This is a genomic window from Jeotgalibacillus soli (genome assembly GCF_000829435.1).
Classification (GTDB): Bacteria; Bacillota; Bacilli; order Bacillales; family Jeotgalibacillaceae; genus Jeotgalibacillus; species Jeotgalibacillus soli.
Genome location: NZ_JXRP01000009.1, coordinates 288,356 through 346,026, shown reverse-complemented (window position 1 = coordinate 346,026; position 57,671 = coordinate 288,356). Strand labels below are relative to the sequence as shown.

Annotated in this window: 60 protein-coding genes (2 of these 60 running past the window's edge); 14 read left to right on the top strand and 46 right to left on the bottom strand. The window is 41.3% G+C overall.

Annotated features, from left to right (window positions below; all coding sequences use genetic code 11):
* Positions 1–1,304, top strand: the 3' portion of a protein-coding gene (locus KP78_RS04695; protein WP_041086739.1) for a methyl-accepting chemotaxis protein. Its footprint begins 397 nt before the window's first position; only the last 1,304 of its 1,701 coding nucleotides appear in the window; its start codon lies beyond the left edge, outside the window; the stop codon is at positions 1,302–1,304.
* Between the two features lie 64 nt (positions 1,305–1,368).
* Here the strand turns inward: KP78_RS04695 and KP78_RS04690 are convergent, their stop codons facing one another.
* The 4 genes from KP78_RS04690 to KP78_RS20545 form a co-directional block, all read right to left on the bottom strand.
* Positions 1,369–1,587, bottom strand: coding sequence for a hypothetical protein (locus tag KP78_RS04690; RefSeq protein ID WP_041086738.1), 219 nt, complete (start codon positions 1,585–1,587; stop codon positions 1,369–1,371).
* Between the two features lie 255 nt (positions 1,588–1,842).
* Positions 1,843–2,181 (bottom strand): RNA polymerase sigma factor, encoded by a 339-nt coding sequence (locus KP78_RS04685; protein WP_052474578.1) that lies wholly within the window; start codon positions 2,179–2,181, stop codon positions 1,843–1,845.
* 62 nt (positions 2,182–2,243) lie between these two features.
* Entirely contained in the window at positions 2,244–2,534 is a 291-nt protein-coding gene (locus KP78_RS04680) for a hypothetical protein (RefSeq protein ID WP_041086736.1), read from the bottom strand.
* A 233-nt stretch (positions 2,535–2,767) separates the two neighbouring features.
* The gene (locus tag KP78_RS20545; protein ID WP_235420835.1) at positions 2,768–3,118 is read right to left on the bottom strand and encodes a hypothetical protein; all 351 of its coding nucleotides are present in this window, start codon (positions 3,116–3,118) and stop codon (positions 2,768–2,770) included.
* A gap of 261 nt (positions 3,119–3,379) precedes the next feature.
* Here KP78_RS20545 and KP78_RS04670 point away from each other — a divergent pair, with 261 nt between their 5' ends.
* The gene (locus KP78_RS04670) at positions 3,380–3,913 is read left to right on the top strand and encodes an ECF transporter S component (RefSeq protein WP_041086734.1); all 534 of its coding nucleotides are present in this window, start codon (positions 3,380–3,382) and stop codon (positions 3,911–3,913) included.
* Positions 3,914–4,632: 719 nt separating this feature from the next.
* On the opposite strand, the gene KP78_RS04665 is transcribed toward KP78_RS04670, so the two are convergent.
* The 3 genes from KP78_RS04665 to KP78_RS04655 all read right to left on the bottom strand — a co-directional run bounded on the left by KP78_RS04665 (position 4,633) and on the right by KP78_RS04655 (position 7,130).
* Positions 4,633–5,199 carry an NADPH-dependent FMN reductase gene (locus KP78_RS04665; protein ID WP_041086732.1) on the bottom strand — a complete coding sequence of 189 codons (567 nt, stop codon included), beginning with the start codon at positions 5,197–5,199 and terminating at the stop codon, positions 4,633–4,635.
* A gap of 12 nt (positions 5,200–5,211) precedes the next feature.
* The gene (locus tag KP78_RS04660) at positions 5,212–6,270 is read right to left on the bottom strand and encodes an LLM class flavin-dependent oxidoreductase (RefSeq protein ID WP_041086731.1); all 1,059 of its coding nucleotides are present in this window, start codon (positions 6,268–6,270) and stop codon (positions 5,212–5,214) included.
* 239 nt (positions 6,271–6,509) lie between these two features.
* Positions 6,510–7,130 (bottom strand): superoxide dismutase, encoded by a 621-nt coding sequence (locus KP78_RS04655; RefSeq protein ID WP_041086729.1) that lies wholly within the window; start codon positions 7,128–7,130, stop codon positions 6,510–6,512.
* Between the two features lie 173 nt (positions 7,131–7,303).
* Here KP78_RS04655 and KP78_RS04650 point away from each other — a divergent pair, with 173 nt between their 5' ends.
* The gene (locus tag KP78_RS04650) at positions 7,304–7,936 is read left to right on the top strand and encodes a helix-turn-helix transcriptional regulator (RefSeq protein WP_041086728.1); all 633 of its coding nucleotides are present in this window, start codon (positions 7,304–7,306) and stop codon (positions 7,934–7,936) included.
* A gap of 366 nt (positions 7,937–8,302) precedes the next feature.
* Here KP78_RS04650 and KP78_RS04645 read toward each other — a convergent pair whose 3' ends face one another.
* The 21 genes from KP78_RS04645 to KP78_RS04550 form a co-directional block, all read right to left on the bottom strand.
* Positions 8,303–8,548, bottom strand: a complete 246-nt coding sequence (locus KP78_RS04645; protein ID WP_041086726.1) for a YuzB family protein — start codon at positions 8,546–8,548, stop codon at positions 8,303–8,305.
* 71 nt (positions 8,549–8,619) lie between these two features.
* On the bottom strand, positions 8,620–8,931 hold the full coding sequence (locus tag KP78_RS04640) for a hypothetical protein (RefSeq protein ID WP_041086724.1): 312 nt from the start codon (positions 8,929–8,931) through the stop codon (positions 8,620–8,622).
* A gap of 143 nt (positions 8,932–9,074) precedes the next feature.
* Complete coding sequence (locus tag KP78_RS04635; protein WP_041086722.1) at positions 9,075–9,524, bottom strand: threonine/serine exporter family protein; 450 nt, start codon at positions 9,522–9,524, stop codon at positions 9,075–9,077.
* An 18-nt stretch (positions 9,525–9,542) separates the two neighbouring features.
* Complete coding sequence (locus tag KP78_RS04630; protein WP_041086720.1) at positions 9,543–10,304, bottom strand: threonine/serine exporter family protein; 762 nt, start codon at positions 10,302–10,304, stop codon at positions 9,543–9,545.
* A gap of 159 nt (positions 10,305–10,463) precedes the next feature.
* Positions 10,464–10,676, bottom strand: coding sequence for a hypothetical protein (locus tag KP78_RS20540; protein WP_235420834.1), 213 nt, complete (start codon positions 10,674–10,676; stop codon positions 10,464–10,466).
* Between the two features lie 209 nt (positions 10,677–10,885).
* Positions 10,886–11,884, bottom strand: a complete 999-nt coding sequence (locus tag KP78_RS04625) for an NADPH:quinone oxidoreductase family protein (RefSeq protein ID WP_041086718.1) — start codon at positions 11,882–11,884, stop codon at positions 10,886–10,888.
* Between the two features lie 84 nt (positions 11,885–11,968).
* A complete protein-coding gene (locus tag KP78_RS04620; protein ID WP_041086717.1) occupies positions 11,969–12,562 on the bottom strand; it encodes a DNA-3-methyladenine glycosylase in 594 nt (197 codons plus the stop codon).
* 317 nt (positions 12,563–12,879) lie between these two features.
* Positions 12,880–13,080 carry a cold-shock protein gene (locus KP78_RS04615; RefSeq protein WP_041086715.1) on the bottom strand — a complete coding sequence of 67 codons (201 nt, stop codon included), beginning with the start codon at positions 13,078–13,080 and terminating at the stop codon, positions 12,880–12,882.
* Between the two features lie 466 nt (positions 13,081–13,546).
* Positions 13,547–14,512: an ABC transporter ATP-binding protein gene (locus KP78_RS04610; RefSeq protein ID WP_041086713.1), complete on the bottom strand. Its 966-nt coding sequence runs from the start codon at positions 14,510–14,512 to the stop codon at positions 13,547–13,549.
* 46 nt (positions 14,513–14,558) lie between these two features.
* A complete protein-coding gene (locus KP78_RS04605; RefSeq protein WP_041086711.1) occupies positions 14,559–15,482 on the bottom strand; it encodes a C40 family peptidase in 924 nt (307 codons plus the stop codon).
* Entirely contained in the window at positions 15,473–16,567 is a 1,095-nt protein-coding gene (locus KP78_RS04600) for a dipeptide epimerase (RefSeq protein ID WP_041086709.1), read from the bottom strand. Before KP78_RS04600 ends, KP78_RS04605 begins: the two co-directional genes overlap by 10 nt.
* Positions 16,568–16,590: 23 nt before the next feature.
* Positions 16,591–17,514, bottom strand: coding sequence for a S66 peptidase family protein (locus KP78_RS04595; protein ID WP_041086707.1), 924 nt, complete (start codon positions 17,512–17,514; stop codon positions 16,591–16,593).
* A 137-nt stretch (positions 17,515–17,651) separates the two neighbouring features.
* Complete coding sequence (locus KP78_RS04590; protein ID WP_041086705.1) at positions 17,652–19,289, bottom strand: peptide ABC transporter substrate-binding protein; 1,638 nt, start codon at positions 19,287–19,289, stop codon at positions 17,652–17,654.
* 75 nt (positions 19,290–19,364) lie between these two features.
* Positions 19,365–20,405 carry an ABC transporter ATP-binding protein gene (locus KP78_RS04585; protein ID WP_052474575.1) on the bottom strand — a complete coding sequence of 347 codons (1,041 nt, stop codon included), beginning with the start codon at positions 20,403–20,405 and terminating at the stop codon, positions 19,365–19,367.
* Positions 20,406–20,418: 13 nt separating this feature from the next.
* Positions 20,419–21,372 carry an ABC transporter permease gene (locus tag KP78_RS04580; protein WP_422723692.1) on the bottom strand — a complete coding sequence of 318 codons (954 nt, stop codon included), beginning with the start codon at positions 21,370–21,372 and terminating at the stop codon, positions 20,419–20,421.
* A gap of 2 nt (positions 21,373–21,374) precedes the next feature.
* Complete coding sequence (locus KP78_RS04575) at positions 21,375–22,307, bottom strand: ABC transporter permease (protein WP_106388529.1); 933 nt, start codon at positions 22,305–22,307, stop codon at positions 21,375–21,377.
* Between the two features lie 11 nt (positions 22,308–22,318).
* The gene (locus tag KP78_RS04570; protein ID WP_041086702.1) at positions 22,319–23,143 is read right to left on the bottom strand and encodes a M55 family metallopeptidase; all 825 of its coding nucleotides are present in this window, start codon (positions 23,141–23,143) and stop codon (positions 22,319–22,321) included.
* 451 nt (positions 23,144–23,594) lie between these two features.
* Positions 23,595–24,581: a LacI family DNA-binding transcriptional regulator gene (locus KP78_RS04565; RefSeq protein WP_041086700.1), complete on the bottom strand. Its 987-nt coding sequence runs from the start codon at positions 24,579–24,581 to the stop codon at positions 23,595–23,597.
* Positions 24,582–24,613: 32 nt separating this feature from the next.
* Positions 24,614–25,582: a sugar phosphate isomerase/epimerase family protein gene (locus KP78_RS04560; RefSeq protein ID WP_041087491.1), complete on the bottom strand. Its 969-nt coding sequence runs from the start codon at positions 25,580–25,582 to the stop codon at positions 24,614–24,616.
* A 270-nt stretch (positions 25,583–25,852) separates the two neighbouring features.
* Positions 25,853–26,605 (bottom strand): sugar phosphate isomerase/epimerase family protein, encoded by a 753-nt coding sequence (locus KP78_RS04555; RefSeq protein ID WP_052474573.1) that lies wholly within the window; start codon positions 26,603–26,605, stop codon positions 25,853–25,855.
* A 15-nt stretch (positions 26,606–26,620) separates the two neighbouring features.
* Positions 26,621–27,646, bottom strand: coding sequence for a Gfo/Idh/MocA family protein (locus tag KP78_RS04550; RefSeq protein ID WP_041086698.1), 1,026 nt, complete (start codon positions 27,644–27,646; stop codon positions 26,621–26,623).
* Positions 27,647–27,920: 274 nt separating this feature from the next.
* Between KP78_RS04550 and KP78_RS04545 the strand changes: the two genes are divergently transcribed.
* From KP78_RS04545 to KP78_RS04530, 4 genes are all read left to right on the top strand, one after another.
* On the top strand, positions 27,921–30,110 hold the full coding sequence (locus KP78_RS04545) for a beta-propeller domain-containing protein (protein WP_041086696.1): 2,190 nt from the start codon (positions 27,921–27,923) through the stop codon (positions 30,108–30,110).
* Positions 30,111–30,218: 108 nt separating this feature from the next.
* Positions 30,219–31,040 (top strand): Cof-type HAD-IIB family hydrolase, encoded by an 822-nt coding sequence (locus KP78_RS04540; protein ID WP_041086694.1) that lies wholly within the window; start codon positions 30,219–30,221, stop codon positions 31,038–31,040.
* Positions 31,041–31,198: 158 nt separating this feature from the next.
* Positions 31,199–31,882 carry a pseudouridine synthase gene (locus KP78_RS04535; protein WP_041086692.1) on the top strand — a complete coding sequence of 228 codons (684 nt, stop codon included), beginning with the start codon at positions 31,199–31,201 and terminating at the stop codon, positions 31,880–31,882.
* A gap of 168 nt (positions 31,883–32,050) precedes the next feature.
* Positions 32,051–32,605 (top strand): TVP38/TMEM64 family protein, encoded by a 555-nt coding sequence (locus KP78_RS04530; RefSeq protein WP_041086690.1) that lies wholly within the window; start codon positions 32,051–32,053, stop codon positions 32,603–32,605.
* Between the two features lie 36 nt (positions 32,606–32,641).
* Here the strand turns inward: KP78_RS04530 and KP78_RS04525 are convergent, their stop codons facing one another.
* The gene (locus KP78_RS04525) at positions 32,642–33,289 is read right to left on the bottom strand and encodes a DsbA family oxidoreductase (RefSeq protein WP_041086688.1); all 648 of its coding nucleotides are present in this window, start codon (positions 33,287–33,289) and stop codon (positions 32,642–32,644) included.
* Positions 33,290–33,504: 215 nt separating this feature from the next.
* Between KP78_RS04525 and KP78_RS04520 the strand changes: the two genes are divergently transcribed.
* The gene (locus KP78_RS04520) at positions 33,505–35,250 is read left to right on the top strand and encodes a mechanosensitive ion channel (protein ID WP_052474571.1); all 1,746 of its coding nucleotides are present in this window, start codon (positions 33,505–33,507) and stop codon (positions 35,248–35,250) included.
* A gap of 40 nt (positions 35,251–35,290) precedes the next feature.
* On the opposite strand, the gene KP78_RS04515 is transcribed toward KP78_RS04520, so the two are convergent.
* A complete protein-coding gene (locus tag KP78_RS04515; protein ID WP_041086686.1) occupies positions 35,291–36,190 on the bottom strand; it encodes an HNH endonuclease in 900 nt (299 codons plus the stop codon).
* A 726-nt stretch (positions 36,191–36,916) separates the two neighbouring features.
* Between KP78_RS04515 and KP78_RS20535 the strand changes: the two genes are divergently transcribed.
* The gene (locus KP78_RS20535) at positions 36,917–37,168 is read left to right on the top strand and encodes a hypothetical protein (RefSeq protein ID WP_041086684.1); all 252 of its coding nucleotides are present in this window, start codon (positions 36,917–36,919) and stop codon (positions 37,166–37,168) included.
* Positions 37,169–37,217: 49 nt separating this feature from the next.
* On the opposite strand, the gene KP78_RS19925 is transcribed toward KP78_RS20535, so the two are convergent.
* On the bottom strand, positions 37,218–37,388 hold the full coding sequence (locus KP78_RS19925; RefSeq protein WP_157841442.1) for a hypothetical protein: 171 nt from the start codon (positions 37,386–37,388) through the stop codon (positions 37,218–37,220).
* A 241-nt stretch (positions 37,389–37,629) separates the two neighbouring features.
* Here KP78_RS19925 and KP78_RS04500 point away from each other — a divergent pair, with 241 nt between their 5' ends.
* Together KP78_RS04500 and KP78_RS04495 are read left to right on the top strand one after the other, a co-directional pair.
* Positions 37,630–39,675: a putative bifunctional diguanylate cyclase/phosphodiesterase gene (locus KP78_RS04500; RefSeq protein WP_041086682.1), complete on the top strand. Its 2,046-nt coding sequence runs from the start codon at positions 37,630–37,632 to the stop codon at positions 39,673–39,675.
* Positions 39,676–39,797: 122 nt separating this feature from the next.
* Entirely contained in the window at positions 39,798–40,001 is a 204-nt protein-coding gene (locus KP78_RS04495; protein ID WP_041086680.1) for a hypothetical protein, read from the top strand.
* 76 nt (positions 40,002–40,077) lie between these two features.
* Here KP78_RS04495 and hutH read toward each other — a convergent pair whose 3' ends face one another.
* From hutH to KP78_RS18485, 5 genes are all read right to left on the bottom strand, one after another.
* On the bottom strand, positions 40,078–41,580 hold the full coding sequence (hutH, locus tag KP78_RS04490; RefSeq protein ID WP_041086678.1) for a histidine ammonia-lyase: 1,503 nt from the start codon (positions 41,578–41,580) through the stop codon (positions 40,078–40,080).
* Positions 41,581–41,610: 30 nt separating this feature from the next.
* A complete protein-coding gene (locus tag KP78_RS04485) occupies positions 41,611–42,627 on the bottom strand; it encodes an agmatinase family protein (RefSeq protein WP_041086675.1) in 1,017 nt (338 codons plus the stop codon).
* Between the two features lie 27 nt (positions 42,628–42,654).
* The gene (gene hutI, locus KP78_RS04480) at positions 42,655–43,908 is read right to left on the bottom strand and encodes an imidazolonepropionase (RefSeq protein ID WP_041086673.1); all 1,254 of its coding nucleotides are present in this window, start codon (positions 43,906–43,908) and stop codon (positions 42,655–42,657) included.
* Between the two features lie 42 nt (positions 43,909–43,950).
* Positions 43,951–45,630, bottom strand: a complete 1,680-nt coding sequence (gene hutU / locus KP78_RS04475) for a urocanate hydratase (RefSeq protein ID WP_041086671.1) — start codon at positions 45,628–45,630, stop codon at positions 43,951–43,953.
* A 348-nt stretch (positions 45,631–45,978) separates the two neighbouring features.
* A complete protein-coding gene (locus KP78_RS18485; protein WP_052474567.1) occupies positions 45,979–47,499 on the bottom strand; it encodes a helix-turn-helix domain-containing protein in 1,521 nt (506 codons plus the stop codon).
* A 137-nt stretch (positions 47,500–47,636) separates the two neighbouring features.
* Between KP78_RS18485 and KP78_RS04465 the strand changes: the two genes are divergently transcribed.
* Entirely contained in the window at positions 47,637–48,140 is a 504-nt protein-coding gene (locus KP78_RS04465) for a cupin domain-containing protein (protein ID WP_041086670.1), read from the top strand.
* A gap of 345 nt (positions 48,141–48,485) precedes the next feature.
* Here KP78_RS04465 and KP78_RS04460 read toward each other — a convergent pair whose 3' ends face one another.
* From KP78_RS04460 to KP78_RS04445, 5 genes are all read right to left on the bottom strand, one after another.
* Positions 48,486–49,757 carry a glycoside hydrolase family 18 protein gene (locus KP78_RS04460; protein WP_041086663.1) on the bottom strand — a complete coding sequence of 424 codons (1,272 nt, stop codon included), beginning with the start codon at positions 49,755–49,757 and terminating at the stop codon, positions 48,486–48,488.
* A 163-nt stretch (positions 49,758–49,920) separates the two neighbouring features.
* A complete protein-coding gene (locus tag KP78_RS20530) occupies positions 49,921–50,247 on the bottom strand; it encodes a hypothetical protein (RefSeq protein ID WP_052474564.1) in 327 nt (108 codons plus the stop codon).
* Entirely contained in the window at positions 50,229–50,372 is a 144-nt protein-coding gene (locus KP78_RS20265; protein WP_162835572.1) for a hypothetical protein, read from the bottom strand. The genes KP78_RS20530 and KP78_RS20265 overlap by 19 nt, the downstream gene beginning before the upstream one ends.
* The gene (locus KP78_RS04450) at positions 50,372–50,686 is read right to left on the bottom strand and encodes an ATP-binding cassette domain-containing protein (RefSeq protein WP_052474563.1); all 315 of its coding nucleotides are present in this window, start codon (positions 50,684–50,686) and stop codon (positions 50,372–50,374) included. The genes KP78_RS20265 and KP78_RS04450 overlap by 1 nt, the downstream gene beginning before the upstream one ends.
* Positions 50,687–50,873: 187 nt before the next feature.
* A complete protein-coding gene (locus KP78_RS04445) occupies positions 50,874–51,257 on the bottom strand; it encodes a PH domain-containing protein (RefSeq protein WP_041086651.1) in 384 nt (127 codons plus the stop codon).
* A gap of 218 nt (positions 51,258–51,475) precedes the next feature.
* On the opposite strand from KP78_RS04445, the gene KP78_RS04440 reads away from it, so the two are divergent.
* Complete coding sequence (locus KP78_RS04440) at positions 51,476–51,754, top strand: aminoglycoside 6-adenylyltransferase (protein ID WP_041086649.1); 279 nt, start codon at positions 51,476–51,478, stop codon at positions 51,752–51,754.
* A 208-nt stretch (positions 51,755–51,962) separates the two neighbouring features.
* Here the strand turns inward: KP78_RS04440 and KP78_RS04435 are convergent, their stop codons facing one another.
* The 5 genes from KP78_RS04435 to KP78_RS18970 all read right to left on the bottom strand — a co-directional run bounded on the left by KP78_RS04435 (position 51,963) and on the right by KP78_RS18970 (position 56,456).
* Entirely contained in the window at positions 51,963–53,156 is a 1,194-nt protein-coding gene (locus KP78_RS04435) for an NRAMP family divalent metal transporter (RefSeq protein WP_041086647.1), read from the bottom strand.
* A 32-nt stretch (positions 53,157–53,188) separates the two neighbouring features.
* On the bottom strand, positions 53,189–53,962 hold the full coding sequence (locus KP78_RS04430; protein WP_041086645.1) for a 5-oxoprolinase subunit PxpA: 774 nt from the start codon (positions 53,960–53,962) through the stop codon (positions 53,189–53,191).
* Positions 53,963–53,978: 16 nt separating this feature from the next.
* Positions 53,979–54,986 carry a 5-oxoprolinase subunit C family protein gene (locus KP78_RS04425; protein ID WP_041086643.1) on the bottom strand — a complete coding sequence of 336 codons (1,008 nt, stop codon included), beginning with the start codon at positions 54,984–54,986 and terminating at the stop codon, positions 53,979–53,981.
* Entirely contained in the window at positions 54,983–55,696 is a 714-nt protein-coding gene (pxpB, locus tag KP78_RS04420) for a 5-oxoprolinase subunit PxpB (RefSeq protein WP_041086641.1), read from the bottom strand. The genes KP78_RS04425 and pxpB overlap by 4 nt, the downstream gene beginning before the upstream one ends.
* A 208-nt stretch (positions 55,697–55,904) precedes the next feature.
* The gene (locus tag KP78_RS18970) at positions 55,905–56,456 is read right to left on the bottom strand and encodes a VanZ family protein (protein WP_084219713.1); all 552 of its coding nucleotides are present in this window, start codon (positions 56,454–56,456) and stop codon (positions 55,905–55,907) included.
* Between the two features lie 288 nt (positions 56,457–56,744).
* Here KP78_RS18970 and pulA point away from each other — a divergent pair, with 288 nt between their 5' ends.
* Positions 56,745–57,671: the 5' portion of a type I pullulanase gene (gene pulA / locus KP78_RS04410; protein ID WP_052474667.1), read on the top strand. It continues 1,968 nt past the right edge of the window; the window shows 927 of its 2,895 coding nt (coding positions 1–927); the start codon lies at positions 56,745–56,747; its stop codon lies beyond the right edge, outside the window.

The window sequence follows — 57,671 nt, the reverse complement described above, 5'->3', positions numbered from 1 at the left end:
TACAAAATGGCGAAAACTACTACGGAGAAGCAAACGTTGCAGGCAATGATTATCAAACTGCTTATATGCCGATTCAAAATGCAGCTGGTGAAACAGTTGGTATTTACTATGTAGGAGCAGCCCAAAGCATTATTGATGACACGATTGCTCAATTTTTAACCATTCTACTTATTGTACTGGCAGTAATTATTGTCCTATCAGCGGTTTTTACGATTTGGTTTACAAGAAGGCTGAAAAAGAGATTAAATGCTGTATCAACTGCTCTTAATGGCGCAGGCAATGGAGATTTCACAACGGAAATTGTTGACAATACCGGGGATGAGCTCACGGAGGTAGGAAACAGCTACAACCAAATGAGAGGCAATCTTCAAGGAATGATTCAGGAAGTGTTAAAAACATCTGAGCAAGTCGCCGCTTCTTCTGAAGAGCTGACAGCTGGTGCTGAGCAGACAAGCCTTGCGACAGAACAAATAACTGAGATTATTCAACAAGTAGCAAGCAATGCTGAAAACCAAACAGCCAGTGTTGAGCAAAGTGAAACCGCTTTAGAGGAAGTAACAATTGGGATTAATAACATTGCCGAACGTTCAACCCATATTGCTGAAAAAGGCAGTTATGCAACGGATAAAGCGAAAAAAGGCGGCGACCTCGTTGGAAGTACAGCTGCACAAATGAATACAATCCATGACTCAGTTAATGTAAGTGCAGAAGTAATGGAATTATTAGATGAACGCTCAAAAGAAATAGGAAAAATAACGAATGTGATTACAGACATTGCCAACCAAACGAATTTATTAGCTTTAAATGCCGCAATTGAGGCTGCAAGAGCTGGTGAACATGGAAAAGGCTTTGCGGTTGTTGCAGATGAAGTTCGCAAGCTTGCAGAACAGTCTCAGCTATCATCCACCCAAATTTCGGCACTAATTAATGAAATTCAGGTTGATATGTCACGTTCAAACGAAAGTATTACACAAGTCAAAGCGGAAGTACAAGAAGGTCTTGGAATTGTCCAAGATACGCAGGAAAGCTTTAAAGAAATCATCTCTGCAATGGAGGATATTGGCTACCAAATCAATGATATGGCGGCTACCGCACAACAAATGTCCGCAAGTGCAGAGGAAGTAACCGCCACTGTGTCTGGCATCACAACCTCCTCTAAAGAAAATGCCATGCACTCTCAGGGTGTCGCTGCTTCAACTGAAGAACAATTGGCCTCTATGGAGGAAATCAGCGCTTCAGCTGCAGCCTTATCCAATATGGCCGAGGATCTGCAAAATCAAATGGCTAAGTTTAAGATAAGATAAAGGGTAATAATAGTGCGTGAAAGTTCTAATCCACCAGGAATCTGTTTCCGGTGGATTTTTTCTATCAATAAACCTCTTTAGTTAACGATAAAAGAGCAACGATAGGCAAAATAGCGGTTACAGCACAAAGTATAGATGCAACAATAAACATCGCTAAATATCGATTAAACGCGGCATTATCCAATGGATTTGCCAGCTCTGCTGTAGCTAAACATGGAACGAATAAAAAAAGAATAAATCCGCATATACTTAACCCGAGCTTTTCCTCATGCGCTGGATACATTTTTGAAACAAGCAGTAAAGGTAGTATTGAAATAAGTGTTAGTACCCCAACAAATACGAGTGCTTATTGCGGTAATTGACCATTCCTTAAAAAGACCGTACTAAATAAAATAAATGCTGTGACAATAATCAGTACTACATTTTTCATGACACTTTCTCCTAGTATGGAATGACAACACCTGTTCGAACAACTCTTACGGATGCTTCCGTTGTGTAAGGCAACACTTCATCAACAGCAGCTCTGCCTCTTTTGGCTTCATTTTTTAAAAACAAGTTGAATGTCCTGCTGTAATTCTTTTCGCAGCAACAACTGCTCTGGTGTACCGTGATCAAACAGCTGGCTCATATCAAATGCAAGTATGTACTTTTCATGGGATTTCTTCTTCTTTAGCAAATCATAATATTTATTAATCGCTGCTCGGTATAGCCACGCCTGTGTGAATTCTACCTCAATCCCATCAATATACTGGAGGAATTGAATAGCCGTTTCTTGTGTAAGATCTTCAGCATCTTCTTTACTTGCACTCATCTTAATCAGGGTAAGGTGGACTGCATGTAATTTTTGCTGCAATTTCCCCCCGAATGCATCATTCATATCAATCCTCCTGCTTGTATAACGATTGAGCTTTTAAAAAGTAAACAAAAAACAAAATATTCTTAATTAATTTCACAAAAAAAGCATGCGTTTACATGAACTGAACCAGCAACCCAGATCATGGGCACCAAATTAGTAATGACAGCCGTACGTTTCATGGGAGTTCTCAAAACCCAAGCGACGATCGAACAGAAAATGACTGCTACTGGATAAAAACCAATAGATAGAACAAAAGCAATATTGGACCAGCTGAACCCATTATCAAAATTCATAAATGATAAAACAAAGATCGCCAACCAGGGAAACAGGCACAGTAAATAAAGAAATTGGGGGATGATTAAAAACGTTTTCACATTATCCTCCTTAGACTATTTTATGTTTTGATTCAGTGGTTTATGTGGGCGTACCCGTTAGTCCAGGCAGCCAGGCTGGGTTACTTTACATGGCTTTTCAAGTTGGATTTATATGCTTTATTATGTAATTAAATATGCACCAGATTTATTTTAAGAATGGAAGGCCCGACTTTCGCAGAAGAAGACTGGCTCTTTTGTTTATATTCGGGTTTAGTATATTAGAAAAATGAAGCTTAACTTTTCTTTTTCATGTCCTCAACAAAAGCTCTTACCTCTTCCTCTTTTGTTACCCCTGATATTACTAATTGAATTGCAGAGTGTGTGGAATCAATCTTTTCCCATACAATAAACGAGTAATTTTTTTGAAACTCAGTAATAAGTGAGTTCGGCATTATTGGAAAAATTTGATTCGAAAGAGAATGCGACAAGACTGAAAAATTCACGTTGCTGCACTCTTTCCTAAGAACGGCTGCCATCTTATTCGCGTGCTGGGCCAATTCAAAGAATAAATCATCCCAGAACAGCTCATAAAATTGAATGCCAAAAAATCTCCCTTTTGCAAGAAGAGCCCCTTTTCTCTCCAAATGAAAACGGAAATCTTCTTCTATCCTATTTCAACTCTACAATTCTTCATTTCATGATTCAACATTAAATCTTTACGATTCCCCTATAAACTGACCCCTAAGTTTTTTGCTAAATTGGCACTTTTAAAGATGCCAATCTTTTGCTAAGATTATCAGTGAATTTGAAAACTGATTTCAAGAGCAAGGATTTCAAGGAAATGACAACCTTGCGCTCTATTCCTTGAAGCCTATAAAGAAAAGATAAGGAAGGTTTAAAAAACTATGCAAAATACAACAAGTTATTCAAACTCACGCACTTTTGATTTAATTCTAACAGGCATGTTAATTGCACTCGTATTCGTTGCAACAATCTTTTTAAATATCAAACTACCGATTGCGGCTAATGGCGGATTGGTTCATCTTGGCACAGCCATGCTCTTTATAGTATCCATCTTATTTGGCCCTAAAAAAGGAGCACTCGCTGGCGCTATAGGTATGGGTTTATTTGACTTAGTATCTGGTTGGACATTGTGGGCACCCTTCACCATTGTGGCACGTGGCTTGCAAGGATATTTAGTCGGAAAAATTGCTTGGTCGTTCGGCCGCAAAGGAAACAGTATTGCATTCAATCTACTCGCTACCATCCTTTCGATTCCCGTCATGTTAGGTGTTTATTACATTTGTGAACGAGTTCTATACGGCAGTTGGGTTATACCACTGGCTTCCATTCCGGGAAACATCGTTCAAAATGTTGTGGGGATCATTATAGCCATTCCAGTTTGTGTTTTGCTGAAAAAAGTTCATATTTTTAAATAGCTTTTTAAAACCATTATTTTATATGGCATGAAAAAGGGAGAATGCTTTGAATATTAAGCATTCTCCTTCTTTTGTTCTTCTTTAAACTTTAGATTTAAATGACCTAATTTACTTGTAATACGGTTCTCCACAGTCCTGTGTGCTCATGATGACGGATTTTGATATGAACTATTTTGAACTAGACGATATCCTCTTTTGGTTTAAAGTCTTTAAGACATTCTTCAAAAGAGATTCGTATTTGATACAAAAAGATATCCACTCTGCTCCAAAGAAATATCGATCTATTACAACCAAAAGGAGTTTTCAAAGCACTAATTATCAAAGGGCTATAATTTCAGCACAGCGAAAGTAAGGATGTATTATGATCGAGGGACAATACTGTAGGAAGATCGATTAACTAGCAACAATCCCTACTGCTTAAAAAAGTTGAAAGCTGCACACCCTCAAAAGCTACAACAATATATGGTTATCATTAAGTTCTTAAATGTCTTCGTTGTCTACAACCTTATTAATTTCTTAAGGTTATTTAGATAACCTCTCTTCAACAATCTAAAATCTCTCAGGATTTAATTTACATTCTTTTTTTCTCTTAATCCACTTTTGCTATATTTTTTAAATAAAACCCTGATTTTTTTTACGCTAAGAAGAAAATCAGGGTCTCCTATGTAAAATGGAATAAATTGTTATTTCTGAAGATTTATTTCCGTCAGAACATCTTATTAAAAATCATATTGAGCTTCTTTTTCTTCCCGAAGCTTTCTATATGTTTCTGTTAACAAAACGGTATCTTCAACCAAACGTTCGATTCTAAAGAAGACATCGTCATTTACGATTTCTTTATTATGAAAATCCTTCTCTTCAATAAATACAAACGATTGAACAAGTTGGGCTTTCATGTAAGAAAGAATTGGCTTAAGCTGTTGCTCAGCTACTAGATAATGCTTGGCAGAACCAGCCGTTACAAAAATGCTTACCACCTTGTCGCGAAATGCGTTAACGGGCAGCAAGTCAAAAACATTTTTTAAGGGAGCTGGAATAGATGCCTGAAAAACAGGTGTTCCAATGACAATGGCATCAGCTTCCATGATTGTTTTTGTTACATATCCGGTATCGCCTTCATACTCCAAATAATTGCGTCCATCACTGAACTGAAGGGTATATTCTGCCAGATCAATAAGCGTGAATGCTGCGTCAGGATATTTTTCTGTCATCTCTTTGGATAGCTGGTTCATTGCTGTTCTTGTTTTCGAACCTACGAGGGAGCCGGATATTCCAACGATTTTCATGAGGATTGCCTCCTATTTTTTTGCTGTATATTTCCTTATGGCCGGTAAAATTTCAGTACCAATAATGTCAATATTTTTTGCTAAGCGTTCAAATGGCATCCCGCCAAAATCCATTTGTGCGAGATAACGCTGATGTCCGAACAGCTCGTGCTGATACAGTATTTTTTCAATAATTTCCTGCGGGCTGCCGACATTGATCACATTCCGTTTATCTGCAGCCTGAGCGAATGCCTGTTTTGGGAAGCCTTGTCCATTTGTCAGCTTCATTCCTTCATTGATATAAGGATACATTTCTCTCATTGCTTCTTGTGATGTTTCTGCTGCAAAGAAAAATCCTGTTGTTCCAACCGGCAGCTCGGCCGGATCAAAGCCGCTCCTCTTAGCAGTCTCACGATAGGCGTCAATGTTATGTTTAAAGAGGCTTGCTGGCCCTCCTAATGCAGCGAGCATCATTGGAACGCCTGCATATCCAGCCTTCATCGCACTGGCAGATGTACCGCCAACTGCTCGCCAAATTGGAAGTGATCCGTTTTTAGGCCTCGGTAGAACCTTAGCATCCTCTAACGGTGCACGGAAATTTCCGCTCCAATTCACTACTTCTTCTTCATTAAGCTTAAGCAATAAATCAAATTTTTCCTCAAACAGCGCTTCATAATCACGAAGGTCATAGCCTAATAGACGATACAGTCCAACACGAGATGCACGGCCGGCAACAATCTCCGCACGGCCATTTGAAATCAAGTCAATGGTAGCAAAATTCTCATACACACGTACGGGATCTGAGGTACTGATAATGGTAGAGGAACTTCCGATTTTAATTTTTTTAGTTGCTTGAGCAATAGCGCCCAATACGACTGCATGAGCTTGAGTGGCAAAGTAATCCTGATGGCTTTCACCAACACTAAAATAATCAATGCCTGCCTCATCAGCCAGCTTAGCTAACTCAATAATTTCATGTATCCTTTGTGTAGCTGAAATTCGCTTACCAGTGTTCGGATCTGGGATATGATCCCCTAACGTATAAAGTCCAAATTCCAAACCCTTATTTGGATCGATTCGATATTGTTCCATCTCTTTCCACCATCCTTTATTAAGATTCTTAAACGTGTTTGTTGATTTCCACTCCAGGCGCTCGCTTTCCGTCGGGACGGGCGGTGAGCCTCGCAGGTCGCAAACGCACCTGTGGATCTCACCTCTCCCGCTTCAGCCCGGAGGAGTCTCTAGCCTTCCGTTCCGCGCAAAAATTAGCAATGCACTATAAACTAAAAACAGAATAAGGTGCCCCAAAAGGCACCTTATTCAAAAATCAATTATTTTTGTACACCCTCAAACTTTTCTGATACAGCATCCCAATTGACGATGTTGAAGAAGCTGGCAATATAGTCAGGTCTTCTGTTTTGGTAATTCAAATAGTATGCATGCTCCCAAACGTCAAGACCAAGGATAGCTGTCTTTCCTTCCATAACCGGGTTGTCCTGGTTTGGTGTGCTTGTAATTTCAAGTTTGCCGTTTTCGCGAGCAACAAGCCATGCCCAGCCAGAGCCAAAACGTGTTGCAGCAGCATTAGAGAATTCATTTTTAAAGTTGTCAAAGCTGCCGAATGCTTCTTTAATTGCTGCTTCAAGGCTGCCTGAAGGACCGTTATTTTCTTTAGCAGGAGCAATGACTTCCCAGAACAGGCTGTGGTTCAAGTGACCGCCGCCATTATTTCTTACAGCATTTCTAATTGCCTCCGGAACTGCATCAAGGTTCGCAAGCAATTCTTCAAGAGATTTCTCCTGAAGTTCAGGCTTACCCTCCAAAGCAGCATTCAGGTTGTTAACATATGTTTGATGGTGTCTACCGTGGTGGATCTCCATTGTTGCTTGATCAATATGAGGCTCCAATGCGTTAAAATCATAATTTAAAGCTGGAAGTGAATAAGTAGTCATTATGTAATCCTCCTAAGATTTATATTTTTATACCAAATGGTATAATTAATCATAATTAAATAATATAGAATAAAGTTCTCTAAATCAATCTATTTGTCTTTAATATTAAGATTTTATACTTTATGGTATAACTAATAGATGAATTAATTTTCCCCACCATTGGAGGCAGTAATATGAATAATCTTTCAAAGAGTACGAAAGAGAAAATTCTTGATTTGCTCAAAAAAGAGGAGCACCTGACCGTCAATGATTTGACTAATCGACTCGAAATTACACATATGGCTGTAAGAAAGCACCTCATCAAGCTTGAAAAGGATGGTGTGATTGCAACAAAGGCAATCAAACAGCCGGTCGGAAGGCCTCTCCAAATGTATATGCTGTCCAAAAAGGCTCAAGATTATTTCCCAAAAAACTATGAAGGAATTTCGGTTGACATCCTTCATGACATAAAAGAAATTCACGGTGAAGAGTCTGTCGAGCTTTTATTCAAAAAAAGAGAAGACCGCCTCACCCAAGAATACAGAGGCAGGCTTGACGAAAAAACATCTCCGCGCGAGAAGCTAAACGAACTGGCTGCCATTCAAAACGATAAAGGTTATATGGCGGAACTGACTGAGGTTGATGAAAACACCTTTGAATTGACTGAATATAACTGCCCGATCTTCTCTGTTGCAAAGGATTTCAAGGTTGCTTGCCGCTGTGAGACCGAGCTTTTTAAAAACATCCTCGGGACGGAACAAATCAATCGAACGTGCTGCCAGACAGACGGTGATAATTATTGCAAGTTTCTATTTAAAGTTAACTGAGGAGTATACCAAGTATGCTTCTCTTTTTTACTGTTAGACTCTGGTAAACTTGCCTGTTGATTTCCGATTCAGGCGTTCGCTTTCCGCGGGAGCAGTGAGCCTCTCAGGTCGCAGACGCACCTGCTTGAGTCTCGCCTGTCCCATCTGATGCCAACACCAAACCCGCCTTCTCCTCTTGTAGGATCATTTTTTAAAATAGTGAATCAGCTATTCCCCATAAAAATCTCCTCTTTTCAGGAAGTGAACTGCACTGTTTTTTAAAATAATTGCTTTGTTAAACGTGTCAGTTGATTTCCTCTCCAATCAAAGATGTAAAAAAATCCACAATGGACATCTACATAGCTAAAATAACAACCCATCCTTCATTTATGCATAAACAGCTAATTCTGCTTCAATATGCGGTTTAATCAGTTCCAGGCATTGCTCAGCAGTTTTTGCAAAGATCTGCTTGCCGTTTACCATTACATTAGGCCTTTTTCCACACATTCCGTAGAAGGAAAGGCAGCTGTTTTCAATTACCGCAACTCCCGGGTATTCTCTTTCCAATATTTCTTCCAGCGGAATGGCTGTAATTAGACTGCCGTCACAAATTCCAACCACAATAATTCCCATTGCACTTCCTATCCTTCTTATAAGTATGGTAGTTTCCTATACTATAAGGTATAAAAAATAAACACAGCTTTCTAGTCAATTGAAGCCGTAAGCCTCAGCTTCTTTCCTTCCAGCTTGATCAGGTGTTCAAGAATATCATCATCTTCAATGAAAAAGGCATTCACATACTTAGTTCCTCTGTGAAATTCCTGTGTCCCCTCAAAGTAAAACACCTCAGCCGTTCCCTTGAATGCTTTTGAAAGCACGGAACCACAGTCGATATGCAAAGTGATTGTCTTTCCATTAAAATCGCTAAACATCTTTGAGAGGGGCCTGCCATCAATCGTTAAAATCTCTGACCCTATATGATTCTTGACAGTGATTAACCCATCTATTTCTGTCATAACCGCCTCCCTCTATTGCAAAACTTTTATTAAATCACATTAAATAGTATAAGGTAAAAACATAATATCAGCGGGATTCAAATTCTATATAAAAAAACTTGTATCATCAGCCCTTTGCTTTCGGCTAATGTCACAAGTCCTTTTTATGCTTTAGAATTCAATTTGCTCTGGCGGATAAGCTGATTAATGACCTCCGAAAGAATAATTCCCATTGCGATCGCTCCTGAAATCATAAAGGCTTTTGCTGCCAAATTAATCGCCATATTGTAATCATTGGTCACAAAATTTCTCATCGCGTTATACGCAATTCCCCCTGGAACGAGCGGAATGATCCCAGCAACTGTAAAAATGATCACCGGCGTTTTATAAAGCTTGGCATACACTTGGCTTATAACCGCAATGATAAAGGCAGCTGAAACCGTCGCAACCACTTCATCAACTCCGTAAAAGGCGAGCATAAAATAAACGATCCATCCGATCATTCCGACCAATCCACATTTTATCAGCGATTCCTTTGGGGCGTTAAAAATGATCCCGAAGGCTGCCGCTGCGATAAAGCTTGTGACGAGCTGGGCTGCGATTGTTATAGCCATCTCGATCTCTCCTTTCCATTACAAAAACGTCAACACAACCGCAATTCCTGAACCAATCGCAAACGCAGTTAGAAAAGCCTCTGCTCCTTTGGCCAAACCAGATAGAAGATGTCCTGCCATTAAATCCCGTACAGCATTCGTAATAAGAAGTCCAGGTACAAGGGGCATCACTGAGCCGATGATAATCCTGTCAAGATGCATGCCAAGACCTGTATGCACAAATAAAAAAGAAAGAATTCCAACAATCAATGCAGCGATAAACTCTGAAAAGAATTTAATCGGGATTAACCGTTCAAAATAGACCACACTCATAAAACCAAGTCCGCCAGCAACCATCGCAGAAATAAAGTCGATCCAGCTCCCCTGAAACATGATTAAAAAACAACCGCTCGCAATAGAAGCAGCCGCGATTCTTAATTTCAGAGGAAATGTAACATCAGAAGTATGAATTTCCTTTAACTCACGATAAGCTTGCGATACTGTCAGTTCACCGTTTGTAATTCTTCTCGATGTGCTGTTGACCATCGCGACTTTCTTTAAGTCGGTCGTTCGAACCGATATTCGAATAAGCTTCGTTTTCGTCGGCTCCTCCGTTTCAATTGAAAACATGATTCCCGTAGGCGTTACATAGCTGTGTGATTCTTTTATTCCATAAGCTGCCGCCATGCGCATCATTGTGTCTTCTACGCGATAGGTTTCCGCTCCGCTCTCCAGCATAATTTTCCCCGCCAGCAGACTTACATCCATAATGTCGTACTGTTCTTCCAAAAATTGTTCCATAGCACCTCTCCGTACATACCGTTCTATCCGCTCACTATACTAGGCAGACGAATAATTTCTACTAGTGTATCATGATTTTCTTCCCAGTTCACGATATGAAATAACGGGTTTCCAATAAACACTTTTAAGTACTTTGTTAAAGCTGTCTGTTGATTTCTACTACAGACGCTCGCTTTCCGCTCCAATCAACGCTGTGCAGTAATTAACGATGTACTTTAACATACCTTTATTTAAAAAATCTGCGGACGGTCTAGCAGCCTCCTCTGCGCCAATGCGGAAGCTGCTGAAAAAGCCGCTCACTTTCAAACTCATAAAATCAATTCCCAAAATAACATTGATTTTACGATTGATTGCGGGACATAACCACCACAATTTTATGAAAAAAGAGAGTTAAAGCGGGGACTGATTTTTCGTCATTTTTGAAAACTTTACTTTCTCAGTGGCCTCACTTTGCGCTGTCTCACTTCTCTAAGCAAGAGTCTCACACATCCGCTACAATTAACATAATGCCAACAATAAAAAGGAACCGATTGGACAGGAACATCCTGTTGAACCGATTCCTTTATCACACATTTCATTTATTATGGATTAATGGCTACAAGCACTCTTCCTCTAATTTTGCTGCCTATAATGTCAGCCATTGCAGCAGGCACCTCTTCTAAAGGAATTTCACGATCCACCATTTCCTCTAAATTATCGAGCTTTAAATCATCTGCCAAGCGTGCCCAAATGGTTTTTCTAAGCTCCATTGGGCATTCAACTGAGTCAATACCTAGAAGGCTTACTCCGCGCAAAATAAACGGGAACACACTTGTCGGAACATCTCCTCCGCCTGTCAGGCCACTTACAGCGACTGCCCCTCTGTATTTTATTTTACTTAAAACGGAAGCCAGGCTTTTTCCGCCTACAGGATCTACTGCCGCCTGCCATTGTGTTTTGGTCATAGGCTTTAACGTTCCATCAAAAACCGCTTCTCGAGAAATAACGGAATTTGCACCAAGCTTTTTCAAATACTCATGCTCTGATTCTTTTCCTGTGCTTGCTGTTACATGGTAGCCTCTTTTATGCAGCATGGAAACTGCTACACTTCCAACACCGCCCGTAGCCCCAGTAACAAGCACATCTCCTCCATCAGGTGTTATCCCATTTTCCTCTAACCGATGAATGGATAATGCAGCCGTAAATCCTGCGGTACCGATAATCATTGCTTCTTTTAAACTTAAATTCTCAGGTAAAGGTACGATCCAGTCAGCTGGTATACTTGCATATTCACAATAGCCTCCAAAATGTGAAACACCGATCCCATAGCTTGTCGCAATTACCTTGTCCCCTTCTTTAAACCGATCATCTGTTGAAGAAACAACGAGGCCCGACAAATCAATTCCCGGCACAAAAGGATATGACTGAACGATTTTTCCGTTTGGCAATCCAGCGAGTCCATCCTTATAATTAACGCTGGAATAAGACACCTTAATCAGCACATCGCCTTCAGGAAGCTGATGCTTCGTTAATGATTTGACAGCTACCGAGAAATCATCTTCCCTTTTATCCACTACAACGGCTTTAAATGATGAATCCATCCTCTATGCAACCCCTTCCAATCATTTACTCCACCATATCCTATAACCGGTCCATCGGTCAAAGCATAGGTGCAAAATGCTATTTTATTTTGATACGTAACGATTGCCCGTAACCCAAAATCGCCATGGGTAATCACGTGCTTCACCTGTGTTGTCAATTCCAATCCGAGGTCCACTTGAGATGTTATGCGGTTCGTAGCGTACCCCTTCACAAATCATGAGCGGCGGTTTTGTAAAGACTCCTCCATAGTCAGCTGGCGTGATTCCCATCGCTTTTGTCAGCTTTCCTGGTCCACTTGTCCATTCCTTTTGCGGGCGTCCTACTCTTCGTCGTTTCATCAAGTCAAGTCCTTCATAAGGCTCCACAGAACGAATTAAGACAGCTTCTGGCTGACCAATCCCGCCACAAACAACATTTACAAGTGTATGAGTGTGCATGGTATATGTATAGATTGATCCGGCTTCATGAAACATAATCTCGGTTCGTTTTGTTCTTCTATTTCCATAGCTGTGAGCAGCCCGGTCCCTTGGTCCCATATAGGCCTCTGTTTCAACGATATACCCGGAAGCGATTCCTTCGTCTGTTTCCTTTACTAATAAACAGCCTAATAATTGTTTTGCCAATTCGAGTGTAGGCTGCATGTAAAAGCTTCGATCCAGTGGTTGATAATCCGTCATAGACTGCCTCCCCCCCTGTAAGCGAGTTGATCCTACTGCATTTGAATAATCTAACTGCTTGTACCGTGGTATCCTACTCTTACTCATTGATGATCAATGCGGCCTGTTTCGCTGCGGTTATACAGGTCACAGTATCCCCTATAAATATCGATCTAATAAATACATTTTTTATTTTCTCAACCCCCTAACGATAAGGAGATTAACGCTATACATATTATACTGTGTCTTCAACTCTTGAAAAATAGTTGAAGGTTATGTCCATATTTTGCAATTAAAAAAACTCCTGACACTAATGTGTCAGGAGTCTGATCGTAAAATTATAATTTTACAACGTTAGCAGCTTGGTCGCCACGGTTGCCTTGAGTGATGTCAAAGCTTACTTTTTGACCTTCTTCAAGAGATTTGAAGCCGTCGCCAGTGATAGCTGAGAAGTGTACGAATACGTCTTCGCCGCCTTCTACTTCGATGAAGCCAAATCCTTTTTCTGCATTAAACCATTTTACTGTACCTTGATTCATGATAAAACCTCCAAGAAATTGTTGAATTTTACTTAATAACGGTGTAAAAACAAAAAATTCACATGCTAGCAGGGATTATATCAGCTGAAATATAATCTCTGCTAACATGTGAATTATGTGATTGATACTTATTAAGCATTACCTAATACTAGCACGGAATTATAAAAATAGCAATACATGCCTTTTTATTTCTGCAGGATTTAAATCGCTTTCAAAAAGTCCATAATCGTATTATACAGAAAAAAAGTCCAGCGAATTCGCTGGACTTTTAATAAAAAACGTTAATATGAAGACGGTTTTGAAGCATTACTGCTTTTTCGTTTATTTAAGAATTTTTTTACAATTGGATAAATGATGGGTCCAAATCGAATAAGGTTACGAATAAGTCCTTTCATCGTATCATACCTCCTGTTTTTCTTTTACTATACCCTTACTTAGGGAGGTGCAAACTTCGATCCTTTTCCAGTTAGCTGTTAACATGATGACACGCAACGAAATGTCCCGTCTCGTATTCTCTCCACTCAGGCTTTTCCTCTGCACACAATGCAGTAGCAACGGGACATCTTGTTCGAAACACACATCCGCTAGGAGGGTTGATGGGACTTGGAAGCTCACCTTTAAGGATCATTCGCTCCCTTTTTTCCTCCACATCAGGATCTGGTATAGGAATAGCTGAAAGTAATGCTTGCGTATACGGATGAAGAGGATGATCATAGAGCATTTCACTTGTCGTTAATTCAACCATGTGTCCAAGGTACATAACACCAATTCGATCGGATATATGCTTTACCATCGACAGATCATGAGCGATGAATAAATACGTTAATCCTTTTTCAGCTTGAAGTGATTTTAGTAGGTTTACCACCTGAGCCTGAACAGAGACATCAAGTGCAGAGATCGGTTCATCCGCAATAATAAATTCCGGATCCAGCGCTAATGCCCGTGCGATCCCAATCCGCTGACGCTGCCCGCCGCTAAATTCATGGGGATAGCGATTGGCATGATCCCTATTTAAGCCTACATCCTCTAGCAGCTGATACACTCGTTCTTTTCTTTCTTTGCTGCTTTTATATAGTCCATGAATATCCATCGGCTCTGAAATAATCTCAAGAACAGTTGATCTTGGGTTAAGAGAGGCATATGGGTCTTGAAAGATCATTTGCATATTGCGCAAAAAGGAAAAGCGATCGAGCTCATTCATATCATGAACATCTTGACCACCGTAAAGCACCTTTCCATTGGTCCTATTATATAATCCCATCACAGTTCGACCTGTTGTGGATTTACCGCAGCCAGACTCCCCCACAAGTCCAAGCGTCTCACCTCGATAAACATTAAAGCTAACACCATCTACTGCACGCAAAAGCTGATTCTTTCCTAAATCAAAATGCTTAGTCAATTGCTGCACTTCCAGTAACGCGTCTTTTGTCATGCCAATATCCCCCAATGTATGAATAAATCGGTTATGTATTATTTTGCTATTGCCAGTATCGTCGTGTTTCGCACCATTCTTTTTCATAAAACGTGCCAGCGATGGTCTGGATCTCAATTTTTTTGCCCGGTGTAGGGGAGTGGATCATCTTTCCATCACCATAATAAATTCCAACATGGTGAAGAGCCCCTTTCCCCTCTTCATAAGCAAAAAACAACAAATCACCCGGTGCTGCCTGTTCCTTTTTAATCGGCTGTCCCTTTTCAGCTTGATCAGTGGCATCACGTGGAATCAAGTACCCATTTGCTTTAAGCATATTGTAGCTGAAGCCGGAACAATCATATCCATACGCACTCATTCCTCCCCATAAATAAAGAAGATCTTTAAAACGCTCCGCATGTTGAACAATATCATTCCCACTGCCTTTTTGCATCGCAGCAAATGATGAATAAACAGAGGCATCCTTTTTATGTATAAAGCCCGTTCCATCAGGTGTATGAACCTCGTAAAAATCTTCCTTTTCCTTTATCAAAGGCAAAATGGTGTTATAGCTTACTTCGAGAATTGGTTTCCGATGCGCATCATGCATGGTTGTTTTCTTAGCTGTCACAACCACAATCGGAAGCTCCTCCCGCTTTTCTAATTCCGTTTGCTGAACTTCGGTAATTTGCGCTAAGGGAACCCAGCCAGGATAGCCGCGTTCATCTTTTTTTGACGCCTGCTCCGGAATGACGACATATGCCCATTCTCCCTTTTTATCAAGCACTAGTACACGCTCGCCATAAAGGAGCTGCGTCTGCACAAGCTTATCGTCACAAAGTGCTTTCCGTTGTTCAGTCGTTAAAGCATCCAGCCATGCAGGAATGTTTACTGGACTTTTTAAGCTTTCAGCATCAATCTCACGCGGGGACGCTGCATCTGTCCAAACTGCGGCGACGGCGACGTTAATCAGCCCCGAGGTCATCTCCATACATATCTCTCCTCTATTTGCTGAATTCCCAGCCCAAAAGCGTCCGTCAGCTCCATTACTTGACCTCTATACTTTACGCCTCCTTCTACAATGTCCTTTGACAGGAGAAGAGGTGCATCAAAATCAAATCTGTTAATATTGCGCTGGCTCGCGGCAAAATGTGCAGCAGCCGTAATCCCTACCTTTGTCTCAATCATGCTTCCTACCATACAAGGAACTCCATAGCTTTCAGCCAGTTTATTAATAGCAAGCGCTTGATGAATTCCACCAGCCTTCATCAATTTAATATTGATTAAATCAGCGCTTCTCGTTTGCAGCACCCGTATGGCATCCTGTGGTGAAAAGACGCTCTCATCTGCCATAATGGGGGTAGCCGTATGATCCGTTACCTGCTTTAGCCCTTCGATATCATGGGCAAGAACGGGCTGTTCAACAAGCTCAATCGACAGGCCCTCGTCCTCCATTTTCCTAATAGCAAATATGGCTTCTTTCGGTGTCCACCCTTGATTCGCATCCAATCGAAGCTTGCAGTCGAAACCGATTTTTTCCCGAATGGCTCTGATTCTTTCAAGATCCTTTTGAATGGTTTCAGTTCCAACCTTAATTTTCAATACGTTATATCCCGCTTTTCGAAAAGCCGATGCATCCTCTGCCATCTCTGCCGGCTCATTCACACTAACCGTATAATCTGTTTCCATGGTTGATCGATAGCCGCCAAGGAACTGAAAAAGGGGCATGCCGGCAAATTGAGCGATCAAATCGTAAATAGCAGAATCCACGGCAGCCTTCGCACTTGTATTCCTAACCATAGACGAATGAATGGTATGAAAAAGCAGCTCCCTGTTTTCAATGGATTGATTCATTAAAAGCGGAGTGAACACATCTCTAATGGCTGCTTCTATACTTGAAATTGAATCACCCGTAATAACATGTGTAGGCGGCGCCTCTCCATAGCCAATCCTGCCGTCCTCAGCCGTTATTTTAACCACAATGGATTCTGCAACTGTAACCACACGAAGAGCTGTTTTAAATGGCTTTTTCAGCGGCACAGCCACTCGAAAGGTTTCTATAGTATGAATGCGCATTGGTAAACTCCTTTTCGTGTACTTTACTGGACCCCCGGAAAAAAAGTAAGTGTTTTTGAACGGCTTGACAGCTTTGCAGGAATTCCCAGAGGAACCGCAAAATGAGGCTGGCAATGTCCAATTTTGAATCCTTTGACAACGGGTATTTTTAATTCTTTTAAGTAATAATTAAGCACTTCATCGAGTGTCTGCGAGGATTTCCTGCGCTTTGGCACCGCATTTTTAAAATCTCCAACAACAATACCCGCAGCATCCTCAAGCTTCCCAGCCATGGCAAGCTGATTGAGCATGCCATCAACACAATAAGGCTCTTCATCGATATCCTCTATAAGTAAAAGCTTTCCTACCGTATCTATTTCAAAGGGAGTGCCTATGGTGCTGCGAATTAAGGTTAAATTCCCGCCCACCAGCGGCCCTACAGCTTCTCCTTCATTAACCACGCTTAGAGGAGATATATCTTCTGTATAATGAAGCTCCTTTGGATCAAAAAGCTGCTGAAACATTTTTTTCGAAAGCTCATGAAAATTCTCTTTGCCAACATCTGAAGCCAGCATTGGGCCATGAAAGGTCACAAGTCCTGTGCGCTGAAAAAAAGCGGTATGTAAAAAGGTAATATCACTATATCCCCAAAAGATTTTAGGGTTGTTTTTTATTACATTGTAATCGATTTGATCAGCAATCCGACCTGTCCCGTAGCCGCCCCCAGCACAAATAATTCCTTTCACATCGGGATCTGCAAACATTTCGTGAAGATCCTCAAGACGTGCTTCATTTGTTCCGGCAAGATAGCCGTCTACTTTCCGTACATGCTTGCCCATTTTCACCTTGAGCCCTAACTCCTCTAAAAAGGGCAAAGAACGGTCAAGCTGCTCTATATTGGGAGGGCTGGCAGGAGCAACAACTCCTATCGTATCCCCTTTATGCAACCGCTTTGGTAAAACCATCATTTTCACCTTCCCTTTCTTTACATTGAAAAAAGGGCGTATGCATCACCCTTTTTTCACCATAAAGAACCATACGTGAAACCATCAAAAAACATAACACGCAAGGAAGCGATTTACGCTTCCTTTCCGTGTTAATGGTATTAATTTGTTTTATCCGCCCATTTCAAATCCATGTAGCCTACTGGATGACGTACGATTCCTGTAACGGATTCATTATGCAAGTAGACTTGGTTATAGAAATGAAGTGGGAAGATCGGCATTTCTTCTAGAAGTAATCTCTCTGCTGTATACATAAGCTCGAAGCGGGCAGCTTCATCTGCCTCATTCTTGGCATCTGCAATCAGTTGATCATATTGCTCGTTTGACCAGCCAGTACGGTTCATAGAAGAATCCGTAATAAAGCTTTCCAATGCGTTAATTGGATCTGCATAGTCATGCAAGAATGAACTGCGGGAGAATTGAAACTTAAGTGCTCTCTGCTCATCTAAGAATACATTGCTTTCAACATTTGATAATTCAACGTCAATACCGAGATTCTGGCTGTACATTTGCTGAAGCGTTTCCGCAATAATACGATGCGAATCACTTGTGCTGTATGACAAGGTTACCGTCGGAAGATCGCTATATCCTTCTTCCGCCATCCCTTCTTCAAGAAGCGCTTTCGCCTCGTCAGCGTTAAATTCTACTAGATTTCCATTTGTTTCACGGAAGTCGTTACCATTTGGATCTTCAAAGCCCGGTGCAACAAAACCATAGGCAGGTTCTTCTCTGTTTTTCGTAACAAACTCAACAATTTCCTGCTGATTTACAGCTTTTGCAAAGGCTTGACGAATCTTTTGATTTTGGAAAGGCTCCATATTGACGTTAAATCGGAAGAAATAAAGCCCTGCTTGATCCCAAATATGAACATCTTCCCCGTCAATCAGCTGGTCTGCTAAATCAGCTGGAATTTCTGAAACATCCAGATCCCCGCTTTGATACATTTGATATTCTGTGTTTACGTCATTCACCATTGCCCAGTGAACTTTGTCCAGCTGAACTGTTTCTGCATCCCAATATTCTTCATTCTTTGTCATGACAATTTCACTATCATGATCCCATGATTCAATCATAAATGGTCCGTTTGAAACAAACGAGTCCGCTTCAGCAAACCAATTTGGGTTTTCTGTAGCCACAGCTTCATTGATTGGGAAAAATGAAGGGTTTGTAATCACGTTCAAGAAAAACCCAGTCGGCCCCGCAAGCGTTACTTTGAACGTTTTTTCATCTACTGCTTCAAGACCTAAGGAAGAAGCATCTCCTGTCCCAGAGTTAAACTCTTCTGCCCCTTCGATAAAGTAACCTAAGAATGCTGCCGGTGAAGCCGTTGCTGGATCAAGCATATACGTCCATGCATATACAAAATCACCAGCTGTTACAGGGTCTCCATTCGACCAGTTTGCATCCTCACGAATATTGAAGGTGTATTCTAACCCATCCTCTGATACTTCCCAGTCCTCTGCGATCGCAGGCTGAGGCTGATCATCCTCTCCAAGTCGAGTTAATCCTTCCATAACGTTATTCAGCAGATTCCAAGAAGCTGCATTAAAGCCAATAGATGGGTCAAGCGAGGTTGGCTCCGTTCCATTATTCATATGCAGCACCTTTTCAGCGCTTGCTTCTTCTTGTGTACTGTCGTCTTTATTCTCTTGTTCTTCCCCTGCCTCTTCATTCGCTGTACATGCCGCCAGAACTAAAACCATGACGATTGAAAACAAAAATATTCCCCATTTTTTCAAGCAAATCTCCCCCTGTTTCTATGTATTTTATATTGCATGCTTGGCTTAAAGCCTGTCCATAACGAACCGTCCTCTTTAAGCCAAGCGCATTCCTTCAGCACGTTCATCCAGAAGCCAGCAATCCACTGAATGTGTGCTTGATAATGATTCGGATCTCGGCATGACCTTTTCACATACTTCCATCGCATGTGGACAACGAGCCGTAAATGGACAGCCAGCCGGCGGAGCAAATAGATCAGGCGGTGTTCCCTCAATTGGTTCAAGCGCTTTCCCTTTTAAATCCAGCCTTGGAACCGAGTGCAGCAGTCCCTGTGTGTAAGGATGATTTGGCTTATAGAAAATTTCTCTTTTCGTCCCTGATTCAATAATTTTCCCTGCATACATTACCGCAATTCGATCCGCAATTTTGGCAACAACACCCAGATCATGTGTAATCAAGATAATGGCCACTCCTGTTTTTTCTTGAATTTCTTCAAACAGCTCAAGAATTTGCGCCTGGATGGTTACATCGAGTGCAGTAGTCGGTTCGTCAGCAATAAGCAGTTCTGGTTCACACATAAGAGCAATAGCAATGACAATCCGCTGCCTCATCCCACCGCTAAACTGGTGGGGATATTGCTTCATGCGTTCCGTAGGATTCGGGATCCCTACAAGCTTCATCATCTCAATTGCTTTTTTCTTCGCTTCAGCCGAGGAAATCGATTTATGCTGTTTTATGCCCTCAGTCAGCTGTTCTTCAACAGTTAAGGTCGGATTCAGGGCTGTCATCGGATCCTGAAAGATCATTGATATATCAGAACCCCGGATTTTTCTCAGCTCTTTTTTTGAAAGTCTAGTTAGCTCCTTTCCTTTAAAAATCACTTGCCCCTTCGTAATCTCTCCTGGCGGTGTTGGGATTAGTCCCATAATTGCACTTGAGGTGACACTTTTCCCACAGCCGGATTCACCAACAATCGCCAGCGTTTCCCCTTGATACACATCAAAGCTAACTCCCCTAACCGCCTGTACTGTTCCCCCGTAAGTTTTAAATGTCACGTGAAGATCTCTTACTTCTAGTACCATTTTTTCTTTATTCTTTTGAAGCTCTCTCGTATTCTCGTAATTTATTTTAATCATTTTTTATCCCCCATCATTTCCGAAGCCTAGGATCAAGAGCGTCCTGCAGACCATCTCCTAGTACGTTAAAGGCAAACATAGTAAATGAAATGAAAAACGCCGGGAAGAATAATCGCCACCAATGACCCGACAGGATCGTGGACAATGCATCATTAGCCATGACCCCCCAGCTGGCATGCGGAGCTTGAATCCCAAGTCCTAAAAAGCTTAAAAACGCTTCAGCAAAAATGGCTGTTGGTACCGTTAATGTCATTTGAACAATAATCGGACCCATCGTATTCGGCAAAAGATTTTTACGAATGATTCGAGACGTTTTCGCGCCGAATGACTGTGAGGCGACAATAAATTCATAGTTTTTAATTTGCAAAACCTGCCCCCTGACAATCCTTGCCATCCCAATCCATCCTGTTACAGTTAAAGCGATAATAATGGTTGTTAAACTTGGCCCCATAACGACCAAGAGTAAAATAACCACAAGCAAATACGGTAAACCGTATAAAATCTCAATAATTCGCATCATGATTGAATCCGTTCTTCTTCCTTTATAGCCTGCAACCCCTCCATAAATGACTCCGATAAAGAAATCGATTAATGCGGCAGCAAGACCGACAAATAAAGAAATCCTCGCACCGTACCAGGTTCTGGTAAATACATCTCTTCCAAGCTCGTCCGTTCCAAAGAAATGTGTAGTACTTGGCGGCTGATTCTGATTTGGCAAATTAATATCTGACGCCGAATGAGGAGAAAATACTGGACCAAATATGGCCATTAAGCTCAAAAAAATAAGAAAGATAAGGCCGGACATTGCTAGCTTGTTTCTTACCAGTCTGCGCCAGGCATCATGCCAATAGGATAAAGAAGGGCGAACGACATTCTCAGCTTTTTCACGATCTTTTTTTATCGGTTTAAACCATTCATCTGGAATTTGTTGAGATGAAGATTGATTCTCCGTTTTTGGCTGCTTCAACGCTATTCCCCTCCTTTCGCTGCCAGCTTGATTCGAGGATCGAGCAGACTGTAGGCAATATCCACAAGAAATAGCATAAACACAAGAATCGTGCTATAAAATACAGTCGTCCCCATGATGACTGGATAATCTCGATTATTGATGCTTTCTACAAAGTACTTACCCATTCCAGGAATCGCAAAGATTTTTTCAATAACAAAGGTTCCTGTTAAAATCCCTGCAAGCAACGTTCCCAAAATGGTAACAACGGGCATTAGAGCATTCCTTAGTGCATGCTTAAATACAATTTTTAAGGGAGACAGCCCTTTTGCTTTTGCCATTTTTATGTAATCCTGTGTTAATACTTCAAGCATGCTTGAACGTGTAAGGCGTGCAATGATTGCCATGGGTCCTGTCGCTAATGCCAGTGTCGGCAGCACCATATGAGCAGGACTGGACCACGTTGCAGCAGGAAGCAGCTGCCAGTCGACCGCGAATTTTTGAATAATTAGCGTAGCCAGTACAAAGTTCGGAATGGAAATCCCGAGCACCGCGACTGTCATTGCGACGTAATCAATGATTCCGTTATGCCTTAGCGCCGCCACTACACCTAAAATAATTCCTGACACAAGGGCGACAATAATCGTGATCATGCCTAGTTCAAATGAAATTGGAAACCCTCTTGAGAGCAGATCGTTAACCGATTGGGTTGGGTTTTTAATAGACGGACCAAAATCGAATGTGGCAATTCTCTTTAAATACATTCCGTACTGCACATATAACGGCTCGTCCAGCCCATAAAAAGCTTCAAGGTTTGCCTGAACCGCTTCGTTTGTTCCGCGCTCCTCATTAAATGGAGATCCTGGAATGGCATGCATCAAGAAGAAGGTTAAAGTAGCAATAACCAAAACCGTTATGACCATCATAAAAAATCGCTTAATTATGTATTTCGCCACGCGGCTCCCCCCTAACAGAAGCTCGTACGCATCGCAAGCTCAGTCATTACCAGCATGCTTTTGTACGCTTCCAATATATCTTTCGCTTCATACGTCACGATACAGGTTCCAGGTTCGATTCTGGTACCCGGCATTAAATTTGCCCACTCCGCTTCCCCATAGTTCGTAAATTCAATTTTTAACGTTGGACGTTCAGGCGGTATTAGAGGTTTAATGTTCGACACATCTTTTAAAGCATCCAGCGTTCTTTCTCTCAATAACACTCCAGCCTTTTTCGGTGTTAAACTTTTAACTGCTGATCTGGAAATCGTTTCTTTTACAACAGCTGTATGAATACCTGGAATCAATGCCTTTGCTTCTTCTCCAACACAATCATCTCCTGCAACAAGGACAACAGGCACTCCGTAAAAGCCTGCTACATATGCGTTAAATCCAAGCTCACCAATCGGCACATCATTTATGTACATATTTCTAGCGCCCCACGTCATAGAGTGAGCCATTACCCCTTTTTGACCAGCCCTGGCATGGTAGCCTACCAGAATGACTGCATCCATTGATTCGTCCAGCCCCTGAACCATCGAAAACGGCTTAACGTCTCCCGTAATGAGTGCAGCATCCGGGTGTATTTCCTCAATCAGCAGATTATTCATTTTTGAGTGTGAGTCGTTGACAAGCACTTCCCGGGCACCATGATCAAACGCAGCTTGGATAACAAAATTGGCCTCTTGCGTCATGATTCGGCGCCCTCGTTCATAATTTTTTTCGTTCGAACTGACATATGTATAGTCTGGCAAACCGGTAATCCCTTCCATGTCCACTGAAATATAAACTTTCATCCATCTAATCCCCATTTCTTCCAATAAATCAACCTAATTATTTTAAAATAACAAATTATTAGGAAGTATCTTAATTTTCTTACTATTGTATCAAAGTTTTCATAATTCATCAATTGAAGGTAGATATGTTTTTTTATGGGAATTAATTGAAAGCGTTTACCAAAAATTCTACTTGTTGATAAACAAAAGACGCCTTAACTATATTCGTTAAGACGTCCCATTAATCGCTATTTTTCTATACCATTTTCATTATACAGCTCCGGAAGATAATTACTTTACGCATAGATAACAAGTCATTAAAATCTACCCAAATACGATCATTAGCAAGAACCATTTGGTTAAACAAACGTTAGTTTAACCTATCTGTTCTGCAATCGCAACAGGAAAGATACTCAAACAAATCCATGTTTAAATAATGAAATAACGATCCGATCCAGATCAAGCGCTACATCTAAACGGATGATTCACGCTCGATCAATTCTGTTGGAAGTACAGAGTGTTCTTTTGGGGCGTCTCCTTGAAGATGCTGAATCACTTTATGTGCCGCCAATGAGCCCATTTCAAATTTCGGCTGCTTAATGGTTGTTAAGGATGGACGAACATATTGGGAGAGCTCCACATCATCAAATCCAATCACGCTAAGGTCTTCAGGCACTCGAACGCCCGCTTCTGCGAAAGCCTTAAGTGCACCGAATGCCATCTCGTCATTGGAAACAAACAAGCCTGTCGGCAGATTTCCTTGTTCAATCAATAGCCTGGCAGCCTGATAACCTCCTTGCTGCGAATAATCCCCCCTAATATGCCATTTTGTTGGAACATCAGCAAAATGATAATCCGCTAAACATTGACTAAATCCTTTCAGACGAAGCTGACTGTCAAGATTATTCGCAGGACCAGAAATGTAGCCAATTGCTTTATGGCCTCGTTTTATAAAATACTCAGCTGCCTGGTAGCCCCCCTGGTGATTATGAGCCGTGACAGAATAAAGATATGGATGAGAGAGCACACGATCCATTACAACAACTGGAAAGTCCTCTCTGCTTACGTCAATTAATGTTTGGTCTTTTATATCCGAAGAGAATATAATGACACCATCTACTCGTCTTTCATGCAAAAAACGTTCCGCCGTTCCAAGTGTTTCTCCAAGTGTGCTGCAGGCAATTAAGCCGTAGCCGTAGGAAAGCAGGGTCTGCTCAATTCCTTTAATGATGGAGGCATAAAAGGGGCCGGAAAGATCGTGCAGGATTAAACCGATCATTTGCGTCTTTTGCATTTTCAAGTCTCTTGCCCAGCCATTCTTTCGATATTGAAGCTCTTGAGCAGCCTTCATTACTTTTTCTGCTGTAGATGGTGAAACTCGTTCACTCTGATTCAATGCTAAGGACGCTGTGGAAACTGCTACCCCTGCTCGTTTGGCTACATCCTTAATTGTTGTCATAGTATTCCTCTTTCATTTCAATCAGTTTTGGATTACACCCACCACATATCTGTCGATGCATCCTTAATAATGATGCGATCAAGATTGCTTACTGCGGTTGCAAAGCCTTCGTTAATGGACATAAGCGGATCTTCATGTTCAATGCTGACAACATAATCATAGCCGTACGTTTTTAGTGCACTAATAATATTCGTCCACTCTTCCATACTATGACCGCAGCCGACCGAACGGAAATTCCAAGCTCTAGATTGAATTTTACTGTAAGATTGCATATCCGTCAGCCCGTACATGTTAATATTGTCCTGATCCAAATACGTATCCTTTGCATGGAAATGGTGCAGCGCATTTTCTTTACCAAGGATTTTTATGGCACCCACTGGATCAATCCCTTGCCACCAGAGATGACTTGGATCTAAGTTAGCACCAATATATTCGTTTGTAGCTTCTCTTAATTTCAGCAATGTATACGGGGTGTGAACAAGAAAGCCCCCGTGTAATTCAAGACCTATTTTCACGTTATGTTCTTTTGCTACATTCGCAATGTCCTGCCAATAAGGAATCAGCTTTTCTTTCCATTGCCATTCTAGCAAGTCGCCATATTCACCTGGCCACGGAGCTACTGGCCAGTTCGGATATTGACTGTTCTCACTGTCACCAGGAACACCAGAGAAGGTATTGACCACAGGAACCCCCATCTGTGCCGCTAAACGAATCGTTTTGCGCAAATCCTCGTCGCATTTTGCTGCAAACGTCTTATCAGGTGAAATCGGATTTCCGTGACAGCTAAATGCACTAATCGTTAATTCATACTTTTCAATAAGTGCCAAATATTCCTTTTGACGTTTTGGCTGATCCAGCAGCTCATCGATATTGCAATGGGCATCACCCGGATACCCTCCTGTGCCAATCTCAACCGCTCCTACTCCAGCTTCCTTTACATGCTTCAGCATCTCTTCCAATTCCATTTGAGAAAAAAGAACAGTAAAAATTCCTAGTTTCATTATGAACGCCCGCCTTTCATTTTTTAATTTTTCTTTTTTATTGAAGGCTCTGTTAAACTTGCCTGTTGATTTCCGCTTCAGGCGCTCGCTTTCCGTGGGCGGTCCGACGCTCCTCGGCGCTATACGCCTGCGGGGTCTTCCTTTGACTCGCTTTTTCCACAAAAGTCTTACGCCTTCATCTCCAATCAACATCGTGCAAAAATCAACAATGATCTTTAACATAGCCTTATTGAATATTTTTGTATAAGTAATGGCTCTTTTCTTTACTTGTTACGCTTCTCCTAACCAGTTTTTTATGACTGCAGCACTCGTACTGACTTCATTAAGCGGCGTTCCATTAAAATGCTCCTGCTCTACGATCAGCCAATCCGTATGAGTTTGAAGAATAATTTCTTTAAGTTTTAGTGTCCCTTTACCAACAGAAGTACTTTTCTTCTCACCGTTTTCTTGTACCATATCCTTAATATGCAATGAAAGCACCCGCTTGTTCAGGCGCTTAAGTAATTCATTCGTTTGAACGCCTGAATATTCAGTCCAGTACACATCAATTTCGAAATGAACCACGTCCGGCACTGTTTTCTGCTCCAAAATATCCCATCCGGTTGTCTCATTTACTTGTAAAAACTCAAAGTCATGATGATGGTAGCCAAAGGTCAACCCTTGCTCCTGAACACGGCGACCAGTCACATTAAGCATTTCTGCAACCTCTTTGTATTTCTCTTCAGTTCTCCATTCCTCTGGAAGATAGGGAATAATGAGCTTCGTGTTTTCAATTTCTTTACTAAATTGAATCGTTTCGTTCAAAAGCGCCTCATTTTCCAAAACTTCTAAAGGTACATGCATCCCAGCAGGCTTCAAGCCAAGCCCGTTTAAAGCTGTTTTCCATTCGGATGCTTCTTTCCCATAGTCTCCAGCAAGCTGGACTCCGTCGTAACCATATTCAGCAACTGCCTTTAACGTTCCTGCGAAGTCCTTTTCTATATCTTCTCTTATAGAATAGAGCTGTAAGCCTACCATCCTCATGCAGACATCCTCCTATTAGATAGAAATTATTTTCTTCGTCTCACTTGATTCTAAAGCGGCAATTACAATCTCAAGCGCTTTCTTGCCTTCTTCACCTGTAACAGCCGGCTGTCTTTTCGAAAGAATGCTATCGATAAATTCATCGATTACGCCAGAGTTAGTTTGGCCACCCTCATCATTTGATTGGATTTTACCTGCATCAACTTTCTCAGGCTTTCCATCAATCGGATAGAAAATGAATGAATAATCCTCATCATCCTCGAGACGAAGGACGCCTTTTTCACCATAAATAATGGTAGAGTTATCCTCGAATTTTTTATAGGACCAGCTGGCCGTAAGCGTACCAATCGCCCCGTCAGCAAGCTTTACCACACAAACTGCATTATCATCTACATCCGTGTTTTCCTTGGCAAGCGTGTCAACAAACCCTCCGACCTCAATGACATCCTGATCAAAAATAAAACGGATCAAGTCACTCTTGTGAACACCTAGATCTCCCATTGCACCAATGAATGCACGTTCCTTATCAAAAAACCAGCTATCTCGTCCATCTGCACTCCAGCCTTCTGGTCCTCCATGACCAAACGCTGTACGGAAGCTATAAATTTTTCCCAACTTACCGGATTTGATATATTCTCTTGCCATTTGATGAGAGGTAACAAAACGTTGATTATGACCAATCATCAGGTTTTTACCCGAATCCTTTGCTGCTTGAATCATCTCTTCAGTCTCTTGGATTGATGTCGCCATTGGCTTTTCACATAATACATGCTTACCAGCCTTAAGCGCTGCAATGGATACCGGAGCATGCAAAGCATTTGGCAGGTTTACACTAACCGCTTCAACAGCCGGGTCTTGTAGCAATTCTTCATAAGAAATGTAAACGGTCGCTCCAGCTTTATCTGCAAAACGGCTTGCTCTTTTTTTATCAAGATCACATACTGCTACGATCTCTACATTTTCATTTGCTGCATATTCCGGGAAATGACGGTGCTTTGTAATGCTTCCGCAACCAATAATTCCGATTTTTATTTTACTCATAATACTTTCTCTCCATTCCAACGATATTCGAAACGTTATTATTATTAAATGCATTTTCATTAACCAAAATTGTTAAAAATAAAATCTAAAATCGAAACGTTTCGATTTTATTTTAACACGATCTAATAATTGTGCAAGCCCTTTCATAAATTAATTCCTCTTTCTTTTTTTGATCTGAAATCCATCTAATATAAGAATTTTTTACCGATTTTCGAAACAATTGCAAAGGACATCCGTCTAATTGATAAACAAAGGTGAACGGAGTTGAAAAGTGATGAAGAAAAAACGCATGTTTCTTGGGAGCCTACTGCTAGTCGTAATAATCGGAGCAGCTTCTTTATGGTATTTTTCACAGCCGACCATTACAGCAGGCGTATCAGACACCCAAGAAAAGCTAGTCTTTTCAGATAAAATATGGACGCTGCAATTCTCCTCTCCATTGGAAGAAAAAACGATTCACGAGAAGTCTGTCTATGTAACCGATCAGGATGGCAACAGGCTTGCTGTGGCCTTCTCGTTAAATCATGACGGCACCATTCTTCAAATTGTTTCTCCCCAAGATGGCTATTCAACCAATCAAGATTATGTTCTTCATTTATCGGATGAAATTAAATCAACATTGGGCTTTGCCATTCGCGGCACGCAGGATATCCCTTTTCGCGTCATTTCCGTGCTTCCAGCTGTAGAATCTGAGGATCAGCTAACAGAGTATTTTACGGCGGTTCTTGAAAATGATAAAGAGCGACAGAGAGAAACCACATCCTTCAGTATGGAATCAAGTAATTCTGTTGAAGACTCTGCATCCAGCGGGACTGCAGATCAAGCAAGCACAACCGAGAGCTACTCTGAGACAAACAATCAGGTAGATGGTGTCAATGAAGCGGATATGATAAAGACCGATGGTACATTTATATACCGTATTATTGATAACCAAAAAGTGGAGATCGTGCAGGCTTATCCTGCGAATACCATGACGACAGCTTCTACAATTCAATATGACGACAATTTCTACCCTTCTCACCTTTTTCTCCATGAAGAAACATTGATTGTATTGGGAGATAAATGGATCCCCTCTTCATCACAACATGACCTTACTGATACTGAAAGCTATGCTATCGACCACAGCATGACAGTAGCTAAGATTTATAATATTGATGATAAGACAGCCCCTGCACTTATACGCGAGGTTAGTGCAGAAGGACACTATAACAGCGCCCGCATGATCGATTCTTATTTGTACTTTGTAACGGATTTCTCCCCATACTACTGGACCCTTGAAGAGAATAAGCAAGCTTCACTTAGACCAAGCTATTCAGATAGTAAACAAGGAGAATCGATTAAACCAATCGATCTTGAGCACATTCAAATCATTCCTGAAACAGCAAACAGCGGCTATACGACCATTACCTCGGTCAACATCAGTGATCCTGAGGCTGACATCAGCTCAAAATCTTTTCTCGGAAGCAGCGGTCAGCTTTATATGTCCGAAGAGCATCTTTATTTAGCCGCTGCAAATTATTCTCACAGTCAGGAACGAATTGGTATTCTTCCAATACCAGGCCCTCGCGGTGATGAAAGTACAAAATTGTTTAAATTTCAACTTGACGGTATCAACGTGAAGTTCATCGCTCAAGGTGAAGTGAAGGGAACCATTCTTAACCAGTTTTCCATGGATGAATACAACGGATACTTTCGCATCGTTACAACAGAAGGCAGCACATGGGGCGATAATCCCACTTCACGCAATCACCTGTTTATTTTAGATGAAGCCATGGCTCAAGCAGGATCAGTAGAAGATTTAGCCTTTGGAGAGCGTATATACTCCGCCCGATTTATGGGGGATAAAGCTTATATGGTGACATTTAGGGAAACCGATCCACTGTTTGTCATTGATACAGCAAATCCTGAAGCTCCCGAGGTTCTCGGAGAATTGAAAATTCCAGGATTTAGCAACTACCTCCATCCGCTCGATGATCAGCATTTAATCGGGATCGGAATGGATACGGAGCTTGTTAAAAGCAGTGAGGCCGGACAGCCGCCAAATGTTGTCACAACCGGCGTTAAGGTTAGCTTATTTGATATTACCGATTTTACAAATCCAAAAGAGCAGGATAGCGAAATCATTGGCGGTCAGGGAACGCATTCCCCTGTTTTGTACGACCATAAATCACTTTTCCAGCATCGTGAGAAGAATTTATACGGCTTTCCGATCAACGTCTATAATGAATCCGATAAAAATGGAGAGCTTGCCTTTCACTATCAAGGGGGCATCCTTTTCAACATTACAGCCGAAAATGGAATTGAGCTTACAAAGGAATTATATGTTGACAACAATTCAGACCAGCTGTATGAAGACTGGAACACACAGGTTCAGCGGATGCTCTACATCGAGGATACTCTTTATACCCTTGCTAACAACGGCATAAATGCCTATGATTTAACGACATTTGAACAAATTAATTAAACCCCAGCACCAGGCCCCGCTGCTTTATAGCAGCAGAGGACTGGCGCCTTTCTTTTGTTTTGTAGTAACATAGGGAAACATGCTTATATAAGAAAGGATTTTTCAACAATGACTTATAAAATGATCGTACTTGACTTAGATGATACCCTCCTTCGGGATGACCATACGATTTCCCAAAAAACAAAACAAGCACTAATGGAAGCACAGGATGCTGGTATTAAGGTTGTCTTGGCCTCCGGCCGCCCAACCTATGGAATGCGTGCAGTTGCAAATGAGCTGTTGCTCGCAGAATACGGCAGCTATCTATTATCTTTTAACGGGGCGAAAATAATCAATTGCCAAACAAATGAAGAAGAGTTCAGCAGCGCATTATCACCGGAAACAGTTCATCGTCTATACGAAATAAGCAAGCGTGAAAATGTTGGCATTCACACCTATATTGGCGATGCCATCGTGACCGAAACAGAAAACCCATACTCTTACATTGAGTCCGATATTACCGGTTTACCAGTAGAGGTTGTTTCAAGCTTTAATGAAGCTGTAAAAGAGCCCGTTGCTAAAGTATTAATGCTAAAGGAGCCGGAACAACTAATTCCTGTTGAGAAAAAGCTGCAGGAAGAACTAAAAGGCAAGCTAAGCGTCATGCGTTCAAAGCCATATTTCCTTGAATTTACCGAAGAGGGTGTCACAAAGGGCGAAAGCCTCAATCACCTGATTCAAAAACTTGGTATTAAGCAAGAAGAAGTAATTGCAGTAGGTGACAGCTATAACGACCTGACAATGATCAAATTTGCCGGCCTAGGCGTGGCAATGGGCAACGCACCAGAGGACATTAAAGCCATAGCCGACCACATCACTGACACCAATATGAACGACGGCGTCGCACTAGTCGTCGAAAATTTTATACTTAACTCAGTTAAAGGGGTCTGACCCCTTCAACGAACTAAAGCACCGGCAAATCCAATAACAACGGGATTTATGGATGCTTTAGTGTTCGCTGAGAGCGAAGCTGTTAGCTTTTCATCCTCTTTGATTCTCTTGATCAAGGAGGATTCTTTCGACTATTGGAGTTTTTGGAGGAAATCGAGATGCATATCCATACTTATATAAGCAAAACCGGATATTGTTCACGTCGAGAAACGATTCGGCTTTTAAAAGCAGAAAGAATTACGGTGAACGGTGAAATATGCGCTTCAAACCAGCAAGTAGATGAGGGGGATGACGTTCGAATTGATGGCCATCCCCTCCCCATTATTAAAAAATTCGTCTATTTGATATTGAATAAGCCGCGCGGGATTATATGTACATCGCAGCAAAATATTGAAAACAATATTATTGATTTTGTCGGCTATCCTGAACGAATATTTGCCATTGGGCGATTAGATAAAGAATCAGAAGGATTAATATTGTTATCCAATGACGGCAGTATTGTGAACCCTTTAATGAAAACCGAGCATGCTAAAGAAAAAGAATACGTGGTAACAGTCGACCGTCCGGTAACCGATCAGCTCATAGAGGGCATTCGAGAAGGCGGAATTGACATTAAGGGAAAGAAAACCAGCCCCTGCACCGTTGAACAGCTATCTGAGACAGCATTTCGCATCATATTAACACAAGGTCTAAACCGGCAGATTAGACGAATGTGCAGAACATTTGGTTTTACCGTTCAGTCGCTGAAGCGTGTTCGCATTATGGATATTTATTTAAACGATTTACCTATAGGAAAATGGAGACATTTATCAGACGCTGAAGTGAAGCAGTTGAAGAGATAAGCGATATGCGTTTAATCAGCAAGACGATGAGATAATCCACCACCGTGACGACAACTCAAGGGTAGGTTATTTTTTATAGCCAAATGACAGATCAACCAACATACTTGACTCTCCCCCATTGTTTCATCCATATTTTAAGTTATAAATTGTTTCCCATAGGAGATTTTCATGCAATCATATTTGGAGTCTATATTGTCGACACCTCCTGAAATCGCCATTCCGTTAAGTATTCTTGTCAACATTGCAATCAGTATCCTTGGATTTATACCAAGCGCTGCGGTTACTGCGGTTAATTTGGCGGTATTTGGGTTTTGGGGAGGGATGCTTATCTCTTTTGCCGGGGAATCTCTTGGAGCGATTGTCTCCTTTTCGCTTTATCGAAAGGGATTTCATCGATTTGTAAATAACAAAGCTGCCAACTATCCACGTGTCCAAAGGCTTCTTCATGCAGAAGGCAAGGAAGCCTTTTTAATGGTCCTATCTCTCCGGCTGCTGCCGTTTGTTCCTTCTAGTACCGTTTCATTGTTTGCCGCTGTTGGAAAAATATCATTTCTGCACTTTGCAATCGCAAGCACGCTTGGAAAAATCCCTGCGCTTGTGATCGAAGTATATTCTACCTATCAAATCATGAACTGGACTGCACCAGGTCAAATCATTGCCTCAGTTTTAGTTATCCTTCTATTGCTGATCGCTGTACGAAATTGGAATCGTATTAAAAAATAAAGAGGTTCTTCGTTTGAAGAACCTCTTTTTCTTATATTAACATCCATCTATACCGCAAGACATTCCGTCAAATAAAATGACGGGCTTCTGCTTTTTCATTTCATCTTCAATGATTTTTTCCAATGATTCCTTTGAGCGCAAGCCGGAAACCTTTGTTTCACCAATGATGAATGTCGGAACCGCCGTGATATCCACTTCATTATAAGCATGGTTCAATGCTTTTTGATGCGCCTCTTTATATTTTCGAGATTCCAGTACTTCACGGTATTCTTGTTCGTCAATTCCTATTTCTCCTGCAAGCTTCGTTAGCACATCAACATCTCCAACATCCTGCTGCTCCTGGAAAAAGGCGCGGAGCATACGATCATTGTACTCGTTTCCTTTGCCTTTTTCTTTTGCGTATTGGAATCCTTCAAAAGCTAAATGTGTATATGGCTGCGGCGAAACATTTGGAAGTACAATATCAACACCCATCTGCTCGGCTATTGGATAAACAGATTGCTTCCAAGTATTTTGTAAATAATCACCCTCCGGACGCAGCGTCTCGTTCGGATACGGGCGCAGTTCATATGGCATCCATTCAACTTCAACATCTTTTCCTTTAATGGCTTCCTCCAGCGGCTTTTCAGCCAAAAAACAGAAAGGACAGACATAATCTGAATAAACCTTTATTTTTAACGACATAATTGCCTCCTTCATTTTGTGTTGCGTTAGTATGTTGGTTGTCAGAAATTATATCCCCCTTCCCTTTATAAGTCGAATAAACTGCTTATTGATCCATTCTGTACGTTAGATAAAGCTTTATTAATTAATAAAGAGACAGAATAATTGTTTGACTATGTGAAATACGGGGAAAAATGTCGGTGAATCAATATCTTAATAGAATTGGAGGCAACGATATGAATAACCTTTTTAACGAAACAGGCTTTAATGTAAACTCATTTTTAAATTCATTAGGCAATCTGATTTTAGCTCTTCTTGTACTTTTAATTGGTTGGATCATCGCCAAAGCTGTCGGTACTGCGGTGGAAAAGCTCCTTCATAAAACAGGCGTCATTAGAAAATATGGATCACCAAACGGCGCAGCACCGCCGCAGCAGACAGAACGAGATACAAGAAAACAAAAATGGCCTCCTGAAAAAATTGCAGGAAAAATTATTTTTTATATTTTAATGGTTTTTGTTTTTATTCTATTCTTCAATATTCTTAATCTAAACATTATTGCCGCTCCGTTAGTTGAAATGATGAGCACAATTCTGGCCTTTATCCCAAATGTGCTGCAAGCAGCTCTTATTCTGCTCCTTGCTTACATTATTGCCCTTGTTCTAAAGACCATGGTGGTAAAAGGAGGGTATCGCCTTGCAAGAACGCGATCAGTTACAGAAAATAAATATTTTAAGGATCGGACAAACCTTCATGAATATGTAGAAAACGCAGGGACGATCGTATTTTATGTTGTGCTGCTTTTATTCCTTCCGGGTATTTTAAGCGCCCTTGGCATTGATGCCGTGTCAGAGCCATTCAGCCTTATGCTTGCAAGCTTCCTGGCCTTTATTCCGCGGTTAATTGCAGCCTTATTCATCCTGCTTGTAGGCTGGATTGTAGCAAAAATTGTAAGAGATATTATTACTAATTTCTTGCATGCTATTGGAACAGATAAGCTTGCTGCCAGACTTGGATTCTCCAATTTTTTAAAGGATACAACCATTTCGTCTATCACTGGGACAGTGGTATTTATCCTTATTATGATCCCTGTTACGATTTCAGCTCTTGATCAATTGCAAATCGAGGGTATTACCGGACCAGCCATTAACATGCTGAATGATGTAATGGCTATGATTCCTAACATCCTCATTGGAATTGCTTTCATTGCAATTGGTATTTGGGTCGGGAAATGGGTGCGTAAATTTGTCACAAATCTGCTTTCGAAACTAAGCATTAATAATGCGGCAAACCATCTGAAAATCGGAGGATGGAAAGCTTCACATTCGAGAATGACACCTGCAGACATTGCTGGATATCTCGCACAATTTGTGGTGGTGACCCTCTTTATCGTAGAAGCTTTCCAAATTGTCGGATTAAATTTCCTTGTAAACATTGGTACAGCAGTTCTTGCATTTTTGCCAAGCGTTATTACAGCCGTCATTATTTTGGCTTTGGGAATTATTCTGGCCAATATCACAAAACGGATTTTGGACAGCCTGTTCTCTGGCTCTGAGCTATCCATGCTAAGCTCAGTCGCTAAATATGCCATTATGGCTTTGGCTCTCTTTATGGCACTCGATCAGCTTGGTGTTGCAGATACCATCGTCAATTCAGCGTTTATCTTAATCCTGGGTGCTGCCGCTCTCGCATTTGGTCTTGCGTTTGGACTTGGAGGCCGTGATAACGCCTCACGCTATCTCGATAAATGGGAAAAGAAAGCTGGAAGCGCCGAATTGTCACCAGAACGTGCTAAGGAATCTGCGGAAGAAATTAAAAATGAATATAGAAAACCGGTAACAAATGAGGTGGTAACGAGAAATTCTTTCCCAACATCTATATATGAAACAGAGGATCTTTCTAACAGTCAATCAGCGTGGAAGGATTTAAATGATCAGCAATCTCCAAAAAAGGATTCCACCGATGATCCTAATAAACAATAAAACAAAAAGACGTTCCTGCTTTTTCAGGAACGTCTTTTCTCTATTTTTCCATCGACCGAAAAACGAATGCACGATGGTATTCTATTGCTTCTTTTGAAGGTGCTTTTTCCTGGTTACTAGGCAAACGCAGATAAATCCCGCCAAGATCAGCATAGCTCGATGATGCAAGAAGCTCACTCACTTTAATTCGGTTATGCTCATCAGCTGTTATCAAGCCCTCATCCCATAACTTACTATAATCAGCACGAAGCAGGAGACCATTTTGTGAATGATTACTTGATTCATTGAGATACGGTTGAACGTATGTAGGCTGTAAGGAGGAAAATGTGGTTTCTCCGCTGATTGCACAGGTTTCTTCGTAATTCTTCATGACCTCCTTTTGAAAATTAATCTCGTTGCGGTCTCCCTCTGCACTCCTTGTATTCATCGGACCTGTTGTCTCTTCCACCAGAACGTAAGAACGGTTAGGTGAAGACGAAGTAAGTAGATCTTCAATATAGTGATCTTCCTCAAAGTATTTAAATTTCATCACCTGGTCAGGAAAATCAATAATGAGCTCTTGAAAAGGAATAAATTCTTTTTCATTAAAAAAATGAACATCTGTTAGCACAATACTTCCTATTTCTACGGAAAACAAATCACTTGCCATGTGCGGCATGTATTCCTCTACTTGCCTGCTAAACTGGGAAAGGGATTGAACCCCGTTATCCTTACCAAAACGGAACCAAGCCTCCTCCACGCTTATATTTTCATAGTCATGAAAGCGTCCGTATCCACAGATTTGACGGTACGGGGCCTTTAATAAAAATAAAAATAAATCCCCCTTCTTTAATTTACGAATATTCCAAGGACCCGGTGTCCAAAAATTAACTTTCTGGGAAAGCGACCGGCGACTCAAATTCTTGTACCAGTAGTGATTCGTTAAAGCGACAGCAAACATGATCTACATCCTTCCAATAATCCTCTTATCTCCAGTATAAACGAAAATACGTTGAGACCAACCGTTTCACTCTCTTTCTGACTATCATTTCATTTTAGAGCCAATGATATGTCATATTAAATTTTTAGAAATTTCCGTTAACAGAAAACCCAAACAGTTATATGGTTTATTACATAAGTAACTAACCAATGAGGCAGGCGTAAATATGAATAAAAACTAAGAGAAGATACTCCGATTTTTCAACAGATCGCAGAAACGATTAAAACTGGAATATTGGAGGGTTCTTTTCAAACCGGGGGGTGTGTGTTCCTTCTACAAATGAATTCTCGAAATTTTATCAAATCAATCCAGCTACAGCAGCAAAAGGGATTAATCAGCTTGCGGAACAGGAGATTTTATTTAAGAAAAGAGGAATTGGGATGTTTGTTAGCAAGAAGGCAAAAAGCATTATTTTAACAAAGCGAAAAAACGTTTCTTTCAAGAATATATGTCCTATTAATGGGGGTAACACGTCAGCAATACATACTTGGAACACTAAGCTTTATTGTATTGCTTTCACTATTTATGAGTTTAATGAACTTGATCATTTCGCGGACAGTCGTTTTTATATTGAAAGAAATAGGATATAAACGATTTACATTATAGGGACCCATCAATGCTTTTTCCATTCCCCCTACCTGATATAATCTGTTTTTAATAGATGGCGTCCTAAACTTTTTCTTTCTGTTGATTGGATTTTTATTAAGCACAATTTTTTTCCGCTATGGACTTATTGGAGGAGTAACCAGTATCGCTCTTGTTGTCATTATAGTTACTGTTTCAGGTATTCGAACGAGCATCTTTGAATGGCTCTTGGATATAAAGCAAAGTCAGCTGTCGTTAAATCCTGTCAGCATTGTTTTTCTAGCTCTTATCACGATCTTTGCAATTTGGATTATCCTAAAAAGAGCTCCTATCATTCCTGGTGTTGCTAGATAAATGAATGGATAAAAAGGTGACGCATCAATAAAGCGCCACCTTTTTTTGTTTATGAAATGGACCCTGCAATCCATGCCGCAACCATCATAACAAGTCCCATTATTATTTGCGCAATCCCTATTGCACGCATAGAAATTTCCGTTGCTCTTTTCACCACAAGGATGCCAATTGTAATTAACACGAGAGCAAATACAATCATAATCAATTGAATCAAAATCATTTAATCCCCCTCCTTGCTGCTATTCCACCCCTTATTATACTTCTTCTTTATTTATTCGTATTTCATTCGATCCTAAACAAATTTCAAATAAAATCGTTATTGTTCATTTTTATTGTTAATCAATCTCTCTGTCTCCTTAAATGCCCCAAAAAGAATAGTCTTTTCATACTGTTTTATATATAATAATTATGTAATATATATGTATTTTGTAATTATCTATCGCATGTTGGGAGTGGCCGCTATGGGAGAATGGATAACCTTAACGGAATACCATGATACAAGACTGATCGTTGCTTCATTAGTGATCGCTATTGTTGGCGCTTATGCAGCCTTAGATTTAAACCAAAAGCTCGCCCGCTCTACTTCAACTACTTGGCCCATTTTATTATTGGCTTCCTTTACTTTAGGAATGTCTGTTTGGAGCATGCACTTCGTTGGAATGGCAGCTTTTAGCTTACCAATAAGTATTTCATATAATTGGTGGATCGTAGGAATCTCTGTTATACCGGTTGTTTTTGGCGGATTTATTGCCTTTTATACCCTGTACTTTACAAAAAAAAAGGTTTGGCAAATCGTGACCGCTGGTGTTTTGATGGGTCTCGGCATTACAGCCATGCATTATTCAGGAATGCAGGGAATTAATTTTCCCGGAACAATTCACCACAACATATTCCCTTTTGTCATCTCCATTGTAATCGCAGTCACTTCATCATTTATTGTCCTTTACTTTTTAAAGCACCACCAACACACACCTAATAGATGGCTGCTGTTAATTGCAGCCGTGATGATAGGCCTTTCTGTCTCTAGTGTGCATTATACCGGAATGGCAGGGGCCGAATTTTTACTACCCGTTGAATACTTTAGAACGCTGTCAAATGAGCCAATCACTTCACATGGAATACTCGGAACTGTTATTGCTGTTGTCATTATTACTTCCCTTTCTGTTCTTTTGCTTGCAACACAGTCTGAGCGACATATGCTAAAACACATGGCCTTCCACGACAGCCTTACCCATCTTCATAATCGCAGGTGGCTTGATCAATATTTTGAGAACTTTATTAATAAATGCAAATCCTCAAATAAAATACCGCTGTTTTTACTAATTGATATCGACCGCTATAAGTGGCTAAATGAAACATTCGGATTTGAATTAGGCGATGAAATTTTATTAGAGCTTGCTGACAGACTAAAAAAACAAGTGGACGGCCATGGCGCTGTTATTCGTTATGATGGCAATCAATTTTTAATGATGAAAGGAATCGATTCCAGTCAACAGTTGGAATCGGTCGCCACACCGATCATGAAGGCAATCAAATCCCCTGTAAAAATTAATAATAATAAACTTGCACTAACAGCAACGATTGGCTCAACTACGGCATCCAATAATAAAGGGTTTATCGAAATTTCGCGTGAGCTTGAACTGGCATTGAAGGCTGGGAAAAAAGCAGGACGTGATCGGTTCGTGCCATTCGACGAGTCGCTGCACTCAAACACACGCGAACAGCTTTTATATGAAGAGTTAAAAAATGCATTAAGTACAAAAAAAGAATTTACTTTAGTTTATCAGCCGAAAGTCGAATTGAACCATTTTTTGATTGACCAAGCAGAAGTCCTCATGCGATGGAACCACCCTACGATTGGTAATATATCACCAAGTGAATTTATTCCGGTTGCAGAACGATCCGGACTGATCCAAGAGCTAACTGCATGGCTTCTTGAAGCGGCATGCATACAGTTAAAAGAATGGAAAAAAGAAAATTTCTTCATCCAAAAAATAGCCATTAATTTATCCGCTTCCCACTTTCAATATGAAGGTGCCAATACAATGATTAGGAATATTTTAAATCGAGTCAACGTGGATCCACATGAACTAAAACTAGAGTTTGAAGTAACCGAAACCTCGATTATAGAAAATATCCAGCGGTCTATTTATATGCTTGAGGAATTAAAAGAAATGGGAATCACCATTGCACTGGATGATTTCGGAACCGGGCTGTCTTCTTTAACATATTTAAAAAACCTGCCGATCGATACGCTTAAAATTGATCAATCTTTTATTAGCGGCCTTCCCGGAACTGAAAAGGATGAAGCAATATTGGAAACCATTATTCAACTTGCAAAGCGGCTGGGCATGAATGTCGTCGCCGAAGGAATTCAAACGGTCGGGCAGCATAGTCTATTAAAAAAAATGGGCTGTCATTATGGACAGGGTTATTTTTACAGTGAACCTGTAAGGGCAAGTGAACTGAACAAAATGAAAATATTATCTTCTATTCAACTACCGTAAGAACTGTCTAGTTTTCGCCCTTACAAGTAAATATATGCTTTTTCGCATGAAACCTGTATTTCCCAGCCCACAGGATAGACATGCTATACTTAAAGAAACAACTACTGGGAGGAATGAGAGAAGTGTCAAAATCAAAAGCGAGGAAAATGCGTGAGAAGCTTGTACGTGAGGGCAGGCTTAATCCTGAAATAAAACGCAGCCCATTCACGCAAGCCGATATGAGAACAAGAACCACCAAAACGAAAAAAGATCATCTATACCATTTTAAGCATAAGAACCATTCTCTTCATAAAGGAGACGATGGTTCTTTTTATTTTGCTCAATAATCCCCTTCATTTTCATTTGTCGTTCTACTCTTCTTCTAGCATCAGGAAATAAAATAGTAAAAAAGCGGTCATGATCTTACAAAACCGCTTCCTTTAATTTTTGATCATTTAAATGTAAACATAGTTTTTCAATATCCTTGGAAAATGATCGATCTCTTTTGATTGAAGGAACAATCTTACGCCAATCATCAAAGCAATCCCTTGTCCTTGTGCTCATCTGTTCAACACCTCGGTATTCAACCGCCTGCATAGCACAAATCGCTTCAATCGCGAGAACTCTTTTCATATTCTGGATCATTTGGAAGGCATGGCAAGCCCCAATTGTTCCCATGCTTACATGATCTTCTTGATTGGCAGAGGATGGTATAGAATCCACACTTGCTGGATGCGCCAGCGTTTTGTTTTCAGAAACAAGACTCGCAGCAGCGTACTGCATAATCATGGCTCCAGACTGCAGCCCTGGCTCCGGACTTAAAAAAGCAGGCAACCCTTCATTTAACTGCGGATTGACCAATCGTTCGATGCGCCGTTCTGAAATATTTGCCAGTTCAGCCACCGCCACCTTTAAAAAATCCATCGCAAAAGCAATCGGCTGTCCATGAAAATTTCCTCCCGAGATGACCGTCTTCCCTTCATCAAAAATCAGCGGATTATCTGTCGCGGCATTTAGCTCAATCTCAAGCTTTTCCTTCACATAATCAAGAACCTGCCAGCTTGCCCCGTGCACCTGAGGAATGCAGCGGAGCGAGTATGCATCCTGAACTCTCTTTTCACCTTGCACAGTTGTTAGCTTACTGTCCTGTAAAATCCCCCGTATTCTAGCTGCCACTTCGACCTGCTGAGGATATCCTCTCGCTTCATGAATAGCAGGATGAAAAGCATCCATCACACCATGCAAGCCCTCCAATGTCATAGAAGCAATATATTCACTCTGGATGGCAAGTTTTGCTGATTCAAGATAATTGACGACGCCCATCGCTGTCATTGCTTGCGTTCCATTAATTAACGCAAGACCTTCTTTTGCCTGCAGTTCAATTGGCGGGATGTTTAACGATGTCCAAACTTCAATAGACGGTACATGCTTTCCGTCCTTCCAAACTTCACCTTCGCCGATGAGTACAAGCGCCAAATGAGACAGCGGCGCCAGGTCACCAGAAGCACCTAATGAACCTTGCTGTGGAATAACAGGATGAATACGTTCATTTACCATCATCATTAAATGCACCACAAGAATTGGACGCACACCAGAAAATCCTTTTAGCAGGGCATTTAATCGAAGCAGTACCATGGCACGTGATACCACCTCAGGGAAGGGCTCTCCAACACCGCATGCATGTGAGCGAATGAGATTTAGCTGCAGGGCATGCACATCCTTCTCTGCAATTTCTACATCACTAAACTTTCCGAATCCCGTATTGATTCCATAGGTTTTTTTATGTGCAGAAACAATTTCATCAACGGCACAGCGGCTCTTTCTTACCTTTTCCATGCTTTCTTCCGCAATACTGATTTTCTCACCATCAAACAATACTCGCCTGCATTGTTCAAGCGTCAAATGATTACCATTCAGTTCAACCATACCTTCGCCTCCTTGCATTTGTCTCTCTTGCTAGGTTCCATTTATTTGATTTCGTGTGATTATCACACCTGAAAGTACTTGAAGAAAGCTGTAAATGCCTGCTTTTACTGTCGGAGAGGCCGATTCGTCCTTTAATGGATCCAAGCAAACGAAATCAATATGCTTAAATTCATCATGTTTTCCGACCTCAAGTAAGGCAGCAAATAATTCATGCGTAAACATCCCGCCCGGTGTCGATGCTGGCACACCGGGTGCGAAGCTGACATCCAGTACATCCATGTCCACCGTGACATAGATTCGGTCCACTTGCTGCTGTAAGGATGCAAGCGCCCGTCTGACCGTTTGAACGATTCCCTGCTGTCTCGCTTTGTTGAGTGTAATCATATTCACACTGTGTTTTTTCGCATAATGGATAAGATCAGGTGAGTTAAAATAACCGTGAAGACCAATGTTATACACATGATTCCCTTTTACGACACCTGCTTCTATAAGCTGGCGAATCGGGGTGCCATTTGAAGGACCGTTTTCTGCAGGATCTCGCAGGTCCAAATGGGTGTCAAATTGAAAAATACCGATCGTTTCATTGTCTGTGACAGCTTTTAAGCCTCGCACTGCGCTCGCCGTAACTGAATGGTCCCCTCCAATATTAATCGTAATGGCAGAGGGAAAGGCTTGAAGTACAGCTTCCATTGCTTGCTGTATTCGCTTTTGGCTTTCGACAATATCTGTCCCGTGCATCGCTACATCCCCAAGGTCAACCACATTAAGGGGCGCAAGATCGATGCTTTCATCTATATTATACGTTGAAAATCCTTTCCAGCCTTTACGAAATGCCAGCGGATACTCTGATGCACCTGATACACTGATGGAAGAACGGGACAAGGGAAGGCCAAGAATGACCGCATCAATCTGCTCAATTGATTTCTCCCACTTCTCTATTGTATGAACCCAATGCTGCACCCTCCCTTGATGGGCTCCATTTTTCGTCCAGCTCCACTCAGCTGGATGGATAAAGGCTTGTTGAAGCTGATTTCTGATCTCTGTCATTGTGCAAAACCTCCCTCGTCTACCCGTTTAAACGACTTGTATTCCACTTTTCCAGACCTTTTTCACATGATTCACACCAAAAGCGTATTGAAGCATTTGATAATTGGGAACATTCCACATGACAATATCCGCTTTTTTGCCAGGTTCAATACTTCCTGCAAATTTCTCCACCCCCATTGCATAGGCGGCGTTAATTGTGGCAGCAGTCAGAGCTTCAGCAGGAGTCAAGCGCATGGAAATGCACGCCAAATTCATGACCAGCGGCATACTTGTCGTAGGAGAGGAGCCTGGATTGCAATCGGTTGAAATAGCAACTGGCACCCCAGCATCGATCATTTTCCTTCCCTGCGCTGCTTCTTCGCGCAAGTAAAGCGCAGTAGCCGGCAGTAAACAAGCAATAACACCGCTCTCAGCCATTGCCTGAATACCTTCATCTGAACTCTTTAAAAGATGCTCTGCCGATATAGCTCCCACCTTTGCCGCAAGCTCTGCTCCTTTATAGGGTTCAATTTCATCTGCATGAATTTTGGGTATAAGTCCGTATGCTTTTCCTGCCCCTAAAATACGCTCTGATTGCTCCGGTGTAAAAACATTTTTTTCACAAAAGACATCAATAAACCGAGCTAGATTTTCAGACGCTACTTTGGGAATCATTTCTTCAATGACATAAGCGACATAGTCGTCTTCTCTTCCCTTGAACTCCATTGGAACGGCATGTGCCCCCATAAAAGTTGTGACTAAATCAATTGCATGCGTTTCATTCAGCTTTTTGGCTACATTCAGTTGCTTAAGCTCCGTTTCCAGATTTAAGCCGTATCCGCTTTTGCTTTCAATCGTTGTTACGCCATGCTGTAAGAAGGAATCCAAGCGTTTTTTCGTTTGGTTATAGAGCTCCTCTTCTGTTGCTTCCCTTGTCATTCTCGTTGTCGCATGAATGCCGCCTCCAGCATTCATAATTTCCATATAGCTCACACCTTCAAGACGCTTTTCAAACTCATGCTCCCGCGTGCCGCCATATACAACATGTGTGTGAGGGTCAACCAGTCCCGGTGTAATAAGCTTTCCAGCAGCATTGACCACCTCCGCTTCAGCAGCCCGTTCCGTATAAATATGCTCAAGCTCCAATGTAGTGCCTGTCTTTACAATGATACCGTCCTCCAGCCAAACACTGCCGTCCTCGATAATACCAAGCTCACTCATAGCTTCTTTTGTACGGGCACTTTGATGATCGGAAGCCATTGTGACAAGCTGGCCGGCATGTTTTATCCAGATCGGTTTCATTCATCCATCCACCCTTTCTGTATAGACTTCTCTCAAATCGGGTTATTCGCTGTTTTCTTCAAGCATTGGGATGTTAACTCCTTTTTCTCGAGCCGTTTTCTTTGCCAAATCATAGCCGGCATCCACATGGCGCACGATGCCCATGCCGGGGTCAGTGGTTAATACTCGTTGAATTCTTGCTGCAGCCTCTTCCGTACCATCCGCAACAATGACCATCCCGGCATGAATAGAGTATCCCATTCCTACACCGCCGCCATGATGAACGGAAACCCAGGTTGCACCGCCTACAGCATTAATCATCGCATTTAAAATCGGCCAATCCGCCACTGCATCAGAGCCGTCAAGCATTGATTCCGTTTCACGATTTGGTGACGCAACAGAGCCGCTGTCCAAATGGTCCCGTCCGATTACAATCGGCGCTTTTAGCTCTCCATTTTTCACCATTTCATTAATAATTTTGCCAAAACGAGCTCTTTCACCATAGCCAAGCCAGCAAATCCGCGACGGAAGACCTTGGAATAGTATCTTCTCGCGCGCCATCCGAATCCAGTTACATAAGTGCTCATTCTGTACAAATTCACGTAAAATCACTTCATCTGTTTTATAAATATCTTCAGGGTCTCCGGATAACGCTACCCAGCGAAACGGTCCTTTCCCTTCACAAAATTGCGGACGAATATATGCTGGAACAAACCCAGGGAAATCAAAAGCATTCGTAACGCCTTCATCTTTTGCCACTTGGCGAATATTATTGCCATAGTCAAACGTCACTGCACCCTTCTTTTGAAGATCGAGCATGGCCTGGACATGGACTGCCATTGATTGACTTGCCAGTTTCATGTAGCGCTCAGGCTGTTCCTTTCGCATAATCCTTCCTTCTTCAAGCTTCATTCCTATTGGCAGATAGCCATTTAGCGGATCATGTGCAGATGTTTGGTCTGTTAATACATCAGGAGTAAAATCTTTTTTTAGCATTTCAGGTAAAAGCTCGGCTGCATTCCCAATCACTCCAATGGATAATGCTCTTCCTTCTTGTTTTGCCTGTTCAGCTAATGTTATCGCCTCTTCCAGAGAGTTTGTTTTCACATCTAAATAACGCGTTTCCAATCGGCGGTCTACTCTTGTCTCATCAACATCAATGGCAAGGCAGACTCCGCCGCACATCGTGATGGCTAAAGGCTGAGCCCCACCCATCCCGCCAAGACCGGCAGTAACCGCGATCGTTCCTTTTAAAGTTCCGCCGAAATGCTGTCTCCCAACCTCCGCAAATGTTTCATACGTCCCCTGAACGATACCTTGCGACCCAATGTAGATCCAGCTTCCCGCTGTCATCTGTCCATACATCATTAAGCCCTTGTGATCCAGCTCATGAAAGGTCTTCCAATTTGCAAAGGCAGGGACCAAATTTGAATTCGCCAACAGCACTCGCGGTGCATCCGGGTGAGATTTAAATACGGCAACAGGTTTGCCCGATTGCACAAGAAGGGTCTCGTCATTCTCCAATTCTTTCAATGATTTCACAATGGTATCAAAGGCAGGCCAGTTTCGGGCTGCTTTCCCAATACCGCCGTATACCACTAAATCCTCCGGCCGTTCGGCGACGTCCGGATCTAGATTGTTTAACAGCATACGAAGAGCCGCCTCCTGCTGCCATCCTTTCGTATGGAGCTCCGTTCCTCTAAAAGCTTTATACTGCCTCACTACATTCTTATGTGCCCTCATTCGATACCCTCCCCGTTTTCTATACTTTCATTCTATTCGATCCATTTGAGCAATACTGTTATACATATATAATATGATTTATAAAAATTTTACTTTTCACCACAATAATGCACGTAAAAATATTGATAATTTAACTTTTTATATAAATTTTACTGTTTTATGAAATGAAGAAGAAAGCTATTTCAAACGAAAAAGCGTATGTTTTTATATGCTTGCATGTTTATGGGTCCTCATCTCGAATTTGTGGGCTAAAGTTTAAGATTTCCGGACCTAAGTCCAACGTTTATGCACGATTCCTCATAAACTAAAAAACGTGTCCCGTCATCAAGTGACGAAACACGCTTTAATTCACCCCCGTTTTGAAACATTGCGATATGCGAGCGGTGTGATTCCAGTTATGTTTTTGAATTTATTCGTAAAGTAGGAGCTGTATTCAAAACCCGTTAATTTAGCTATCTCTCGAATCACCAGCTGTGATTCCTGAAGGAGTTTCTTCGCTTCATTAATTCGATAATCATTGAGTGCTTGTCTAAAGGTCCTGTTTGCCGCAGCCGAATAGGCTCTGCTTATGTAGGCTGGATGCTTGTTCAGTTCTTTTGCTGCTCCATCAAGTCCCCACTGGGCATTCCAATAGTTCACTTCAATCAGTCTTTCGATTTTCTCCTTTAAGGTGCCCGGGTTTTCGCCTTGTTTTTCTGAAGGAGTATTAAGAAGTCTTGTACAAAAGTTCGTCATCGATTGGATAATCTGATAAATAACCGGCGTTTCAACAATCTCTTCAAACAGAGACTCGTATTCTTTCTCCCAATGCGTAAGGTGAAGTTCTCTTGCTTTCATATAACGTCTTATTTGAGCAAGGATACTGGTTAATCGGACACGTACCGTTGTCGGGTTTGGGTATGGAGATGATAACGTTAGGAATTCTTCAGACAGCCAGTTTTTCACTTTTTCTGCTTGTTGATTTTGGAGCATATCGATCCATTCCAGCTGCTCATACGGAGTTAGAAAAGGATCCATCACTTTCCATTTCCCAAAGGATTTACGCTCATAGACCGTTTCAAAGCCTAAATAAAAAATAATTTCCGTTAGCTGACGTGTATGTAAGTAGGCTTCATTTATTGTGGTTGCCTCCTGCTCCTCAACAACACTGTTTGTATTAATAAAGATGGCGAGCGGCGAGCCTTGCTCTTGCTGCCATGTGGAATGGAATTGATTGCACTCCTCTATCCACATAGTCGATCCATCCTTCCGTGCAACTATAAAAATAATATCGTTAAACAAAAAGGGCTTAAACGTGAAGGAAAAAGGAAAGCTCTGCACGCGCTCAAACAATTGTTTTAAATCGTGTTTGTTTTCTACGATCAGTGCCAAAAAACAAAGCTCTTTCAAATCATAAGAACTCGGCAAAAAAAGAGTTGAATAGTTTAAGGCTTCCAGTTCATCCTTTTCACCTTCTTCCACCGATCTTAATTGCTGCGTACTGTTTTCTCGAAAAACGGCTTTTCTTTTCGATACAATAAAGGATCGTACAGCCCGAACAAGCTGACTCGTGTTTAAGGGTCTCAGCAATAGATCAGATGCGCCCCACCGCAATGCACGGCTTGCCATTTCAAACGTTCGCTCCATTGTAATGCCGATCCATGAAATTCCTAAATCCTTGAGAATCTTTTCAATTTTTTCGTTCTCTGCTTGATGCTCTAATTCCATAATTAATAAGTTAACAGGTGAGGCTTCCAATTGTTGCAGGAGCGCCTGCTTATCTGTCACGATTTCTACCGCCACCTGAGAAATTTGATGCTCCAGCACCCACTGAATGCCTCTTGCCTCAAACTCCTCCTGATGATAAATAAGAACATTGAGCATTCTCATCAGCCTCACCTCCCTTAACCTTGATTATAGCACTGAACGGATCGTGTTTAACGCGTAAAAAAACATCCGGAATGAACACAATTCAGGGATTGACCTTCTCTAATTAGGGTATTATTTGGTTTAAAGGAGGGGTTTTTATGAACAACGTAATTGCGTACTCGTTTGAAGATGACGGATTTATGCCGAATAATCCGTGTTTACCTGTTTTGATATACGAAGGTGTATTTTTAGATAATCCTGACGAAATCGAAGCAACTTTCAATAAAAATGGATGGAGTAATAGCTGGGTTAATGGCGTGTTTGACCATCATCATTACCATAGCAACGCTCATGAGGTACTTGGCGTACAGTCTGGCTCTGCCATGATCCAGCTCGGTGGAGAAAAAGGAAAAATGATCGAGGTTAATACAGGAGATGTGCTCGTGCTTCCGGCTGGAACCGGACATAAGAAAATGAGCGCCAGCAGCCATTTTCGGATTGTAGGCGCGTATCCGGAAGGCATGGAGTATAACACCCGAACAGGTGAACCTGGGGAACGTCCGGTAGTGCTGCAAGAAATAAGAAATGTACCGATTCCATCAACAGATCCTGTTTATGGCAAAGAAGGGTCTCTTCTTGAACGCTGGACTCCAATGGATTAGAGCAGTTGCTTACTATGCCCAGTGCTGAGCATGCTGGGCTTTTATAGTGAAAAACTCAGTCTTTTTCCCATTTCATGATTCAGTTTTCGCCACAATAACATCCATCCCCTATGCCTTTAGTAAAAAGATTTTTAAAATAAAGCTGTCTTAAAGATATTTGTTAATTTTTGCACGATGTTGATTGGTGCGTAAGGCTTTAGAATCCTGCGGAAAATGCGAGTCACAGGGAGAATCCACAGGCGCAAAGCGCCGAGGAGGCTCCCTGACCGCCCGCGGAAATCAACAGGCAAATTTAATAGTCTAAATTAAAAAAACAGCCCAATTCGGCTGTTATCTCCATTATTCCTATCGTCGTTTTCGTATTGTGAAATTCTCTCCAAGCAAAAGCCAATTTTGCGGAAACGGGTAACCGAGCACCCAATAGCTAATGCCGCGCAATCGATAATCTTTTACCATATCAAATTTCGCCTGCGCACTGCGGGCATCCTCAAACCAGACCTCATGCGTTCGGCCTTCCTCATCAACATAACGGAAGAATGGCGCTTGGGACGTCTGATCATATTGAATAACAGCTCCATGTTTCACAGCTCGGCGAACCGCTTCCTGCATATCAAATGTTTCTGCTTCCTGTCCCTCGACATGAGGAAGCAGCCAGTCGCGGGCATAAAGCTGAAAACCAAAAAAGATTTTCTCTCTCGGAATAACCGTGACCGCATAATCCAGCACTTGTTTAATTTGATTAAGTGGTGAAATGGCTTGAGGCGGTCCGAATCTATAGCCCCATTCATAGGTCATTAATATAACAAAATCGACAATTCTCCCGTGCGCTCTATAGTCATGCGCTTCATAGAGCAGCCCCTTTTGATCCCCGCTTGTTTTCGGGGCAAGCGCTGTTGAAACAAAATAATTTTCTTTATGCAAACGATCTACCGCACGCCGTAGAAATTGATTGTATTGCTCACGATCCTCGGGATACACATTTTCAAAATCAATATTTAATCCCTGATATCCTTTTTCTTTCATCGTTTTAACGATGTTGTTTAATAATCGTTCCTGTATCTCTTTGCTGCCGAGAATCGTTTGGGCAAGCTTTGAACCAGGATCGGCAGCTGTAAAATTGGTGATACACATCATTGCTATGGCACGTGATTCTACTGCCGCTCGAATGACTTCTGTATCATTGATTTCTGTCAGCCCCCCATCTTCCTGCATGATATAGGCGAAGGGGGCTGCATACGTTAAATATTCTCCAACCTCACGAACGTCTTGAGCGCCTTCTTCTCCCATATTAATAACATAAGCATTTACATCAATGACTGGCTTTCTGACAGGAATGGTCAGTACCATTCCTGGTGTAATCAAATTTGGATTTTGAATTTGATTTACTTCCAGCAGCTCTTGAACGGTTGTACCGTAAAATTGAGCGATTTGCCACAGCATCTCTCTCGGTCGAACAGTATGCTTTCGAACAACACCAGGTATCACAAGCGCCTGGCCAATCACTAATTTATTTGGATCAGGCAGCTCATTTGCTTCAATAATTTTTGAAACATCCACACCATAACGATTAGCAGTCCCCCATAATGTATCCCCGTTTTTTACCACATGAATAATCATAACTACCTCCCGTAAAAAGTTCATATGAGTAATGTATGCTGGGAAAAACCCATTGGGAATCCACCTGAGAAGGAAGCCTTGCGGAAGCAACGTTGCAGTTGGCTACTTATTTTTTATTTCCTCCAATAGTGAGATCATTCTTTCATTTTGTTCAATCATCGTCTTATTTAGTTTTCTTATGTAAGTAAAATCTGATTGAAGCATTGAAAACATAAAAAAAAAATGGGATTAAATACGCAAATTCAAGCGACGGGTATACCTTCAATTTAAACTCTCGCTCATTTTTCAGCATAATGCTGGAAAAATGAAGGAACACCCGCTCTTCCTTATTCGGGCGTACGATCCGGCCAATCAATGTATGAATTTTTCCTGCCTGCTTTTTTGCATTTCTTTCATTATCCGTGAGCTTCTGAAGACTTTGTTCAAAAACAGGCATCGGTTTAATATATAGAAAGACTGCTAGAAATGGCGTCACGATAGCCAATAACATAATAACAAGAAGAAACCCTTGCATCTCACTTCATGCGCGGCTGCAAACCACACAAGCAGCAAAATAAACATGTAAACAAATGCTGTTAAAACAAGAATGAGCATGACGAGCAGCACAAGCTCCATCAAATTTCCTCATAAGATTTTTTGCCTTTATGCTCGGTAACGGACTCTTCAATCCCGTAAAGCCCTCCAATAAACAGCAAGTATTCACGAACCGTCAGCGTATCATAGATTTCAGCATTCTCCGGTACAAAGCCAATCCTCTTTTTATACTCGTGATCTCCAACAGAAAGTTTTTGACCAAAAATTTTAATATTTCCTATGTATTCATCCACTAGTCCAAGCATAATTTTTACTGTTGTGCTTTTCCTAGCACCGTTTGGTCCGATATAACCAATGATTTGACCTTCATATACAGTTAAATCAATCCCTTGCATCACATATTTTCCATCATAGCTTTTTCGTAAGTCTTAAATTTTTACTATTTCCACCTTTTCATCCATTTAATCACCTTCTAAGTAAATCACTTACAAACCAACGGTATTATAGATAAATATTCAGAAAACCACTTTTACCATAAATAGACAGAAGAGAAGGATGAATTAACCCATCCTTCTCTTCTGTTTATTTTTCAGTAAGCACATAATTAGCCAGCACAGCATGTACATCGTATATATTCAGCTGCTTATTAAACGTTTTTCCTATCGGTTCACTCATTCCTGATACCCAAATCTTCAGCTCAGCATCAAGGTCAAAGGTACCCGCTGTTTCAATGGAAAAATGGGTGATATTTTTGTATGGAATCGAGTGATATTCGATCTTTTTCCCAGTCATTCCTTGTTTATCGATTAAAATCAAACGTTTGTTTGAAAAGATAAACAGATCACGAATTAGCTTATAGGCCTTTTCAATTTTCTCATTCTGTATAAGCAAATTGCCAAATTCCTTTTTTACATCCTCCACTTTTACTTCTGAAGCATTTCCCATCAATCCATCAAACAAGCCCATTTAGATCTCCTCCGTTTCTATTTGAAAACTAACAATTACCTTAATGCTTATACTTATCTTAATTGGTAAATACCTATTATAAAAGTATAAAATGTACATTTTTTGATGGTATAAATAGTAGAGAAAAATAAAATCTGGAACGGGGCCGAATGTAAGTTGAAACCGAAAAATGGGCTATATCCTTAGGATAGTAAACTGAATATATACTGGATAACGTGATGTGTTTTCACTACCTTCAGCTGATAATTGAATGGCATCCTGAAGTTCAATATGACTGGAAGGTGAACCCGAATAAATTCGGCCGCTGGTTTAAACGTTTTTTGGATACTGCAACGCGGAAAGAGCTTGAAGGCACGTATTCAGGAACAAACCTTGATGAAAACTGGCAGGCCCTTTTCAATACAATGGCTCTTTTTCGAAGACTTGCACTTGAGGTTGGAGAGCATTTAGACTGCAGCTATGATCATGAAGTGGACGAGAAACTGTCCTCCTACTGAAGAAATATGCAAATGGATAAAAAATAAGCGGAAGGAGCACACTCCTTCCGCTTCAGACTGCTGACAAGTCTTCGATTTCTTCGAAAACTAGCTACAGCGCCTAGCCCCTTAAGGTCATAAACCACAAATGAATTGAAGACAAAGAATATCTTCTATTCATTTGCGTATTATGCTTTTCGAGGCAGGCAAGGCGCTTCCGCTTTTTTACTTAAGAAAATAATTGTGGAATTTGGTTAATAAGTGTGTAACCGCCCATATAAGCCATTACCACAACAATGATACCCCCGAATACGGTCATCCATATTGGATGCTTGTAGTCCCCAACAACCTTCGTTTTGTGTGCTGCAATCAGCATTACACCAAGAGAAACCGGTAAAATTAACCCATTCAGCGCACCTACTAGAATAAGAATTGTTACTGGTCGCCCAATCATAACAAATATGGCAGTGGATATCACAATAAAGCCAACAATAATGGCTTTTTCATACTTTGCCAAGACCGGACTGAACGTTTTAATAAATGAAACAGATGTGTAGGCTGCTCCGACAACCGAGGTTATGGCCGCTGCCCACATGACTACACCAAACATTTTATATCCTATATTCCCTGCAGCTAACTGGAACACAGATGCCGGTGGATTAGAAGGATCAATTTGAAGTCCTTGAGCAACAATACCAAATGCAGCCAAAAATAAGAAAATCCGCATGATTGACGCAACTCCGATTGCAGTAATGGAGCTTTTTGTTACTTCCGCAAGATTTTCTTTTCCCTTTAATCCAGCATCAAGAAGACGATGACCACCAGCAAAGGTGATATAACCACCCACTGTTCCGCCAACTAATGTAACAATGGCCAGAAAGTCCACAGTTTCTGGAATAAAGGTACGTGTTATCGCCTCACCAATCGGAGGTTTTGCAGAAAACATCACATAAAGAGTCAAACCAATCATCACAAATCCTAAAATTTGTGTGAATTTATCCATTGCACGCCCTGCTTCCTTTACCAGAAAGATACCGATTGCCAAAATCCCGCTAAGAAGAGCCCCCATCTCTGGAGAAATACCGAACAGCACGTTGGTACCAAGTCCAGCTCCCCCTATATTTCCGATGTTAAAAGCTAATCCGCCAAGCACAATTAAAAAGGCAAGAAAAACACCAAGCCCAGGAAGTACATCATTAGCAATTTCCTGTGCCCTTTTTCCCGAAACCGCAATAATACGCCAAATATTCATCTGTGCGCCAATATCAATAATAATCGAAACTAAAATGACAAAACCAAAGCTAGCGGCCAATGACTGTGTAAATGTTGTTGTTTGGGTTAAAAACCCTGGTCCAATTGCTGACGTTGCCATTAAGAAGGCAGCGCCGAGAAGGATACTTCTGTTTGAATTTTGTTGCTTCATTTCTTTCCTCCATTCCTGCTGTTGCAAATCATTTATATTGCTGCAGTTTCACCAATTTTCTGAAGGAAAATTCCTTGTTCCTGTAGAGATTGATTAATTTGCTTAGCAAACGTTCGTGCATGTGCTCCATCACCGTGAATACAAACGGTATCTGCCTGAATTCGTATGTCTTCCCCAGTAACAGTCTTTACTTTACTTTCCTTGATCATCCTTACAACCTGAGCAACCGCTTCACTGTCATCTAGAATAAGGGCATTAGGCTCTCTTCTCGATGTAAGCTGTCCAGAAGACTGATATGTACGATCTGAGAATACCTCATTCGCTGTTCTCAAGCCTGCCCTCTCTCCAGCTTTTACAAGTTCACTGCCTGATAATCCAAAAAGGACAAGTGAGGAGTTTACATCATATACCGCATGGGCAATAGCTTCTGCAAGCTGGGCATCTTCAGCAGCCATATTATATAGGGCTCCATGGGGCTTTACATGCTGCATAGCACCGCCCTGTGCCTTTACAAAACCATTCAGCGCACCAATTTGGTAAACGACAAGATCATAGGCTTCCTCTGGTGAAACGGCCATATTTCGTCTGCCGAAGCCAACTAAGTCGTTAAACCCAGGGTGAGCACCAATTCCCACTCCCTTTTCAAGGGCGAGCAGGACTGTTTTTTTCATTGTTGAGGGGTCTCCGGCGTGAAAACCGCAGGCGATATTTGCAGAGGTAACATAGTCCAGAATGTCAGCATCGTTACCCATTTTATAAGCTCCGAAGCTCTCTCCCATGTCACAATTTAAATCAATTTTGATCATGTCATTTCACTCCCTCTTAAAAAGCGATTTTTGAATTGATGGCGATTTTCAACAGCTGTACATCTTGCTCTCTTTTACGATAAAGCTGCTGTGCTTCTCTATGAGTAATCTCTTCAAACTGTACTGCTTCTCCAGGTTTTTTCTGCGCTAAAATTGGCAGGTCTACGGAGGCAACCTGTCCTATTTTAGGATATCCGCCAATTGTTTGACGGTCAGCAAGCAAAACGATCGGCTGACCGTCAGCTGGAACTTGAATCGTACCGAATGCAACCGCTTCTGAAAGCAAATCAGTTGAGACCTTTCGTTCCAGCACAGGTCCATCCAGACGGTAACCCATCCTATCCGACTGAGTTGACAGCTTAAATGTCTCACTCCAGAAAAGCTTCTGACTGTCAGGTGAAAATTCATCATATTGCCGCCCTTTTAACACACGCACAGTTGATCGTTCATACTCCGTTTTTAAAAATACCTCAGAAATGGACCAAGGAACCGTTTTGAAACCAGTAGAAGCTGACGATTGTTTTTTAATTAAGTTAAGAATTTTCTGATTTATTAGCGATAGGCTATTAGTCGGCAGAATATCCTCTTTTTCAAGAGATCTCCCTTTAAATCCTCCGATTCCTGCTCGTATGTATGTGGACTTGCTATCCATCACGACCGGAACATCGAGCCCGCCCGCTACAGCAATTAACGCCCTGCAGCCTTTTTTACTGAATTTCATATTCAGAATACTTCCTTTTCCCACCAAAACAGGCCGCCATAAAGGCAGGGGCTTGTCATCCAGTAAGGCAGAAAAATCCGCACCGCACACAGCGATTAATGTTTCTTCTTCAAATCGAAGCGTAGGTCCGGTTAGCGTCACTTCGATCGCTGCCTCTTCTATGTCATTGCCGACAAGAAGATTGGCCACCTGAAGTGCAAATGGATCCATCACGCCATTTACTATAATGCCATAGCGCTGATATCCCTTTCTTCCTTCGTCTTGAATGGTTGAAAGAAGACCTGGCTCTAATACTCGTATCATTTGCCGTTCTCCTTCCAGTTATGAAATTCCTCTTCCGTAATCGCATAAAAGCGAATTTGATCACCTGCCTGCAGCAGTGTCGGAGCTTCTTCATTTTCAGGATTAAATAAAGCGAGTGGCGTTTGACCAATGATTTGCCAGCCGCCCGGTGTTTCGATCGGATAAATCCCTGTCTGCTCTCCAGCAATGCCCACTGACCCGGCTGGAATGGCAAGGCGGGGCTTATTTTTTCTCGGAGTAGCAATGTCTGTACTCATCCCACCCATATACGGGAAGCCTGGTGCGAAGCCAAGCATATAAACGGTATACTCACCATTTGTATGTATGTCAATTACTTCGTTAGGGGTTTTTCCATTATGCTTCGCAACTTCTTCTAAATCCGGTCCGGTGCTGCCACCGTAAAAAACAGGAATTTTTACTGTTCGAGGTGCCTCTACTTCGATTTCATTCAGCTCCTGCAATATATTGGTCAATTCAGTCGTGACAATATCATAAGGAAGATCATTTGGAGTTTGAAGATTTAGCATTTTGACATCATAATGAATGGCAATTGAAGCAAATGCAGGCACATATTCTATAAGCCATTTAGGTTGCTTATCATCAAGCAGTAAACCAATTTGTCTTATTTTCATATGGATCGCTCGATCAATTTTTTGAGGAAATTCAATCGCAACAGTTTGATCACTCAGTGGATGCAGTGTATAGTCCAAAGCTCTTCCTCCTTTTTATACAAAGTTCTGAATAATTATTATCATAGTATTGTAACTTATCCGTGATTAAATTATCAACAACGAATAAAAAGTTAGTTGTATAAAGTGCTTTCATTTCATCTTTTGTGTAATTATTCATTATTAAAAGGAAGGATCACACTAGAATATGCCTATAAACACCAAAAGCAGCAGAATAGCTTTGCTGCTTTTAATTTTTTTTCGCGTTTCTCATTAACCGCTTGATAAGTCCAGCCATCCAAAACCCAATTGCTCCGCCAAACGTATTCATTATTAGGTCATCTACGTTAAATCCACGCATCCAGATAAACCCAATATACGAAAGAATAAGCTGTAATGTTTCAATGAACAGACTAGACAAAAAGACGAGGATTACCGCTTTTTTCAGACGCTGAATTCGAAACAATATCGCTAAATACACACCTAATGGGAACAGCATAATGAGATTAAAAAAGGTCAGTCTAACTGTATTCAGTAAATGCCAGCTATAAATGGTCTGAAAGGTCAGCCATTCCTGTACAAAATAAAATGGGATCAGCTGAATTCTAAGCATTTCTTGCTCCTGCGGTGGTATCATAATGTATCCTAATGTGAGGTGAAGTACAACAGTGATGTAAAAGAGGAAGCTGTACTTTATTAATTTATATAGATCGTTTTTAGATCTATATTTTAAAAAATCATAGATTATATATCCTGAAAGAAAAGGAAGACCTATTAAAAAAACGTTAATAGTCAGAAACATGAATTGTTCTCCCCCCTTTACCAATTTTCTTTTAACGCCGATTTTCCATTCATATATCTCCTAAACGGGTGCACCCATTATGATTATGGTTAGAAAGGGACATTCTAATCTTTATACCCTCTCCCTGAAAACGAAACATGCATTTCCATATAGTAACAATTAACCATTTTGTGCAACTTTTGTGCAAACGCTTCCAATTAATTTTTTCCTCTTTTATAATATCTATTAACAAGGGAGGGATTGAAGTTGAAAATCAAGAGTTTGTTATCATGGTTAATCGTCGTTATTATGGTTCTATCTTCATTGTCTTTAGCGCAATCGATTGCACCTAAGCAAGCAGATGCAGCAAGCACTACATACACAACATTAGTGGTCCACTATCAGGAAAATCCTGCGGTAAACAAGCATTGGAATTTGTGGATATGGCCTGAAGGCGGCGAAGGTCAAGTCCAAGAATTCACAGAAAAAGATTCTTTTGGGAAGATCGCTACCGTTAATATAGACGGATCACATGACCGTTTTGGCTTTATCGTCCGAACAGACGCTTGGGAAAAGGATGGCGGTGATCGTTGGGCCGAAGTCAACGCTGGGGTTGCAGAGGTTTGGATTAAAGCTGGAGACGACACCGTCTATACCTCCCCTCCTGATGGCGAATACCGTGATTTTCCCACTTTTGAAGAGATTGATTTGACTGTTCATTATTTCCGCTATGATGGAGATTATGAAGGCTGGAATCTTTGGGTTTGGCCGGAAAACGGAGATGGCCAGCCAGTAGCGTTTACCGGTGAGGATCAATTTGGAAAAGTAGCACAGGTAACTTTGTCAGGTCTAAATTCAATAACACAATTGGGTATGATCGTTCGTAAAAGTGCAGGTGGAAATGACTGGGCTGATCGAGAATTCAATGATCGTTTTATCACAAAAATCAAGGAAGATGGAAGCGTGGAAATATGGCTTGTTCAAGGTGAAGAAGGCATTTACTATAATCCGAATCATATTGATCAGGCACCTCGCATCGTCCGAGCAGCCATTGATGAATTAAATGAAATCACCTTATCAACAAATTTCCCAATCGATACAACGTCTGCTGACCATGGCATCCTCTTAAGCGGTGGACTTGAGATCGAATCCATACACCCTTTTAAAGAAGGAGAAAGCGTTACAAATAAAGTTCGTATTGTGACAAAACAAGAGATTGATATTACGCAATTGTAC

Coding starts and splice junctions, on each gene's coding strand:
- KP78_RS19925 (WP_157841442.1), bottom strand. CDS start 37,388: ATGATTTTGATTCAATTGATTATGATTGTATTTGCTCTCGTGTTAATT.
- KP78_RS04690 (WP_041086738.1), bottom strand. CDS start 1,587: ATGTATCCAGCGCATGAGGAAAAGCTCGGGTTAAGTATATGCGGATTT.
- KP78_RS04515 (WP_041086686.1), bottom strand. CDS start 36,190: ATGTTTGCTGTCGCTTTAACGAATCACTACTGGTACAAGAATTTGAGT.
- KP78_RS04645 (WP_041086726.1), bottom strand. CDS start 8,548: ATGGGAATTATTGTGGTTGGAATTTGTGACGGCAGTCTAATTACAGCC.
- KP78_RS04500 (WP_041086682.1), top strand. CDS start 37,630: ATGGGAGAATGGATAACCTTAACGGAATACCATGATACAAGACTGATC.
- KP78_RS04620 (WP_041086717.1), bottom strand. CDS start 12,562: ATGACGGATTATCAACCACTGGATCGAAGCTTTTACATGCAGCCTACA.
- hutI (WP_041086673.1), bottom strand. CDS start 43,908: ATGAAACCGATCTGGATAAAACATGCCGGCCAGCTTGTCACAATGGCT.
- KP78_RS04630 (WP_041086720.1), bottom strand. CDS start 10,304: ATGGAACAATTTTTGGAAGAACAGTACGACATTATGGATGTAAGTCTG.
- KP78_RS04425 (WP_041086643.1), bottom strand. CDS start 54,986: ATGATACGAGTATTAGAGCCAGGTCTTCTTTCAACCATTCAAGACGAA.
- KP78_RS04520 (WP_052474571.1), top strand. CDS start 33,505: ATGAATAACCTTTTTAACGAAACAGGCTTTAATGTAAACTCATTTTTA.
- KP78_RS04540 (WP_041086694.1), top strand. CDS start 30,219: ATGACTTATAAAATGATCGTACTTGACTTAGATGATACCCTCCTTCGG.
- KP78_RS04685 (WP_052474578.1), bottom strand. CDS start 2,181: ATGAATGATGCATTCGGGGGGAAATTGCAGCAAAAATTACATGCAGTC.
- KP78_RS04570 (WP_041086702.1), bottom strand. CDS start 23,143: ATGAAAGTTTATATTTCAGTGGACATGGAAGGGATTACCGGTTTGCCA.
- KP78_RS04655 (WP_041086729.1), bottom strand. CDS start 7,130: ATGACTACTTATTCACTTCCAGCTTTAAATTATGATTTTAACGCATTG.
- KP78_RS04435 (WP_041086647.1), bottom strand. CDS start 53,156: ATGAAGCAACAAAATTCAAACAGAAGTATCCTTCTCGGCGCTGCCTTC.
- KP78_RS04605 (WP_041086711.1), bottom strand. CDS start 15,482: ATGGAGATGACCTCGGGGCTGATTAACGTCGCCGTCGCCGCAGTTTGG.
- KP78_RS04465 (WP_041086670.1), top strand. CDS start 47,637: ATGAACAACGTAATTGCGTACTCGTTTGAAGATGACGGATTTATGCCG.
- KP78_RS04625 (WP_041086718.1), bottom strand. CDS start 11,884: ATGGATTCATCATTTAAAGCCGTTGTAGTGGATAAAAGGGAAGATGAT.
- KP78_RS04670 (WP_041086734.1), top strand. CDS start 3,380: ATGCAAAATACAACAAGTTATTCAAACTCACGCACTTTTGATTTAATT.
- KP78_RS04525 (WP_041086688.1), bottom strand. CDS start 33,289: ATGTCGTTAAAAATAAAGGTTTATTCAGATTATGTCTGTCCTTTCTGT.
- KP78_RS04430 (WP_041086645.1), bottom strand. CDS start 53,962: ATGATCAAAATTGATTTAAATTGTGACATGGGAGAGAGCTTCGGAGCT.
- KP78_RS04610 (WP_041086713.1), bottom strand. CDS start 14,512: ATGACAAAAGACGCGTTACTGGAAGTGCAGCAATTGACTAAGCATTTT.
- KP78_RS04665 (WP_041086732.1), bottom strand. CDS start 5,199: ATGAAAATCGTTGGAATATCCGGCTCCCTCGTAGGTTCGAAAACAAGA.
- KP78_RS04460 (WP_041086663.1), bottom strand. CDS start 49,757: ATGATTATTCATGTGGTAAAAAACGGGGATACATTATGGGGGACTGCT.
- KP78_RS04485 (WP_041086675.1), bottom strand. CDS start 42,627: ATGACAGAGATCAGAAATCAGCTTCAACAAGCCTTTATCCATCCAGCT.
- KP78_RS04635 (WP_041086722.1), bottom strand. CDS start 9,524: ATGGCTATAACAATCGCAGCCCAGCTCGTCACAAGCTTTATCGCAGCG.
- KP78_RS04660 (WP_041086731.1), bottom strand. CDS start 6,270: ATGGAACAATATCGAATCGATCCAAATAAGGGTTTGGAATTTGGACTT.
- KP78_RS04560 (WP_041087491.1), bottom strand. CDS start 25,582: ATGAAACTAGGAATTTTTACTGTTCTTTTTTCTCAAATGGAATTGGAA.
- KP78_RS04595 (WP_041086707.1), bottom strand. CDS start 17,514: ATGATGGTTTTACCAAAGCGGTTGCATAAAGGGGATACGATAGGAGTT.
- KP78_RS04640 (WP_041086724.1), bottom strand. CDS start 8,931: ATGACAGAAATAGATGGGTTAATCACTGTCAAGAATCATATAGGGTCA.
- KP78_RS04600 (WP_041086709.1), bottom strand. CDS start 16,567: ATGCGCATTCATACTATAGAAACCTTTCGAGTGGCTGTGCCGCTGAAA.
- KP78_RS04555 (WP_052474573.1), bottom strand. CDS start 26,605: ATGAGGATGGTAGGCTTACAGCTCTATTCTATAAGAGAAGATATAGAA.
- hutH (WP_041086678.1), bottom strand. CDS start 41,580: ATGGTTGAACTGAATGGTAATCATTTGACGCTTGAACAATGCAGGCGA.
- KP78_RS04440 (WP_041086649.1), top strand. CDS start 51,476: ATGTGTTTTCACTACCTTCAGCTGATAATTGAATGGCATCCTGAAGTT.
- KP78_RS04450 (WP_052474563.1), bottom strand. CDS start 50,686: ATGCAAGGGATTGATTTAACTGTATATGAAGGTCAAATCATTGGTTAT.
- KP78_RS04550 (WP_041086698.1), bottom strand. CDS start 27,646: ATGAGTAAAATAAAAATCGGAATTATTGGTTGCGGAAGCATTACAAAG.
- KP78_RS20530 (WP_052474564.1), bottom strand. CDS start 50,247: ATGTTATTGGCTATCGTGACGCCATTTCTAGCAGTCTTTCTATATATT.
- KP78_RS18485 (WP_052474567.1), bottom strand. CDS start 47,499: ATGAGAATGCTCAATGTTCTTATTTATCATCAGGAGGAGTTTGAGGCA.
- KP78_RS04615 (WP_041086715.1), bottom strand. CDS start 13,080: ATGAATCAAGGTACAGTAAAATGGTTTAATGCAGAAAAAGGATTTGGC.
- KP78_RS04535 (WP_041086692.1), top strand. CDS start 31,199: ATGCATATCCATACTTATATAAGCAAAACCGGATATTGTTCACGTCGA.
- KP78_RS20265 (WP_162835572.1), bottom strand. CDS start 50,372: ATGGAGCTTGTGCTGCTCGTCATGCTCATTCTTGTTTTAACAGCATTT.
- KP78_RS04530 (WP_041086690.1), top strand. CDS start 32,051: ATGCAATCATATTTGGAGTCTATATTGTCGACACCTCCTGAAATCGCC.
- KP78_RS04565 (WP_041086700.1), bottom strand. CDS start 24,581: ATGACAACAATTAAGGATGTAGCCAAACGAGCAGGGGTAGCAGTTTCC.
- KP78_RS04650 (WP_041086728.1), top strand. CDS start 7,304: ATGAATAATCTTTCAAAGAGTACGAAAGAGAAAATTCTTGATTTGCTC.
- hutU (WP_041086671.1), bottom strand. CDS start 45,630: ATGAGGGCACATAAGAATGTAGTGAGGCAGTATAAAGCTTTTAGAGGA.
- KP78_RS18970 (WP_084219713.1), bottom strand. CDS start 56,456: ATGTTTCTGACTATTAACGTTTTTTTAATAGGTCTTCCTTTTCTTTCA.
- KP78_RS04585 (WP_052474575.1), bottom strand. CDS start 20,405: ATGATTAAAATAAATTACGAGAATACGAGAGAGCTTCAAAAGAATAAA.
- KP78_RS04545 (WP_041086696.1), top strand. CDS start 27,921: ATGAAGAAAAAACGCATGTTTCTTGGGAGCCTACTGCTAGTCGTAATA.
- KP78_RS04445 (WP_041086651.1), bottom strand. CDS start 51,257: ATGGGCTTGTTTGATGGATTGATGGGAAATGCTTCAGAAGTAAAAGTG.